General features: G+C 70.4%; 46 protein-coding genes, 2 pseudogenes and 1 riboswitch (2 of these 49 running past the window's edge). Of the genes and pseudogenes, 23 read left to right on the forward strand and 25 right to left on the reverse strand.

What is annotated here, in order from left to right; all coding sequences use genetic code 11:
• Both ACGFNH_RS10340 and ACGFNH_RS10345 read left to right on the forward strand, forming a co-directional pair.
• Nucleotides 1-770, forward strand: the 3' portion of a protein-coding gene (locus ACGFNH_RS10340; RefSeq protein ID WP_393652622.1) for an amino acid ABC transporter permease. 178 nt of this gene lie to the left of the window's left edge; the window shows 770 of its 948 coding nt (coding positions 179-948); its start codon lies beyond the left edge, outside the window; it ends in the stop codon at nucleotides 768-770.
• Nucleotides 767-1,528 (forward strand): amino acid ABC transporter ATP-binding protein, encoded by a 762-nt coding sequence (locus ACGFNH_RS10345; protein WP_393652623.1) that lies wholly within the window; start codon nucleotides 767-769, stop codon nucleotides 1,526-1,528. Before ACGFNH_RS10340 ends, ACGFNH_RS10345 begins: the two co-directional genes overlap by 4 nt.
• 76 nt (nucleotides 1,529-1,604) lie before the next feature.
• Here ACGFNH_RS10345 and ACGFNH_RS10350 read toward each other — a convergent pair whose 3' ends face one another.
• Nucleotides 1,605-2,381, reverse strand: a complete 777-nt coding sequence (locus ACGFNH_RS10350) for a class I SAM-dependent methyltransferase (protein WP_393652624.1) — start codon at nucleotides 2,379-2,381, stop codon at nucleotides 1,605-1,607.
• Nucleotides 2,382-2,483: 102 nt separating this feature from the next.
• Here ACGFNH_RS10350 and ACGFNH_RS10355 point away from each other — a divergent pair, with 102 nt between their 5' ends.
• Entirely contained in the window at nucleotides 2,484-3,152 is a 669-nt protein-coding gene (locus ACGFNH_RS10355; RefSeq protein ID WP_393652625.1) for a CGNR zinc finger domain-containing protein, read from the forward strand.
• A 44-nt stretch (nucleotides 3,153-3,196) separates the two neighbouring features.
• Here ACGFNH_RS10355 and sodX read toward each other — a convergent pair.
• Nucleotides 3,197-3,529, reverse strand: a pseudogene (gene sodX, locus ACGFNH_RS10360) (nickel-type superoxide dismutase maturation protease); the annotation flags it as partial.
• Between the two features lie 150 nt (nucleotides 3,530-3,679).
• Here sodX and sodN point away from each other — a divergent pair.
• Complete coding sequence (sodN, locus tag ACGFNH_RS10365) at nucleotides 3,680-4,075, forward strand: superoxide dismutase, Ni (protein WP_360846177.1); 396 nt, start codon at nucleotides 3,680-3,682, stop codon at nucleotides 4,073-4,075.
• Nucleotides 4,076-4,318: 243 nt separating this feature from the next.
• On the opposite strand, the gene ACGFNH_RS10370 is transcribed toward sodN, so the two are convergent.
• Both ACGFNH_RS10370 and ACGFNH_RS10375 read right to left on the reverse strand, forming a co-directional pair.
• Complete coding sequence (locus ACGFNH_RS10370) at nucleotides 4,319-5,536, reverse strand: RNA polymerase sigma factor (protein WP_393652922.1); 1,218 nt, start codon at nucleotides 5,534-5,536, stop codon at nucleotides 4,319-4,321.
• Between the two features lie 300 nt (nucleotides 5,537-5,836).
• On the reverse strand, nucleotides 5,837-6,250 hold the full coding sequence (locus ACGFNH_RS10375) for a YciI family protein (protein ID WP_393652626.1): 414 nt from the start codon (nucleotides 6,248-6,250) through the stop codon (nucleotides 5,837-5,839).
• Between the two features lie 258 nt (nucleotides 6,251-6,508).
• Here ACGFNH_RS10375 and ACGFNH_RS10380 point away from each other — a divergent pair, with 258 nt between their 5' ends.
• Together ACGFNH_RS10380 and ACGFNH_RS10385 are read left to right on the forward strand one after the other, a co-directional pair.
• Entirely contained in the window at nucleotides 6,509-7,753 is a 1,245-nt protein-coding gene (locus ACGFNH_RS10380) for a putative glycolipid-binding domain-containing protein (RefSeq protein ID WP_393652627.1), read from the forward strand.
• 262 nt (nucleotides 7,754-8,015) lie between these two features.
• A complete protein-coding gene (locus ACGFNH_RS10385) occupies nucleotides 8,016-9,083 on the forward strand; it encodes a hypothetical protein (protein ID WP_393652628.1) in 1,068 nt (355 codons plus the stop codon).
• A gap of 378 nt (nucleotides 9,084-9,461) precedes the next feature.
• On the opposite strand, the gene ACGFNH_RS10390 is transcribed toward ACGFNH_RS10385, so the two are convergent.
• Nucleotides 9,462-10,502: a family 2 encapsulin nanocompartment cargo protein polyprenyl transferase gene (locus tag ACGFNH_RS10390; protein WP_393652629.1), complete on the reverse strand. Its 1,041-nt coding sequence runs from the start codon at nucleotides 10,500-10,502 to the stop codon at nucleotides 9,462-9,464.
• Between the two features lie 433 nt (nucleotides 10,503-10,935).
• On the opposite strand from ACGFNH_RS10390, the gene ACGFNH_RS10395 reads away from it, so the two are divergent.
• Together ACGFNH_RS10395 and ACGFNH_RS10400 are read left to right on the forward strand one after the other, a co-directional pair.
• Nucleotides 10,936-11,169 carry a hypothetical protein gene (locus tag ACGFNH_RS10395; protein ID WP_393652630.1) on the forward strand — a complete coding sequence of 78 codons (234 nt, stop codon included), beginning with the start codon at nucleotides 10,936-10,938 and terminating at the stop codon, nucleotides 11,167-11,169.
• Nucleotides 11,170-11,409: 240 nt separating this feature from the next.
• Complete coding sequence (locus tag ACGFNH_RS10400) at nucleotides 11,410-12,411, forward strand: 1-aminocyclopropane-1-carboxylate deaminase/D-cysteine desulfhydrase (protein WP_393652631.1); 1,002 nt, start codon at nucleotides 11,410-11,412, stop codon at nucleotides 12,409-12,411.
• 88 nt (nucleotides 12,412-12,499) lie between these two features.
• On the opposite strand, the gene ACGFNH_RS10405 is transcribed toward ACGFNH_RS10400, so the two are convergent.
• A complete protein-coding gene (locus ACGFNH_RS10405; protein WP_393652632.1) occupies nucleotides 12,500-14,086 on the reverse strand; it encodes a Na+/H+ antiporter in 1,587 nt (528 codons plus the stop codon).
• Nucleotides 14,087-14,179: 93 nt separating this feature from the next.
• Here ACGFNH_RS10405 and ACGFNH_RS10410 point away from each other — a divergent pair, with 93 nt between their 5' ends.
• From ACGFNH_RS10410 to ACGFNH_RS10420, 3 genes are all read left to right on the forward strand, one after another.
• Nucleotides 14,180-14,440 carry a UBP-type zinc finger domain-containing protein gene (locus tag ACGFNH_RS10410; RefSeq protein ID WP_393652633.1) on the forward strand — a complete coding sequence of 87 codons (261 nt, stop codon included), beginning with the start codon at nucleotides 14,180-14,182 and terminating at the stop codon, nucleotides 14,438-14,440.
• A gap of 240 nt (nucleotides 14,441-14,680) precedes the next feature.
• On the forward strand, nucleotides 14,681-15,094 hold the full coding sequence (locus ACGFNH_RS10415) for an anti-sigma regulatory factor (RefSeq protein WP_360846160.1): 414 nt from the start codon (nucleotides 14,681-14,683) through the stop codon (nucleotides 15,092-15,094).
• 101 nt (nucleotides 15,095-15,195) lie between these two features.
• Nucleotides 15,196-16,080, forward strand: a complete 885-nt coding sequence (locus ACGFNH_RS10420) for an RNA polymerase sigma factor SigF (RefSeq protein WP_393652923.1) — start codon at nucleotides 15,196-15,198, stop codon at nucleotides 16,078-16,080.
• A 146-nt stretch (nucleotides 16,081-16,226) separates the two neighbouring features.
• On the opposite strand, the gene ACGFNH_RS10425 is transcribed toward ACGFNH_RS10420, so the two are convergent.
• Nucleotides 16,227-16,661: a hypothetical protein gene (locus ACGFNH_RS10425; protein ID WP_393652634.1), complete on the reverse strand. Its 435-nt coding sequence runs from the start codon at nucleotides 16,659-16,661 to the stop codon at nucleotides 16,227-16,229.
• Nucleotides 16,662-16,739: 78 nt separating this feature from the next.
• Here ACGFNH_RS10425 and ACGFNH_RS10430 point away from each other — a divergent pair, with 78 nt between their 5' ends.
• Complete coding sequence (locus tag ACGFNH_RS10430; RefSeq protein WP_393652635.1) at nucleotides 16,740-17,708, forward strand: diacylglycerol/lipid kinase family protein; 969 nt, start codon at nucleotides 16,740-16,742, stop codon at nucleotides 17,706-17,708.
• A gap of 318 nt (nucleotides 17,709-18,026) precedes the next feature.
• Complete coding sequence (locus tag ACGFNH_RS10435) at nucleotides 18,027-18,284, forward strand: WhiB family transcriptional regulator (protein WP_003983230.1); 258 nt, start codon at nucleotides 18,027-18,029, stop codon at nucleotides 18,282-18,284.
• A 237-nt stretch (nucleotides 18,285-18,521) separates the two neighbouring features.
• Here the strand turns inward: ACGFNH_RS10435 and ACGFNH_RS10440 are convergent, their stop codons facing one another.
• The 6 genes from ACGFNH_RS10440 to ACGFNH_RS10465 all read right to left on the reverse strand — a co-directional run bounded on the left by ACGFNH_RS10440 (nucleotide 18,522) and on the right by ACGFNH_RS10465 (nucleotide 26,480).
• Nucleotides 18,522-19,991 carry a sensor histidine kinase gene (locus ACGFNH_RS10440; RefSeq protein ID WP_393652924.1) on the reverse strand — a complete coding sequence of 490 codons (1,470 nt, stop codon included), beginning with the start codon at nucleotides 19,989-19,991 and terminating at the stop codon, nucleotides 18,522-18,524.
• A gap of 435 nt (nucleotides 19,992-20,426) precedes the next feature.
• Nucleotides 20,427-21,497, reverse strand: coding sequence for an SIS domain-containing protein (locus tag ACGFNH_RS10445; RefSeq protein WP_393652636.1), 1,071 nt, complete (start codon nucleotides 21,495-21,497; stop codon nucleotides 20,427-20,429).
• Nucleotides 21,498-21,541: 44 nt separating this feature from the next.
• Entirely contained in the window at nucleotides 21,542-23,128 is a 1,587-nt protein-coding gene (locus ACGFNH_RS10450) for a glycoside hydrolase family 3 protein (RefSeq protein ID WP_393652637.1), read from the reverse strand.
• Between the two features lie 9 nt (nucleotides 23,129-23,137).
• On the reverse strand, nucleotides 23,138-24,034 hold the full coding sequence (locus ACGFNH_RS10455; protein WP_393652638.1) for a carbohydrate ABC transporter permease: 897 nt from the start codon (nucleotides 24,032-24,034) through the stop codon (nucleotides 23,138-23,140).
• A complete protein-coding gene (locus tag ACGFNH_RS10460; protein ID WP_393652639.1) occupies nucleotides 24,031-25,080 on the reverse strand; it encodes a carbohydrate ABC transporter permease in 1,050 nt (349 codons plus the stop codon). Before ACGFNH_RS10460 ends, ACGFNH_RS10455 begins: the two co-directional genes overlap by 4 nt.
• 98 nt (nucleotides 25,081-25,178) lie before the next feature.
• Complete coding sequence (locus ACGFNH_RS10465; RefSeq protein WP_393652640.1) at nucleotides 25,179-26,480, reverse strand: sugar ABC transporter substrate-binding protein; 1,302 nt, start codon at nucleotides 26,478-26,480, stop codon at nucleotides 25,179-25,181.
• 305 nt (nucleotides 26,481-26,785) lie between these two features.
• Here ACGFNH_RS10465 and ACGFNH_RS10470 point away from each other — a divergent pair, with 305 nt between their 5' ends.
• The 3 genes from ACGFNH_RS10470 (at nucleotide 26,786) to ACGFNH_RS10480 (ending at nucleotide 30,126) form a co-directional block, all read left to right on the forward strand.
• Nucleotides 26,786-27,559, forward strand: coding sequence for a GntR family transcriptional regulator (locus ACGFNH_RS10470; RefSeq protein WP_393652925.1), 774 nt, complete (start codon nucleotides 26,786-26,788; stop codon nucleotides 27,557-27,559).
• 150 nt (nucleotides 27,560-27,709) lie between these two features.
• A complete protein-coding gene (locus tag ACGFNH_RS10475; protein WP_393652641.1) occupies nucleotides 27,710-29,923 on the forward strand; it encodes a carbon starvation CstA family protein in 2,214 nt (737 codons plus the stop codon).
• The gene (locus tag ACGFNH_RS10480; RefSeq protein ID WP_393652642.1) at nucleotides 29,920-30,126 is read left to right on the forward strand and encodes a YbdD/YjiX family protein; all 207 of its coding nucleotides are present in this window, start codon (nucleotides 29,920-29,922) and stop codon (nucleotides 30,124-30,126) included. Before ACGFNH_RS10475 ends, ACGFNH_RS10480 begins: the two co-directional genes overlap by 4 nt.
• 189 nt (nucleotides 30,127-30,315) lie before the next feature.
• Here the strand turns inward: ACGFNH_RS10480 and ACGFNH_RS10485 are convergent, their stop codons facing one another.
• Nucleotides 30,316-30,912, reverse strand: coding sequence for a TetR/AcrR family transcriptional regulator (locus ACGFNH_RS10485; protein ID WP_393652643.1), 597 nt, complete (start codon nucleotides 30,910-30,912; stop codon nucleotides 30,316-30,318).
• A gap of 142 nt (nucleotides 30,913-31,054) precedes the next feature.
• Here ACGFNH_RS10485 and ACGFNH_RS10490 point away from each other — a divergent pair.
• From ACGFNH_RS10490 to ACGFNH_RS10505, 4 genes and pseudogenes are all read left to right on the forward strand, one after another.
• Nucleotides 31,055-31,903, forward strand: a pseudogene (locus tag ACGFNH_RS10490) (DMT family transporter); the annotation flags it as partial.
• A 106-nt stretch (nucleotides 31,904-32,009) separates the two neighbouring features.
• Nucleotides 32,010-32,540 carry a GNAT family N-acetyltransferase gene (locus ACGFNH_RS10495; RefSeq protein WP_393652644.1) on the forward strand — a complete coding sequence of 177 codons (531 nt, stop codon included), beginning with the start codon at nucleotides 32,010-32,012 and terminating at the stop codon, nucleotides 32,538-32,540.
• A gap of 283 nt (nucleotides 32,541-32,823) precedes the next feature.
• Nucleotides 32,824-32,954, forward strand: a riboswitch (cobalamin riboswitch).
• Nucleotides 32,955-33,097: 143 nt separating this feature from the next.
• Entirely contained in the window at nucleotides 33,098-35,545 is a 2,448-nt protein-coding gene (locus ACGFNH_RS10500) for a ribonucleoside-diphosphate reductase subunit alpha (RefSeq protein ID WP_393652645.1), read from the forward strand.
• A complete protein-coding gene (locus tag ACGFNH_RS10505; RefSeq protein WP_393652646.1) occupies nucleotides 35,545-36,576 on the forward strand; it encodes a ribonucleotide-diphosphate reductase subunit beta in 1,032 nt (343 codons plus the stop codon). Before ACGFNH_RS10500 ends, ACGFNH_RS10505 begins: the two co-directional genes overlap by 1 nt.
• A gap of 425 nt (nucleotides 36,577-37,001) precedes the next feature.
• Here ACGFNH_RS10505 and ACGFNH_RS10510 read toward each other — a convergent pair whose 3' ends face one another.
• From ACGFNH_RS10510 to ACGFNH_RS10525, 4 genes are all read right to left on the reverse strand, one after another.
• Complete coding sequence (locus tag ACGFNH_RS10510; RefSeq protein WP_393652647.1) at nucleotides 37,002-38,855, reverse strand: hypothetical protein; 1,854 nt, start codon at nucleotides 38,853-38,855, stop codon at nucleotides 37,002-37,004.
• Nucleotides 38,856-39,542: 687 nt separating this feature from the next.
• A complete protein-coding gene (locus tag ACGFNH_RS10515; protein WP_393652648.1) occupies nucleotides 39,543-40,763 on the reverse strand; it encodes a beta-ketoacyl-[acyl-carrier-protein] synthase family protein in 1,221 nt (406 codons plus the stop codon).
• Nucleotides 40,760-41,779 carry an acyl-ACP desaturase gene (locus tag ACGFNH_RS10520; protein ID WP_393652649.1) on the reverse strand — a complete coding sequence of 340 codons (1,020 nt, stop codon included), beginning with the start codon at nucleotides 41,777-41,779 and terminating at the stop codon, nucleotides 40,760-40,762. Before ACGFNH_RS10520 ends, ACGFNH_RS10515 begins: the two co-directional genes overlap by 4 nt.
• Complete coding sequence (locus ACGFNH_RS10525) at nucleotides 41,776-42,033, reverse strand: acyl carrier protein (protein ID WP_393652650.1); 258 nt, start codon at nucleotides 42,031-42,033, stop codon at nucleotides 41,776-41,778. Before ACGFNH_RS10525 ends, ACGFNH_RS10520 begins: the two co-directional genes overlap by 4 nt.
• A 182-nt stretch (nucleotides 42,034-42,215) precedes the next feature.
• Here ACGFNH_RS10525 and ACGFNH_RS10530 point away from each other — a divergent pair, with 182 nt between their 5' ends.
• Nucleotides 42,216-43,169, forward strand: a complete 954-nt coding sequence (locus tag ACGFNH_RS10530) for an acyl-ACP desaturase (protein WP_393652651.1) — start codon at nucleotides 42,216-42,218, stop codon at nucleotides 43,167-43,169.
• 77 nt (nucleotides 43,170-43,246) lie between these two features.
• Here the strand turns inward: ACGFNH_RS10530 and ACGFNH_RS10535 are convergent, their stop codons facing one another.
• Complete coding sequence (locus ACGFNH_RS10535) at nucleotides 43,247-48,274, reverse strand: FAD-dependent oxidoreductase (protein WP_393652652.1); 5,028 nt, start codon at nucleotides 48,272-48,274, stop codon at nucleotides 43,247-43,249.
• Between the two features lie 662 nt (nucleotides 48,275-48,936).
• Here ACGFNH_RS10535 and ACGFNH_RS10540 point away from each other — a divergent pair.
• Nucleotides 48,937-49,260, forward strand: a complete 324-nt coding sequence (locus tag ACGFNH_RS10540; RefSeq protein WP_393652926.1) for a WhiB family transcriptional regulator — start codon at nucleotides 48,937-48,939, stop codon at nucleotides 49,258-49,260.
• A gap of 473 nt (nucleotides 49,261-49,733) precedes the next feature.
• Here the strand turns inward: ACGFNH_RS10540 and ACGFNH_RS10545 are convergent, their stop codons facing one another.
• The gene (locus tag ACGFNH_RS10545; RefSeq protein WP_393652653.1) at nucleotides 49,734-50,600 is read right to left on the reverse strand and encodes an RNA polymerase sigma factor SigF; all 867 of its coding nucleotides are present in this window, start codon (nucleotides 50,598-50,600) and stop codon (nucleotides 49,734-49,736) included.
• A gap of 103 nt (nucleotides 50,601-50,703) precedes the next feature.
• Nucleotides 50,704-51,156 (reverse strand): STAS domain-containing protein, encoded by a 453-nt coding sequence (locus ACGFNH_RS10550; protein ID WP_393652654.1) that lies wholly within the window; start codon nucleotides 51,154-51,156, stop codon nucleotides 50,704-50,706.
• A 151-nt stretch (nucleotides 51,157-51,307) separates the two neighbouring features.
• Between ACGFNH_RS10550 and ACGFNH_RS10555 the strand changes: the two genes are divergently transcribed.
• Nucleotides 51,308-51,643: a helix-turn-helix transcriptional regulator gene (locus ACGFNH_RS10555; RefSeq protein ID WP_393652655.1), complete on the forward strand. Its 336-nt coding sequence runs from the start codon at nucleotides 51,308-51,310 to the stop codon at nucleotides 51,641-51,643.
• A 600-nt stretch (nucleotides 51,644-52,243) separates the two neighbouring features.
• Here the strand turns inward: ACGFNH_RS10555 and def are convergent.
• From def to ACGFNH_RS10575, 4 genes are all read right to left on the reverse strand, one after another.
• Nucleotides 52,244-52,891 carry a peptide deformylase gene (gene def / locus ACGFNH_RS10560; protein WP_393652656.1) on the reverse strand — a complete coding sequence of 216 codons (648 nt, stop codon included), beginning with the start codon at nucleotides 52,889-52,891 and terminating at the stop codon, nucleotides 52,244-52,246.
• Between the two features lie 157 nt (nucleotides 52,892-53,048).
• Nucleotides 53,049-54,032: a tetratricopeptide repeat protein gene (locus ACGFNH_RS10565; RefSeq protein ID WP_393652657.1), complete on the reverse strand. Its 984-nt coding sequence runs from the start codon at nucleotides 54,030-54,032 to the stop codon at nucleotides 53,049-53,051.
• A gap of 315 nt (nucleotides 54,033-54,347) precedes the next feature.
• Nucleotides 54,348-55,622: an HD-GYP domain-containing protein gene (locus ACGFNH_RS10570; RefSeq protein ID WP_393652658.1), complete on the reverse strand. Its 1,275-nt coding sequence runs from the start codon at nucleotides 55,620-55,622 to the stop codon at nucleotides 54,348-54,350.
• Nucleotides 55,623-56,050: 428 nt separating this feature from the next.
• Nucleotides 56,051-56,375 carry the end of an HD-GYP domain-containing protein gene (locus tag ACGFNH_RS10575; RefSeq protein WP_393652659.1) on the reverse strand. 1,172 nt of this gene lie beyond the right edge of the window, so only the last 325 of its 1,497 coding nucleotides appear in the window; the start codon falls outside the window, past its right edge; it ends in the stop codon at nucleotides 56,051-56,053.

Genomic DNA, 56,375 nt, shown 5'->3' on the forward strand with positions numbered 1-56,375 from the left:
CCATCCCGGAGTTCATGTTCGACCCCAGCGTGCTGGACGGCCTCTGGAAGACGGTGCTGATCTCAGTGCTGTCGATGGCCGTCGGCCTGGTGCTCGGCATCATCCTGGCCGTGATGCGGCTGTCCAAGAACCCGGTCACCTCCTCGGTGGCCTGGGGCTACATCTGGTTCTTCCGCGGCACCCCGGTCTTCGTCCAGCTGATCCTGTGGTTCAACCTCGCCCTGGTCTTCCCCTATATCAACCTGGGGTTCTACCGGGACGAGATGAGCGACTTCATGACGCCGTTCATGGCCGCTCTGCTCGGTCTCGGCCTGAACGAGGCCGCGTACATGTCGGAGATCGTCCGGGCCGGCATCCAGTCGGTCGACGAGGGCCAGACCGAGGCCTCCCACGCCCTGGGCATGACCCACAGCAAGACGCTGCGACGGGTGGTGCTGCCGCAGGCGATGCGCGTCATCGTGCCGCCGACCGGCAACGAGTACATCAACATGCTCAAGACGTCATCGCTGGCGGCCAGCGCCTGTCAGTACGACGAACTGCTGCGGTCCACGCAGAACATCGGGCAAACCTCGGGCGCGGTGGTGGAGATGCTCTTCCTCGCCGTGTTCTGGTACCTGGTGCTGACCAGCATCTTCAGCGTCGGTCAGTACTACTTGGAGCGGTACTACGCTCGAGGTGCGGTCCGCAGTCTGCCGCTCACTCCGTTGCAGAAGGTCAAGACGAACCTGGCAGCCTTCAGCAACCGCTCCTCGGGAGGTGCCGGCGTATGAGCGCGATGGTGAAAGCCGAGGGCGTCCACAAGTCCTTCGGACCTGCTCACATCCTCAAGGGCATCGACCTCGAGGTCGCACCCCGCGAGGTGTTCTGTCTGATCGGCCCGTCCGGCTCGGGCAAGTCGACCTTCCTGCGGTGCATCAACCACCTGGAGAAGATCAACGCCGGACGGCTCTACGTCGACGGCGAGCTGGTCGGCTACCGGCAGAAGGGCGACAAGCTCCACGAGCTGAAGGACAGCGAGGTCTCGCTCAAGCGGCGCGACATCGGCATGGTCTTCCAGCGCTTCAACCTCTTCCCGCACATGACCGCGCTGGCCAATGTCATGGAAGCGCCGATCCAGGTGAAGGGCGAGACCAAGGCCGTGGCCCGGGAGCGGGCGGAGCGGCTGCTGGACCGGGTGGGCCTCGCCGACAAGGCCGCGTCCTACCCGTCCCAGCTCTCCGGCGGCCAGCAGCAGCGGGTGGCCATCGCCCGCGCTCTGGCCATGGAGCCGAAGCTGATGCTCTTCGATGAGCCGACCTCGGCGCTGGACCCGGAGCTCGTGGGTGACGTGCTGGACGTCATGCGCGGACTGGCCGAGGACGGTATGACCATGATCGTGGTGACCCACGAGATGGGCTTCGCCCGCGAGGTCGGCGACGCGCTGGTGTTCATGGACGACGGGGTCGTGGTCGAGTCGGGCCACCCGCGCGACGTCCTCACCGACCCCCAGCACGAACGCACCAAGTCGTTCCTCTCGAAGGTGCTGTAACCCTCGGAGAAGGACACGGACAGGGAGCCCTCCGCAGCGTTGCGCCGCGGAGGGCTCCCTGTCCGTGCCCCTTCGGCTACTTCAACCCGAGGACCATGGCGTCCGACGGCGAGCACCACACCGGCCGGGCCTCGCCGAAGCCCGCAGCGCGGAGGGCTTCGGCATGCCAGGCGGCCGGCTGCACCTCCCCGTCCGCGTGGTCGCCCTCGATCGGGTTGCCGAAGATCGCGAAGCGCTCGGCGGCCGCCCCGGCGAGCACCGGGTCGGCGGCGACGTCGCGCCACCAGTCCGCCCAGTCCAAGGCGCCCGCGTCCCTCTCCCGCTCCTGACGCGCATGCCGGAAGGCCCGCTCGGCCTCGTTGATGCGGGGCGTGGACGCGTCGGGCATGTGGTCGGCGTTGAGGAACGCCCCGCCGTCGCGGAGGACTCCGGAGATCTGCCCGTACAACGTCCGGAGGGGATCGGTGCGCAGCCAGTGCAGTGCGGTCGCGGTGAGGACGGCGTCGTAACCGCGGTGCGGGAGTTTGTCCGTCCAGGCCGGGTCCGTGAGGTCGGCGGCCACGAACGCGGCACGGGGCTCGCCCTCGAACGTGCCGCGGGCGATGGCCAGCAGCGCCGGATCGAGGTCGACGCCGGTGGTGACGGCGCCGGGGAAGCGGCGGAGCACCCGGGCGGAGATGCTGCCCGTGCCGCACGCCAGGTCCAGCACCTTCGGCTCGGGTCCCGCGAGGGCCTCGACCATGTCGAGCATGACCCGGAACCGCTCCTCGCGGTCGGGGAGATACCACTCCTGCTGACGGTCCCAACTGGTCTGCCAGGCACCCCAGTCGGCGCGGGCCACTGTCCCGGTCATGCCGTACCCCTCCACCTCGTACGAAGACGTAATACCCTCGAAGCACCATCGGCCGTTACTCCGGTCGCGACCGAGACTAAACCGCATCCGTAAGGACTACAAGTGGAACTGGCCTATTACTCGGACTACGCGGTGCGCCTCGTCAACAGCGAGGACCCCTCCCGTGGCAAGGACGAGCTGACCTCGGTCGATGCGGTACGGGCCCTCTTCGGCGCCGCCTCCCAGGCGGCCCGCCGCGCTAACGAATCCGATGTGACCCGGCTGCGTGCCGTACGCGGCCGGCTCCGGGCGGTCTTCGAGGCGGCCGACGAGGGCGACGAGGTACGGGCGGTGGACCTGCTCAACGCGCTGCTGATGGAGTTTCCGGTGAGCCCGCAGGTCTCCGGGCACGAGTTCCGCGACGACGACGGCCGCCCCAAGTGGCACATGCACATCGCGGACCACCCGGCCAACGCGACCGCCGGCTACGCCGCGACCGCCGCCATGGGGCTCGCCTTCCAGCTCACCGATCTGGGCGTCGACCGGCTGGGCCTCTGCCGGGCCGCGCCCTGCCGCAACGCCTATCTCGACACCTCGACGAACCGGTCCCGCCGCTACTGCTCGGACCGCTGCGCGACGCGCGCCAACGTCGCCGCCTACCGCGCCCGCAAGCGCTTGGAGGAGCGGCCCTCCCGCGGGGACGAGGCCGCGGCGGACCGCACCGCGCGTACGGACCGTACGGGGCGTACGGCCGAGAAGACCCAGGCGAGCAGCCCCACCGGCGACCGCTGACCGTTCCGCACGCCCGGCGGGCGCAGCCGCACCCGCACGCGGGCGAGCACGAACTCCTCGGGCACGGTGCCGAATTCCCTGCTGTCGCTCTCGGCGTACGGGTTGTCGCCGAGCACCCACCAGCCCCCGTCCCGCCGTTCGGCGGCCCGCTTGACGATCAGCAGGTCCTGCTGCATCGGGTGGCGCAGCATGATCACATCGCCGGGGCGGACCGGCGCACCGTACTGGACCACGAGCCGGTCACCCGGCCGCAGTGTCGGAACCATCGAAGGGCCGACCACATCGGCCAGCCCGAAGGGCGTCGCCGCCCGCCGGTCGCGGTCCTGCTCCGGCTCGCGCCCGCCGTCATAGCCCTGCCACCGGCCACCCTCCGGCATCCGGCACCTCCTGGCTCCTGGTCCGTTCCTCCACCAGTACCCAGCCTGGCACCGGACTTTTGTCCTAAGCCCCCTGGGGCACTCGCAAAATCATCTCTCCCAGGGAGTAATCTCCCCCATGAGAAGACGATCACGAGGAAGGACAGCTCTATGCTCTCCCGCCTGTTCGCCCCGAAGGTGCGGGTCAGTGCCCACTGCGACCTGCCCTGCGGCGTCTACGACCCGGCACAGGCCCGGATCGAGGCCGAGTCGGTCAAGGCCATCCAGGAGAAGTACCAGGCCAACGAGGACCAGCAGTTCCGGGCCCGCGCCATTGTCATCAAGGAGCAGCGCGCGGAGCTCGCGAAGCACCACATCTCCGTGCTGTGGAGCGACTACTTCAAGCCGCCGCACTTCGAGAAGTACCCGCAGCTCCACCAGCTCGTCAACGACGCCCTGAAGGCCGCCAGCGCCACCAAGGGCTCGTCCGACCCGGCCACCGGGCAGAAGCTGCTGGATCTGATCGCCGAGATCGACAAGATCTTCTGGGAGACCAAGAACGCCTGATCACGGCCTGGTCTCACCCGGACCTGCGGTCTCCGTACCGCGGGACGGACGGTCCGCACCCGGTCCGCCGGACTCCACCCCTTCAGTCCGCGCGGTCCGGGTGCGGTCTTGTGCGCAGACGCTTTCCGCATGAGCGGTAGGCGCGACGGCCGGGATCCTGCGGCCACGCGGCCGCGGAATGCGCAGTGGCACAGCCGGGCAGCGGCGCGGTTGAAGGCCTCCGGCCGGGTGGGCCGTTCGGGCTCAGGCCAGGCGGGCCGCCCGGGCCTGGAGGTAACGGCGTTCGGGCACGCTGAGCGTCAGGCGGGCCGCGTTCCCGTACGCCGTACGCGCCGCCTCCGTGTCACCGGCCATCTCCAACAGATGGGCGCGGACCGCCTCCAGGCGGTGGTGGCCCGCCAACCGGTCGTCGGTCTCGAGGGACCGGAGCAGCGCGAGACCGGCGCGTGGCCCGTCCACCATCGCGACGGCAACGGCGTGGTTGAGCGTGACCATGGGGCCCGGCGAGAGGCGCGCCAGCAACTCGTACAGCGCGAGGATCTCCATCCAGTCGGTGTCCTCGGCCCGCGCGGCCTCGTCGTGGACCGCCGCGATGGCCGCCTGGAGCTGGTACGGGCCGACGGGCTCGCCGCGGAGGGACGTCGCCTCGGTGAAGAGGGCGAGGCCCTCGTCGACCGCGTCACGGTTCCACAGGGCCCTGTCCTGTTCGGCCAGCGGGACGAGTGAGCCGTCGCGGTCCGTACGGGCCGGGCGGCGGGCGTCGGTGAGCAGCATCAGCGCCAGGAGACCGGCCACTTCACCGTCGTGCGGCAGCAGGGCGCGTACGGAGCGGGTGAGGCGGATCGCCTCCACGGCCAGATCGGTGCGGTGCAGGCTGGCGCCGGAGGTCGCGGTGTAGCCCTCGTTGAATATCAGGTAGAGGACGTGCAGGACGGCGGCGATCCGTTCGGCACGCTCGCTCTCCTCCGGCTGCCGGAAGCGGGCGCCCGATGCCTTGATGCGCTGTTTCGCGCGGCTGATCCGCTGGGCCATCGTCGCCTCGGGCACGAGGAAGGCGCGGGCGATCTCCGCCGTCGACAGACCGCCCACCGCCCGCAGCGTGAGCGCGATCCGTGAGGACTGGGTGAGCGCGGGATGGCAGCAGAGGAAGAGCAGGGTGAGGGTGTCCTCCTCGTGCGGGGCGCGGTCCTCACCGGGCGGCGGGGTCACGAACGCGTCGGACGGCGTCATCGCCGCGGCGTTCTCCTCGCGGCGGCGGCGCGCCTCTTCGCTGCGCAGCAGGTCGGTGAGGCGGCGGGAGGCCACACGGATGAGCCAGCCGCGAGGGTTCGCCGGAACGCCCTCCTCCGGCCACTGCACGGAGGCGGCGAGCAGCGCCTCCTGGACGGCGTCCTCGGCGGTGTCGAAGTGGCCGTACCGCCGCACGAGCGCTCCCAGGACCTGCGGCGCCAGGGTGCGCATCAGATCCTCGGCCGTCCTGTCGTCCGGCCCGGTCACGATCCGCCTCGCCTCGCGTCGTCCCCGCCGGCGGGCCGACGGCCCGCCGCCCGTTGTCGGTTCATACGTCCTCGCTCCATGCGTCCCTGGCCCGCTCGTCGTTGACCGCGACCGGCTCGTCGGCCGACCGCTCGTCGCCGACACTCGTCAGAGTCCCGGCGGGCATCCGTTCGGTACCGGCGTCCGTCGCCCCGGGTCGTCCGGTTCCGTGCGCCCGCGCGTACGGCTCCCGGCGCGCGGACGGCCCTTACCGGTCGCTGCGGCTCACATCTCGGTGCCGCCGCCCTCGTCGAGCGGGTGGACGATCACCGGGTAGTTGGGCACCCCCTCGGGCTGGGGGCAGGAGTACGCGCGGGCGGCGATCTCGGTGGCGCGGTCGATGTTCTCGACGTCGATGACCCAGTACCCGGCCAGCACCTCCTTGCTCTCCCCGTACGGCCCGTCGGTCACCACGGGGCGGCCGTCCTTCGACGCGGTGACCAGCTTCGCCCGGGCCGGCTCGGTCAGCCCGTTGGCGTCGACCAGCTCACCCGCCTCGGCCAGATCGTCGTTGATCGCCCCCATGTGCGCGAACATCGCATCGAGGTCCGGCCGGGTCCAGGCGGGCCCGTCCTGCGACGTGCCCTTCATGGCGTCGTAGTCGGACTGCTTGCCGAGCACCATCACCAGGTACTTCATGGTCTCTCTCCTCAACCCTCGTCCGTGGCCGCGCCCTCCCGGGACGCCTTCCGCAGGGGACGTCGGAGCCGGGGACCCGTCCTCGACATCCGGCGGCAGAGTTTCCCGAAACTCCGGACCTGCTCGCGCAGAACGTACCCAACCAGCACTTTCCGCTGCCGCATCCCCACGCTTTCGGCCCCTCCCGGTGAGAGCATCGGTCCTGTGGACGTGGGCGCTTCGTGCAGGCGCCGCCGGGACTGCGAGGGAGGGCGAACGATGGCCGGTCGGCCGCAAGGGGTGACCTGGCGTGTCACCGGGAGCGGTGGGTTCGAGACGGCGTGGACCGAGGTCTCGGGCACGGTCCTGCGGGCCCGCGGCCGGGTCGTCGGCACCGTGCCGGAGCCGTACTGGATGACGTACGAGCTGGAGACCGGCGGGGACTACGTGACGCGTCGTCTGTTCGTCTCCGCCGACACGGCGTCCGGCGATTCCCGCAGCCTGGACCTGCGGCGGGAGGAGGACGGCCGGTGGACCGCGAACGGGAGCCCACTGCCCGATGTGACGGGGGCCGAGGACTGCGACCTCGGGCTGTCCCCGCTGACCAACGCCATGCCCGTACTGCGGCACGGGCTGCACACCCGCCCCGGGGAGCACGACTTCCTGATGGCCTGGGTCTCGGTCCCCGACCTGACCGTGACGCCATCGCCCCAGACGTACACGCATCTGGAGACCACGGACCACGGCGCGCGAGTGCGGTTCACCTCGGAGGACTTCACCGCCGACCTGGAACTCGACCCCGACGGACTGGTCGTCACCTACCCCGGCCTCGCCTTCCGCTCGCACGGCCCGGGGACCGAACTCGCCTCGGAACAGCACCGGCACTGGCAGGAGACCTACCGGACCGAGCCGGATCCGTACGGTCCGCAGCCCTCCGAGCCGGCCGTCCACGCCGCCATCACCTTCCGCAAGGCCGGGGCCCGTACGGTCCTGGAGCTGGGCGCCGGGCACGGGCGCGACGCCCTGTATCTGGCCCGGGCCGGATTCGACGTCACCGCGGCCGACTTCAGCGCCGCCGCGCTCGAGCGGCTGCGCGAGCACGCGGAGGCGGAGGGCCTGGCCGAGCGCGTGGAGACCGTCGAACACGACGTACGGCGGCCGCTGCCGTTCCCCGACACCTCCGTGGACGCGGTCCATGCGCACATGCTGCTGTCCATGGCGCTGTCGACCGAGGAGATCCGCGCCCTCGTGGACGAGATCGCGCGCGTCCTGCGGCCCGGGGGCGTTCTCGTCTACACGGTCCGGCACACCGGCGACGCGCACTACGGGAAGGGCACGTCGCACGGCGACTCCGTGCACGAACACGACGGCTTCGCCGTCCACTTCTTCGACCGCGAGCTGGTCGACTCCCTTGCGCAGGGGTGGGACCTGCGCGAGGTGCACCCCTTCGAGGAGGGCACGCTGCCGCGGCGTTTGTGGCGGGTCACGCAGACCCGACGTCCGGGCCCCGACGTGGCACCCTGAACGCACGGCAATCGCCACCGGTTGCGGCCGGTCGAGCCCGTCGCGGTCGTCGCAGTCGTCGCGGCGGTCGCGGCGGTCGGGGCGGTCGGGGCGGTCGGGGCGGTCGGGGCGAAGGATCAGCAGAGGCCGGCGAGGGCCCGGGCCTGCGGAGTCGGACAGGGCGGCGGAACAACGGCCTTCGCGCCGGTGGCGCGTCCGGCGCCGCACCGGCGCTCGCCGGCCGCCATGAGACGGAGCACCACAACATCGGGGGGCGGGTCGTATGCACGGGGTCCTGTACGCGGAAGAGTCCTGGAATCCGCTGGCCCGGACGGTGGAGCTGACCGAGGACCGACTACGGATCGGCAGCCGGTACACGCCGTTGTCCGAGCTGAACCTGGCCGCCATGGCCGAGGCGTATCTGAGTAGGCAGTGGCTGGGCGGCGGGGGCGCGCTGCGCGCACTCACCGCACTGGGGTCGGGCACCGGGATCGTGCCGATCACACGCATCACCGGGTCGACGCATCCCGTCAGGGTGCGCCGGGCGGCCGAATTCGCTTATGTCCTCGGCGAGTTGGCGGTCCGCCGGGTCGGCGGTCCGGGAGCCGTGGCGGCGCTGGCCGAGGTGGCACGGGCGGAGGGCGTGCCTCTGTGGATCGCCCGCCGCATCGCCCCGGGACCGGGAGCCGCGGGCACCATCGCCGTGGCCGTCGACCGCCGCACGGCGCGGGTCGACGTCTGGTCCGCGTCCGCCCCCGTCGTACGTGTCCGGGCACCGTACGGTGTCTCGCCCGACCGCCGGATCCCGGACCGGGGCCTGGTCCTTACGGTCGGCGAGGTGCGGGCAGCTCTCGTCGTGACGGCGGAACGGAGAAGGTCGCGGTGTGCCGTCACCGTGGGGATCCCGTACCGGTACTGGGAGTTGAGACGCGAAGGTGCCCGCGCGTCCCGCCTCATGTGCAACGGTCACCCCGTCGCGCTCCTCGCCCGCCCCCGGCCCGGCGCGGGCCGGGGCATGCTCCTGCAACCGCTCGCCGACGTATGGCATCAAGGGGCGGACCCCCTCGATGCCGTCATGGCACACGCCGTCGCGGCGGCCTTCGGCCTCGGCGACGGCACGGGCGCCGTGCGCTTCCGCAGCCGCCCTCTCCCCTCCCGAGGCGAGTCGGTGTGGTCGGACCCCTGGTACAGCGACCTGGGCTCCGGCGCGTACGACAACAGCCCGGGCGGAGGCGGGGAGTGGGACTCCGGCGGCAGCGGAGGCGGGGACGGCGGAGGAGGCGGAAGCGACGGTGGCGGAGGCGGGGGCAGCGACGGCGGAGGAGGTGGTGGAGGCGGGGGCGGCGACTGACATCACCTCCCGGGACAACTATCGCCCCGCCTCCGGTCCTTGACGTCCCGGTCTTGACCTTCCGGGCCTTGACCTCCCGGCCTTCGACGTCCGCACCCTCCTTCCTCATCTCCCGGGGGAGTCGCCCCCTCCGGGATCCCCTACCTCCGGGATCCCCTACCTCCGGGAAGCCTTCTCCCTCTGCGGAGCCCCTCCTTCCGGGGAAAACCGGCTCCTTTCCGGGTCCGCTCATCGTGGGCGGATTTCCGGGGTCCGCTCATCGCGGACGGAGAGGGCTCCTGAGCACGCCCGGGCGCAGTTCCCTCCGGATGCGGGCCTCCCGGATCCGCTCTCTCCCGCAAGGAGGGCTCTGATGATGGGCTCCCGGATCCGCCGCGCTCAGCAGCTCCGGCGCGTGACGAACTCCGCGAGCGTCAGCAGATCCTCGGCCCGGGCGAGATCCGGCACGGCCAGCGCCAAGTCGTCCATGGCGCCCGCCATCCGTACGCAAGCCTCGCTCTGGGCCCAGTCCCTCCCGCCCGCGCGCTCGACCGCCTCCGCCGCACGTTGCAGCTCGACACCGTCCATCGGCCCCTCCCCCGCGTATATGCGGGCGAGTTCGGCCGCACCGGGCCTGCCGGACGTCAACGCCGCGACCACGGGCAGGGACTTCTTGCGGGCCGAGAGATCGGCACCGGCGGGTTTGCCCGTGGTCGCCGGATCGCCCCAGATCCCGATCAGATCGTCGATGAGCTGGAAGGCGAGCCCGGCCTGCCTGCCGAAGCGGTCCATCGCGTCGGCGGCCGCTCCGTCCGCTCCCGCGTACAGCGCGCCGAGGGCACACGCGCAGCCGAGCAGGGCGCCCGTCTTGGCCTCCGCCATGGCCAGGCTCTCCTCCAGCGTCACATCCGAGCGGTTCTCCAAGGCACAGTCGGAGTGCTGGCCCTCGCAGAGCTCGATGACACAGGCCGCGAGCCGGGCGGCCGCGGCGGCACCCGCGGGATGCGGATCCTCGGCGAGGACCCGCAGCGCCAGCGACTGCAGCGCGTCCCCCGCGAGGATCGCGTCGGCCGCCCCGAACACCGTCCAGGCGGTGGGCCGGTGGCGGCGCGTGTGGTCGCGGTCGATGACGTCGTCGTGGAGAAGCGTGAAGTTGTGGACCAGTTCCACCGCGGCCGCGGCCCGCAGCGCATCCTGGGGCCGCCCGCCCAGCGCCTCCGTCGCCGCCAGGACCAGCGCCGGCCTGATCGCCTTGCCCGCATTGGCCGTGAGCGGCACGCCGTCCGGGTCCTGCCAGCCCAGGTGGTAGGCGGTCACGCGCCGCATCGCGGCGGGCAGCGACTCCACCGCCGCCCGCAGTTCCGGTTCGACCTCCTTGCGCGACCGCGCGAGCAGATCCGCGGCCTCGGAGCGCTCCCGGCGCTGTGTGAAGGTGTTCATGTCCCCGCCTCCCCCATTCCCAACGCAGGCTTCTCACCTGCCGGTTCATCGTGACAGGCGGGCTCCTCGGCGGGCCATTACACAAATGAGTGGGAATAGACGGCCCCGGTCCGGGGAGAGCCGTGATCCGGAGTTCCCGCCGCCGCTTCCGACCCATCGGTGCTTCCGCTTCCGCTCGCCGGTCCGTCCGCACCGGCCCGTCCGCACCGGCCCGCCGTGCCGTCCGCTCGCTACCCCCGCACACCCTCGGAGGAGATCGGAGGAGACCGGCACGGCGCCGTACCCCGATGCGCCGCAACCACGCCAAAGCCCATGAATCTCTGCATACCGGTCCTACCCTGGGGAACCCGGACGGCGACGCAGCCGTTGTCCGGACCGAGGGACGGGGGCCAGCCGCCTCCGCCCCGGCCGTACCAATGAGCAGGAGGCAGTCATGGCAGGGTTCCTGGACCGCGCCAAGGAGCAGGCGCAGCGCGGGCTCGAGCAGGGCAAACAGAAGCTCGACGACGTGCAGGCCCAGCGGGCCGGAGGCGACCTGCTGAAGAAGCTGGGCTCCGCGTACTACGAGCAGCAGCACGGCAAGGGCACCCCCGAGGAGACGCAGCGCGCCATGGAGGCCGTGGAGAGCCACGCCTCCACCCACGGAGACGGCTTCCTGCGCGGCTAGCGGACGACCACCGGCACGCGGCCGCGTCATCCCGGCGCCGACCGCGCCCAAGGCGTCTCACGACGTGGGCACGCCGGCCCGACGTGCCACGGCATCCGCCGAAGTCGCGCGTGCCCGTACGGCGCACCCATGCCGTACGGGCACGCCACCCCGACCCTCGTACGGTGCCCCCGGTGCCGCATGTGCGCGCATGACCCACGTGCCGTGACGGTGCCTTCCGCAGCACGTGACAATGGCCCGGTGAGCGCTTCCGCAAGCGAACCCGCACCGGCTGCCGCCCCCGGCCCCGAGGCGCTCGACGCGCCCGGCCCGGAGGCGCTCGACGCGCGGCTGCCGTCACCGCTGCAGGAGATCGAGGACGAGCGGTTCGCCCGGGCCGGCGTCCGGCTCCTCCTCAAGCGGGACGACCTCATCCACCCACTGCTCCCGGGCAACAAGTGGCGCAAACTGGTGCCGAATCTGCGCGCCGCCGCCGAGCAGGGCCGCACCGCGCTGCTCACCTTCGGCGGGGCCTACTCCAACCACCTGCGCGCCACCGCGGCCGCGGGACGGCTGCTCGGCCTCTCCACTATCGGGGTCGTACGCGGCGCGGAACTCGCCGACCGCCCGCTCAACCCGTCCCTCTCCCGCTGCGCCGCGGACGGCATGCGCCTGATCTTCATCGACCGCGCCACCTACCGCCGCAAGACGGAGCCCGAGGTGCTGGACGGTCTGCGCGAGCGGTTCGGGGACGTCTTCCTGATACCCGAGGGCGGCAGCAACGCCCTGGCAGCGCGCGGCTGCGTCCGCCTCGGGCGCGAGCTGCGCGGTGCCGCCGGGACGGTGGCCGTCGCCTGCGGCACGGGCGGCACGCTGGCAGGTCTGGCCGCGGGAGTCGACGCCACACAGACGGCACTCGGCTTCCCGGTCCTCCGGGGGAACTTCCTGGAGCGGGAGACGGAGCGGCTCCAGGGCGAGGCGTTCGGCGCCCGTACCGGCCGCTGGCGGCTCGACGAGCGCTTCCACTGCGGTGGCTACGGCCGTACGAACCCGGAACTCCTCGCATTCGCCGAGGACTTCGAGGCCCGGCACGGCGTGCCCGTCGAGCGCCTCTACGTCGCCAAGATGCTTCTCGGCCTCACCACGCTTGCCGGGGAAGGCGCGTTCACACCCGGCACCAGCGTCGCCGCGGTCGTCACGGGCCCCCCGTCCTCACCGCCCGTGGCCACGGCCCCAGCCCCAAGCCCCGCAGGAACGCCCTGAGGACCCGCGTGGCCCCCTGAGGACCCCGGACCGCAACGTCCGCCCCAGGAACCCGGTTCCGCCCCCCCCCTGGGCGCCGGAGCCCGCCTCACTGCGTTGCGTCCTCCTGGTAGAGCGCCGCCGCCTCCTCGAGGTCCAGTCTGCGCAGCAGCGTCCGCAGCATCTCGTCGTCGATCCGCCGCTCGTCCCGCTGCCGTACGAGGGAGTCGCGCTCGGCGGCGATGACCTCCCGCGCCAGCCGCCGGTACGTCTCGTCCGCCGACTCCCCCGTCGCCTCGTTGACCGTGCCCAGCCGCTCCCAGACCGCGTTCCTGCGCCGCTCCAGCACCGAGCGCAGCCGGTCCACCAGCGGCTGCGGCAGCGCATTGCGCGGATCGGCGAGGAGGTCCTCGAGCCGCTGCTCGGCGGCGCGCGACGCCGCGTTCTGCGCCTGCGCCTCGGACAGCGTCTCCCGGTAACTGTCGCGCCCCGGCAGCCCCAGGACCCGGATCAGCGGCGTAAGGGTGAGCCCCTGCACCACCAGCGTCCCGATCACGGTCGTGAACGTGAGGAACAGCAGCAGGTTCCGGCCGGGGAAGGGATCCCCGTCGACCGTCACCGGGATCGCGAAGGCGATCGCGAGCGAAACCACGCCCCGCATGCCCGTCCAGGACACCACGAAGGGGTACCTCCACGGCGGGGGCCCGTCCGGATCGCGCAGGCCGCGCAGATAGGCCGTCGCGTAGACCCATACGAAGCGCCCGGCGACGATGGCGAGGAACACCACGGCCGCGTAGATCGCCATCTCCCCCGGCTCGTAGGCGCCGAGGTCGCTGACCACCACCCGGAGCTGCAGCCCGATGAGCGCGAAGACCGACGACTCCAGCAGGAAGGCGACCATCCGCCACACCGCCGCCTCCTGGAGACGGGTCGCGAAGTCGACCTGCCAGGAACGGTGCCCGAGGTAGAGACCGACCACCACGACCGCGAGAACGCCCGAGGCATGCACTTCTTCCGCGACCGCGTACGCCACGAACGGGATGAGCAGCGACACCGTGTTGAGCAGCAGCGCGTCGCGCAGCCGCGTCCGCAACCACTGCAGCGGCCCCATGAGCACCAGGCCGACGCCCACGCCGCCGACGGCCGCGAGCGCGAACTCGGTCAGTCCGCCCGCCCAGGTGGCCCCTTCGCCGACGGCCGCGGCGAGTGCGACCTTGTACGCGGTGATGGAGGTCGCGTCGTTGAAGAGCGACTCGCCCTTGAGGATCGTCGTGATCTTGGCCGGGAGCCCGATCCTGCGGGCGACGGCGGTGGCAGCCACGGCGTCCGGCGGGGCGACGATCGCGCCCAGCACGAGGGCGGCCGTCAGTGACACCCCGGGCACCATGGTGTAGACGACCCAGCCGATGACCGCCGTCGAGAACAGCACGTACCCCACGGAGAGCAGCAGCACGTGCCGCACCTGGGCGCGCAGATCGAGATACGAGCTGTCGAGCGCCGCCACATGGAGCAGCGGGGGCAGCACCAACGGCAGCACGATCTCCGGATCGAGCGTGTAGTCCGGCACTCCGGGGACGAAGCTCACGGCGAGGCCGACGGCGACCAGCACCAGCGGTGGCGGCACGGGGGTGCGGCGTGCGGCGCCCGCGACGGCCGCGCTCACGGCGACCAGCAGCAGAAGCGGAGTTGCGTCCATCAATACCCGTTCCGTCTCGTCCGTCACTGCCCGTCGCCGTGCGCCAGGCCGGGCCTCCGCGTTCCGCGCGCGGAGGTCTTAACCTTGGCAATCATGAGCGAGTGCCCCCATGTTCCCGGACTCCCCCGCCCCGAGCCCTCGGCGGCCGGCGAGACCTGCCTGGCCTGCCGGGCGGACGGCAGCGACTACGTACAACTGCGCCTGTGTCTGCAGTGCGGTCACGTGGGATGCTGTGACTCGTCGCCGTCGCGGCACGCGACGCGGCACTTCGAGGACACGGGACACCCGGTGATGCGCTCCTACGAGCCGGGCGAGAGCTGGCGATGGTGTTTTCTGGACCAGACGATCATCTGATCCCACGCCGCTCCAACCGGAGTCGGATCTCTTTGAATTGAGCCTGCCGTCCCTCTAGCCACTGTCCGTACCCGCAGACTTACAATGAGTGACGCTCCTCGGTCCGTGAGACCTTGACCCGCGGATCGCGATAGCGTCGCAGCCGAACCATGTGCCGCGTCGGCCCGCTTCCGCTTCCGAGCGGGGCGCGGGACGGCGTTCATACCAGCTCAACGAGCTTGTGCCACCTTGGAGGTGAGGGTGTCCCAGATCGCAGGCGAGCCCGGGACCCAGGACTTCGTAGAAGTCCGGCTGCCGGCTGCGGGTGCCTACCTTTCGGTGCTGCGTACGGCCACGGCCGGGCTTGCAGCGCGCTTGGACTTCACCCTCGACGAAATCGAGGATCTTCGCATCGCTGTCGACGAGGCGTGCGCGATCCTGCTCCAGCAAGCCGTTCCAGGATCGGTGCTGAGCTGCGTCTTCCGCCTGGTGGGCGACGCGCTGAGGGTCACCGTGTCGGCACCGACCACGGACGGCAGAGCGCCGGAGCGCGACACGTTCGCCTGGACGGTGCTCTCCGCACTGGCCGGTGAGGTGGAGTCGACGGTCGCCGAGGACCGGACCGTCAGCATCAGCCTGCACAAGAAGCGCGGCGCGGGTCCCGGACAGCCGTGAGGGACGGGACGGGCAGGCCGATGCATGACGAGAGGCATGTCTCGCGGGTGGTGCCGGGCACGGCCATTCCCGAGCAGCCGCAGGCAGAGCGGGCGGACCACATGGACCAGCACCAGCGCGAGCAGCAGCCGGACCAGCACCGGCGCGAGCCCGGCCAGCAACGGGAGCACGAGCACCGCCGGCCGGAGCCGGAGCATGCCTACGAGCACGAGCACGGCCAGCTCCCGGACCCGCACGACCGCAGCGGTGCCCGCGCCATGTTCTTCGAACTGCGCGAGCTGCCCGACGGCTCTCCCGAGCGCGCCGAGCTGCGCAACCACCTCGTACGGATGCATCTCCCGCTGGTCGAGCATCTGGCCCGCCGGTTCCGCAATCGCGGGGAACCGCTGGACGACCTGACCCAGGTCGCCACGATCGGTCTGATCAAGTCGGTGGACCGGTTCGACCCGGACCGGGGCGTGGAGTTCTCCACGTACGCGACCCCGACCGTCGTCGGCGAGATCAAGCGGCACTTCCGCGACAAGGGCTGGGCGGTCCGGGTGCCGCGCCGTCTGCAGGAGCTGCGGCTCTCGCTGACAACCGCGACGGCCGAGCTGTCGCAGCGCCACGGGCGCTCGCCGACGGTCCACGAGCTGGCCGAGCACCTCGGCATCTCGGAGGAGGAGGTGCTGGAGGGCCTGGAGTCCGCCAACGCCTACAGCACGCTGTCGCTGGACGTGCCGGACACGGACGACGAATCACCGGCCGTCGCCGACACCCTGGGCGCCGAGGACGACGCCCTGGAGGGCGTGGAGTACCGCGAGTCGCTCAAGCCGCTCCTGGAGGAACTGCCGCCGCGGGAAAAGAAGATCCTGCTGTTGCGCTTCTTCGGAAACATGACCCAGTCGCAGATCGCGGCCGAGGTCGGCATCTCGCAGATGCACGTCTCGCGGCTGCTGGCCCGCACACTGGCCCAGCTCCGCGACCGGCTCCTCGTCGAGGAGTAACCCCGTGCGCGGGCGTACGGCGCCCGCGCACGGCGTACGCCCCGGATACGCGCCCACGGAGAGGCCGGCGATCGGCATCAGCCGCCGTCCCGGGCATCGGGATCAGGCACTGCCCGGCCGTGACGAGCCGTGGTGAGGAGCGGGGGTCAGGCGTCGCGGGGCGCGATCCCCAGCGCCTCGGTCGCCGTGGGGTTCACCAGCAGGACCAGGACGGCCACGGCGAGCGCCGCGAGGGCGACCCCCGCGGCGATCATCGCCCCGCCGGTGCTGATCAGCGTCCACGCGACCGGCACGGCCATGATCTGGACGATCAACGCCGGCCCCCGGCTCCAGCGGCGCCGCAGCAGCAGTCCGCGCGCCGCGGCCAGCGGCAGCACGGCGAGCGCGAGCAGGGTGATCCCGCCCATCTCCGCCTGCTGCGGGCTGTCCGGGTCGCCGACGAGCCCCATGAGGAGCAGATAGGCGCCGAACGCGGCGAGCGCCACACCCTCCACCGCCGCCAGCGCTGCTGCGGCCGTCAGCCGCGCCGGGCGCGGGCCGGTAGGGGCGTCGTCGGGGGCCTGCTTCTGCTCGCTGCTCACCCCAGCAGGGTAGCCCGCGGTGCATACGATCCCTTCCCGGGCTGGGCCCCGTACCACGGGGTAGGTAGTCTGCTGCGCATGCGCGCGCTCCTCGTGGTCAATCCGGCGGCAACCACCACCAGTGGACGCACCCGAGACGTCCTCATCCACGCGCTGGCGAGCGACCTCAAGCTGGACGTCGCGATGACGGAGTACCGGGGCCATGCCCGGGACCTGGCGCGGCAGGCGGCCGAGGGCGGCGAGACCGAACTCGTCGTCGCGCTCGGCGGGGACGGCACCGTCAACGAGGTCGTCAACGGGCTGCTGCACCACGGCCCCGCGCCCGAAGCACTGCCGGGGCTCGCGGTTGTGCCGGGCGGCTCCACCAATGTGTTCGCGCGCGCCCTCGGAGTGCCGAACGACCCGATCGAGGCGACCGGCGCTCTGCTGGACGCCTTGCACCGGCGCACCGAGCGGACCGTGGGTCTGGGCCTCGCGTCCGGAACTCCCGGCACCAACGACGGCGGAGTACCTGCCCGCTGGTTCACCTTTTGCGCTGGATTCGGTTTCGACGCCGGAGTTGTGGGACGCGTCGAACAGCACCGCGAGCGCGGCCGCCGTTCGACCCATTCCCTTTATGTACGCCAAGTCCTACGGCAATTCCTCGGTGAACCCCATCGCACCCAGGGGACGATCACCCTGGAACGGGAAGGCGCGGATCCCGTCCACGACCTCGTGCTGTCGATAGTCTGCAACACCGCGCCCTGGACTTATCTGGGCAATCGCCCGGTGTACGCGGCGCCCGCCGCGTCCTTCGACACCGCTCTCGACGTGCTCGGACTCAGCCGGCTGTCCACCGCGGCGGTGGCCCGATATGCCACGCAGCTCCTCATGTCCTCGCCCGAGCGCGGGCCCCGCGGCAAGCACGCCGTCTCGCTCCACGATCTGACGGACTTCACCTTGCATTCGCAGGTTCCACTGCCCTTTCAGATGGACGGTGACCACCTGGGACTGCGTACGAGCGTGACGTTCACAGGCGTACGCCGTGCACTGCGTGTGATTGTGTGAGCGGAAGAGGCAAAAGTCCTTCCACTCGAACGTTTAGACCAGCTTCCACCCCTCGGAAGTACGGCTGTGACCGAGGCGACACCAAGGAATCAAAAAAAACTTTCCAGAAGGGGTTGTATCCGCCGCCGAGGTTTGCGAGTCTCTTCATGGCGATCGGGACGGCCCCGCAAGGCGGCCCCCTTGAGAGCCCGAATCCCCCTCACTCCCCCTGGGACCGCACCAGGTAACTGGACGACGGCCCCTTCTGTTGTGAAGGGATTCGTGAAAGCGTTCACATTCACAAGCAATCAGCTGGTAATACAAGGAGATGGAGCAGCCATGGACTGGCGTCACCGCGCCGTTTGCCGCGAGGAAGACCCCGAGCTCTTCTTCCCCATCGGCAACACCGGTCCTGCGCTGCTGCAGATCGAGGAAGCCAAGGCCGTCTGCCGTCGCTGCCCCGTGATGGAGCAGTGCCTGCAGTGGGCGCTGGAGTCCGGCCAGGACTCCGGTGTGTGGGGTGGCCTCAGCGAGGACGAGCGCCGCGCGATGAAGCGCCGCGCCGCTCGCAACCGGGCGCGCAACGCCAGCGCCTGACACCAAGCCCCTGTGCCAGGGCGGCGCGTACGGCGTGTGCGCACCTCCCGCCCCCCGAGTCGCAGCGCGCAGCACGCACTGAGCCCCGGACCGATCGGTCCGGGGCTTCTTGCTGTGCGTCATGACACATCGGCAGCGGTTCGCGAAGGGCCGGGGTGCGGAAGGCGGAGGCCCGCGAGGCCGAAGTCCGCGCCGAAACCGGCCGGTTCGGCCCCGTCGGGCCCGGATCGCTCCGGTTCAGTGCTTCTCCGCCCGGACCGGGACGTCCAGGACCACGCGCGTGCCGCGCCCCGGGGCGGGGAGCATGTCGAACGTCCCGCCCAACTCCCCCTCCACCAGGGTCCGTACGATCTGCAGGCCGAGATTGCCCTGCTGCTTCGGGTCGAAGCCCTCCGGCAGCCCGCACCCGTCGTCCTGCACCGTCACCAGGAGCCTGGCCTCGCTGCGTGTCCCTCCGCGGACGGCCGACACCTCCACCGTGCCGGACTCCCCCGGCCCGAAGCCGTGTTCCAGGGCGTTCTGCAGAATCTCGGTGAGAACCATCGACAGCGGTGTGGCGACTTCGGCGTCGAGAATGCCGAAGCGGCCCGTACGGCGGCCGACGACCCGCCCCGGTGAGATCTCCGCCACCATGGCCAGCACGCGGTCCGCGATGTCGTCGAACTCCACGCGCTCGTCCAGGTTCTGGGACAGCGTCTCGTGCACGATGGCGATCGAGCCGACCCGGCGCACCGCCTCCTCCAGCGCCTCCCGCCCCTGGTCCGAGTCCATCCGCCGGGCCTGGAGGCGCAGCAGGGCCGCCACGGTCTGGAGGTTGTTCTTCACCCGGTGGTGGATCTCCCGGATGGTGGCGTCCTTGGTGATCAACTCTCGCTCACGGCGGCGCAGTTCGGTCACGTCGCGGAGCAGGACGAGCGAGCCGATTCGGGTGCCCTTGGGCTTGAGCGGGATGGCGCGGAGCTGGATGACGCCGCCGTTGCCCTCGACCTCGGTCTCGCGCGGCGCCCAGCCGCTGGCGAGCTTCACCAGGGACTCGTCCACCGGCCCGCGGGAGGGGGCGAGTTCGGCGGTGGTCTGGCCCAGGTGGCAGCCGACGAGATCTGCCGCGAGACCCAGCCGGTGGTAGGCGGAGAGGGCGTTCGGGCTGGCGTACTGGACGATGCCGTCGGCGTCCAGGCGGATCAGGCCGTCGCCGACACGCGGCGAGGCGTCCATGTCGACCTGCTGTCCGGGGAAGGGGAACGATCCTGCGGCGATCATCTGGGCGAGATCGGACGCGCTCTGGAGATAGGTGAGTTCGAGCCGGCTGGGGGTCCGCACGGTCAGCAGATTGGTATTGCGCGCGATCACCCCGAGGACGCGGCTCTCCCGGCGTACGGGGATGGACTCGACGCGGACGGGGACCTCCTCGCGCCACTCCGGGTCGCCCTCGCGCACGATCCGGCCCTCGTCGACCGCGGAGTCCAGCATGGGGCGGCGGCCGCGGGGAACGAGATGGCCCACCATGTCGTCCTGGTAGGAGGTGGGGCCGGTGTTGGGCCGCATCTGCGCGACGGAGACATAGCGGGTGCCGTCCAGGGTGGGCACCCACAGCACCAGGTCGGCGAAGGAGAGGTCGGAGAGGAGTTGCCACTCCGATACCAGCAGGTGCAGCCACTCGAGGTCGGACTCGGTGAGCGCGGTGTGCTGGCGGACAAGGTCGTTCATGGAGGGCACGTGTGCGAGCCTACCGGTGTTGCGGTCGTGCGAATCTCCGCGAATCCTGGGCCAACTCATAGACAGACAAGAATGGTCTAGTCCACAATGAAACAGTAAAACGTCCATCCTCCCCGCACAGGAGGGTGGCAGGAGGGCACGGTGCTCTCTGCCCTGACTGCGCCGTGGCCTCGTTGCCGGTACGACCGCCCGCGAGGAACCGCACACCCCGCGGCCCGGTCCGCCGGCGTCAACTCCGGGCTGCGGTGCCGGACAGGTTGAGGGTCCTGTCCCGGCGCCGCGGCCCGCGGGTGTTTCCGGGGCCGGTGCCCCGCACCGCCGAACGGCCGGTGCCCCGCAGCGCCCGAGGGACCCCGGTCCCGCCGAGAGGCCGGTGCTCCGTCTCACAGCGGCCCCGGTGCCCGTCCCGCCGAGAGGCCGGTGCCGTCAGCGCGTCTCGGTGACCTTCGCGAGAGCCCGCGGTGCGTCCGGGTCCTGCCCGCGCGCGATGGTGACCTCGTACGCCAGCATCTGCAGCGGCAGGATCTCCAGGATCGGCTGGACCTCCTCCGCCACCCCCGACGTCGGCAGCGCGAAGCCCGCGGTCGCCTGGTCGACCTTCGCCCGGCTGCCGATGACGACCAGATCCGCACCTCGGCTGCTGAGCCGGTCCAGTACGGGCTGCAAGGCCTCGCCGCCCTTGCCCTCGGTGACGATGGCGATGACCGGCGAGATGTTGTCGATCATGGCGAGCGGGCCGTGCAGCAGGTCCGCGCCGGAGTACGAGAGCGCCGGGATGTAGCTGGTCTCCATCAGCTTCAGCGCGGCTTCCTTCGCGGTGGGGTAGCCGTAGCCGCGCGAGGTGAGGACCATGCGCTCGGCGAACCGGTAGCGGCCGGCCAGCGCCTTGACCTCGTCCTTGCGGTCCAGGATCTGCCGCGCCAGTTCGGGAAGGACCTTGGCCGCCGAGCCGTCGCCGCCGCGCAGCCCCTCCACGAACAGGTAGAGGGCGAGGAGTTCGGCGGTGTAGGTCTTGGTCGCCGGGAGCGCCTTCTCCGGGCCCGCAAGGACGTCGATGTGGAACTCGGACACCTCGGCCAGCGGCGAGCCGGCGTTGTTGGTGACCGCGAGGGTGATCGCCCCGGCGTCGCGGGCGGCCTCGGTGGATGCCACCAGGTCCGGGGAACCGCCGGACTGGCTGACCGTGATGACCAGAACGTCCGTCAGATCCGGCGTGGCGCCGTACGCGGTCGTGGTGGACATCGACGTCAGGCCGCACGGCTTGCCGAGCAGCACCTCCAGCAGGTACTTGGCGTAGAGCGCCGCGTTGTCGGAGGTGCCGCGCCCGGTGAGCAGGACGAAACGCGGGTTGCGGGCGGCGATCCGCTCCGCGACCTCCCGGATCCTCGGCGCCCCCTCGTCGAGGATCCGCTGCAGCACCGCGGGCTGCTCGGCCATCTCGCCGGACATGATCCGGCCCGGCTGGGAACTCGGCTGGGTCGGAGTCGTGGCGGACATGCTGGGTGCCTCCAGTCGGCTGTTCGTGTCGCAGTCCGCGGGCGTCAGTTTCCGGCGCCCTTGCCGGTGATGACCTCCGCGGCGGCCCGGCCGCAGACGCGAGCAGCGCCGTGCGTCGCGATGTGCAGAGCTCCGCTCGGCGGTGCCTGGGGAACCCCCATCTCGACCACGACCGTGTCCGGCCGGGCGGCGACGAGGGAGGCCAGTGCGCCGGCCATCCAGGGGTGCCGGTGGACGTCGCGGACCACAGCGACGATCCTACGGTCCGCCGCCTCGGCCAGCACACGCGCGATCACGGCGGCGGGCCCCTCGTCACCCGTGCCGGGGCGGCCGTACGAGCCGGTGCCGGTGCCGGGCAGCATCCGCGCCAGCTCGGCCCCGACGCCCCAGGGGGTCTCGGCGCCGACGGCGATGTTCGCGACCGGGGTGAACGCGGCGACGAACACGGGCTCGCGGGCGGGTTCGTACGCGTCCGCGCCCGTGACGCGCAGGGCGCGGCGGGCGGCGTCCAGGCCCACCCCGGGCTCCGCCGCTCCCCCGGCGCCCGCTCCCCCGGCGGCCGTTGGGGCGGCGGCCGTTCCGGCACCGCCCGATTCGGCGGCGGCCGTGGCCGTCCACGCGGCGAGGGCGCGTACCCGGGCGGCGGCGTCCGCGAGCCGCTCCTCGGCGAGCCGCCCTTCCCGTACGGCCCTCACCAGGGCGTCGCGCAGCCGCAGCACGGTGTCCTCGTCCGCGAGGCCGCCACCGACGCAGATGGCGTCCGCGCCCGCCGCGACGGCGAGCACGCTGCCGCGCTCAAGGCCGTAGGTGGCCGAGATGGCACGCATCTCCATGCCGTCGGTGACGATCAGGCCGTCGAAACCGAGGCCGCCGTCGTGGGCGGGGGCGCGGAGCAGGCCGTGCAGCACCTCCGGGCTGAGGGTGGCGGGCCGGTCCGGGTCGAGGGCGGGCAGCAGGATGTGCGCGCTCATCACGGCCTTGACGCCGGCTCGTACGGCCGCGCGGAAGGGGACGAGTTCGCGGGCGCGCAGGGTGTGCAGATCCGCGGCGACGCGCGGCAGGTCGTGGTGGGAGTCGACGTCGGTATCGCCGTGGCCGGGGAAGTGCTTGGCGCAGGCGGCCACGCCCGAGGACTGGAGACCTTCGATGTACGCGGCCGTGTGGCGGGCGACGAGGTCCGGCTCCGCGCCGAAGGAGCGGACGCCGATGACCGGGTTGTCCGGGTTGGAGTTGACGTCCGCGGAGGGTGCCCAGTCGAGGTTGACGCCGCACTCGGCGAGCCGCCGGCCCAGCTCGCGGGCCACGGACCGGGTCAGCGCGGTGTCGTCGACGGCGCCGAGGGCGAGGTTCCCGGGGAAGGAGGAACCGCTGCGGACCTCCAGCCGGGTGACGTCCCCGCCCTCCTCGTCGATCGCGACGAGAACGTCGCCGCGCTCGGCGCGCAACTGTGCCGTGAGCTCGGCGAGTTGGCCGGGAGAGGCGATGTTCCGGCCGAACAGGCCCACCGCGGCGAGTCCTTCGCCGAGCCGGCGCAGCACCCAGTCGGGGGCGCGCGTGCCGGTGAAGCCCGGCTGGAGGACCGCGAGGGCGTCACGGGTGAGGGTGCTGGTTCCTGGAGCGAGGGTCGTCATGGAGTGCCGTTATCCCTTCACTGCGCCGGAGGTGAGGCCCGCTGCCATCTTCTTCTGGATGATCATGAAGAAGATCACCACCGGGAGGGCGATGAGTACGGAGGCGGCCATGAGCGCGCCGTAGTCGGTGCCGCGCTCGGTGGTGAAGGTCATCAGCCACACGTTGAGTGTGTACTTGTCGTTGTCGTTCATCAGGACGTACGCGAAGAGGTACTCGTTCCAGGCGTTGACCAGGGCGAAGATCGACGCCGCGGCGAGACCGGGGGCCAGCAGCGGGAAGACCACCCGCCGGAATGCTCCCATCCGGGTGCAGCCGTCGACCATCGCGGCCTCCTCCAGCTCCACCGGGATGTTGACGACGAAGCCGCGGATCATGATGACCGCGAACGGCAGCGTGGAGACCAGATAGACGATGATCACGCCCCAGTACTCGTTGAGCGCGCCCATCGCGTTGAGCTGGATGTAGATGGGGATGAGCATCGCCGTGGGCGGCAGCATCTGGACCATGATCAGCACGATCAGCAGGGCCTTGCGGCCGCGGAACCGGAACCGGCCGATGGCGAAGGCGGCGAGCGTGGCGATCACCATGGCCCCGGCGACCGCCGTCACGCAGATGATGAGGCTGGCCTGGATCGCGGTGGTGAAGTTCTCCTGCCGCACGGCCCGCGCGAAGTTGTCGAGGGTGAACGAGGAGGGCCACAGCGTCTGGTCGTAGCTGCGGATCTGGTGGTTGGGGCGGAGGGCGCTGACCAGCAGCCAGTAGACGGGGAAGGCCATCACGAGGAAGGCGGCGAGGCCGAGGACGTCGTGGACCGGCCGGTGCTTCCTCCGGTCCGGGCGCAGGATCTGCGGGGCAGGGGGCTCGGGGGCGCGGAGAGCGGGGGCAGCGGGCGCGGGGGCGGTCACTCGACCTCTCCTGTCTTCATGAGCTGGCGCAGGTAGTGGACGGCGACACCGGACAGCAGGAGGACGGTGACCAGGGCGATCGCGGTGCCCTGGCTGAAGGAGGTGGACTCGAAGGCCTTGCTGAACGAGTAGAGGCCGAGGGTCTCGTACTCCGGCTCCGGCTTGTTGCCGCGCAGCAGGAAGATCTGGCCGAAGACGTTGAAGTCCCAGATCACCGAGAGCGTGGCGACCATCTGGAAGACGGGCCGGATGACGGGCCAGGTGACGAATCGGAAGACACCGAAGGCGCCGGCTCCGTCGAGCTGGGCCGCTTCCTCGAGTTCGCCGGGGACCTGGGTGAGGGCGGCGTACAGCGTGATCACGACGAAGGGGAGGGCGCCCCAGACCACCAGCGCCACGATGATCGCGAATCCCTGCCAGGGGTCGAGGAACCAGTTGTGACCGAGGAATTCGACCCCGGGCAGCGCGTCGATCAGCGTGTTGATCAGGCCGTAGTCGGAGTCGGACAGCCACCGGAAGACGGAGGTCGCGACCAGCAGCGGCATCGACCAGGCGGCGACGAGAGCGCCGGTGAGCAGCAGCCGCACCCAGGCCGACAAGCGCTGCATCAGCAGGGCGCCCAGCAGCCCGAGCCCCATGGTCAGGGCGACGCAGACGGCCATGAAGAGCACCGTGCGGCCGGTGACCGTCCAGAACTCGGCATCGCCGAGGATGTGCGTGAACTGGTCGAACCCCACCCACGGCGGGGGATTCCCGGTCCACAGCTCCCGTCGGCCCATGTCCTGGAAGGACATGATCACGGTCTTGACGAGGGGGAAGGCGAAGACCGCGCCGATCGCGACGATCGCCGGGGCGACCAGCAGATACGGCAGCGCGGCGCCCGCCCGCCGGCCGCGGCGCGTCCCCCCGCCCGCGCCGGGAGGACTCCCGTACGGCTTCCGGCCCCCGTACGGCCTCCGGCTCCCGGGTCGCCGGGGCCCCGGGGGTACGGGCGCCCGGGACGCGCCGGGCGGAGGTCCGGCGGCTCGTGTGTCGGCGGCAGTCACGGGGCTGACCTTCCGTTCGGTCTCTGCACGGCAAGGGCGGGGGCGGGCGGAGGCCCGGAGAGCGGGCCCCCGCCTGCCGCGGGGCACGGCACAGCGGCTCAAGATCCCTTGTTGATCAGCTCGTTGACCTTCTCGTCGGCCTTCTTCGTCGCGTCGGCCACCGAGGAGCCCTTGAGGATGTCGAGCAGCATCACCTCGAGGACCTCCTCCTTCTCGATCGCCGTCCAGCCGGGGGCGATCGGGGTGAACCAGGCGTCCGGCACCGCGCCCGCGATCGCCGCGGTGGACTCCTTCCGCTTCAGCGGCTCGAGTTGGCGCGTGTTGTTGGGGAGGATGTCCTTGGAGGCCAGGACCTCCTGCGACTTCTCGCTGGTGAACAGGGAGATCCACTCCTGGCCGAGGTCCTGGACCTTGGACTTGGAGACCACGGCGAGGTCGGAGCCGCCGATGAAGGACGGCAGGGCCTTGCCGCCCGGCCCGGGCATGCCCGCCGTTTTGATCTTGTCCTTGAGCTTCGGGTTGCCGTTGGCCTTCCCGTCGATGACGCTGCCGGCCTCCCAGCCGTTGCCGTAGAGGAGGGCGGCCTTCTCGTTCGCCATCACATTGGCGTGGTCCTGCTCGTCCTTGGTCACGTCGCCCTTGTTGTACTTCTTGACGAGGTCGATGAAGTGGGCGATGCCCTGCTGGGCCTCGGGGGAGGAGAGCGTGGCCTTCCACTCCTTCGCGCCCTCGTCGTACGCGGCGATGCGACCGCCGTAAGCGGCGACGTAGGACATCGCGGCGTACCAGTAACGGCCGGGCAGATAGAGGGAGGAGAAGCGCCTGTCCTTGGTGCCGTACTCGTCCCGGACCTTGTCGACGGCCTTCAGCAGGGCGTCCTCGCTCTGCGGGAGCTTGTCCGAGCCGGTGGCCTTCCTGAACATCTCCGTGTTGTAGACGGCCACGCGCGCACCCGCGTAGTACGGCACGCAGTACTGCTTGCCCTCGAAGGCGCAGGTGTCCTTGAGTCCCTGGATCCAGGTGTCGGAGTTGTCGTACTTCTCGGGGTCGATCTCCGCGAGCGCCCCGTTCAGGATGTACGTCATGGTCTCGGTGTTGCCGAGTTCGACCACGTCCGGGAACTTCTCGCCGCCGAGTGCGGTGTCCAGCTTCTTGGCCTTGTCGGCCCACTGCTGGTACTGCACCTTGACCGTGACCTTCGGGTACTTCTTCTTGAACTGCTCGTTGACGTCCTCGACCAGTTCGGGCCAGGTGCTCTGCGCGTCGACCATCAGCCAGACCGTCAGCGTCTCGCTGCGCTCCTTGGGGTTCTTCGACGCCCCGGAGTCCCCCGACCCGCAGGCCGCGACGCCGGTGACCAATGCCGCGACGCCGACAGCCGCGATGAGCTTGCGTCTCACGCCACCCTCCTTCAAGGGATGCCAGACTCCCCACCCCCTTCAGTGCGCCGAGCCGAGATCGACTCGTTACGGACGCGCACCGTGTGTGGCTCGGGGACGTGGTCTTTAATGGTTTAGACCAGTGCTCGGCAGCTTGGCCTAGACCTTTTGGGGTGTCAAGGGTGTATAAGAGTCGCTGTCGGCTCCGTTACCGGACCGACACCTGAGCCGAATGGCCGCCTGAGGCCGGGGTCGTGCCACGATGTGAGCCGCTGAGGACGGAGGAGCCGGTGACGGCAGCAGGACAGCACCCGGGAAGGCTGGCCATGGAGACGGACGGGGAGAACGCCGAGAGCAACGGCACCAACGGCGCCATGCCCACACGCAGCGCCCGCGTGCCCAAGTACTACCGGCTCAAGCGCCACTTGCTCGACATGACCGAGACGCTGCCGCCCGGCACACCCGTCCCCCCGGAGCGGACCCTCGCCGCCGAATTCGACACCTCGCGCACCACGGTGCGCCAGGCGCTGCAGGAACTCGTGGTCGAGGGACGGCTGGAGCGGATCCAGGGCAAGGGCACGTTCGTCGCCAAGCCCAAGGTCTCCCAGGCGCTCCAACTGACCTCCTACACCGAGGACATGAGGGCCCAGGGCCTCGAACCGGCCTCCCAGCTGCTGGACATCGGCTACGTCACCGCCGACGACCGTCTGGCGGGCCTGCTCGACATCGCGCCGGGCGGGCGCGTGCTGCGCATCGAGCGGCTGCGGCTCGCCAACGGCGAGCCGATGGCCATCGAGACCACCCATCTGTCGGCCAAGCGCTTCCCGGCCCTGCGCCGCAGCCTCGTCAAGTACACCTCGCTCTACACGGCGCTCGCCGAGGTCTATGACGTGCGCCTCGCGGAGGCCGAGGAGACCATCGAGACCTCGCTGGCCACACCGCGCGAGGCGGGGCTGCTGGGTACGGACGTGGGGCTGCCGATGCTGATGCTGTCGCGGCACTCGCTCGATGCGGAGGGGCGGCCCGTGGAGTGGGTGCGGTCCGTCTACCGCGGCGACCGGTACAAGTTCGTGGCCCGTCTCAAGCGTCCGCACAACTGATCACAGCCGTACCCTCACCCGCCCGCGACCTGCGGGTTCAGCAAATGTATCCGTTCCGGTATGAGGACGGGTGGTGACGGTTCCCTCCGTACGGGCTTAGATTTCCTGCGCGTTGCACATGAGTCGCCGGAGGGACGGAGAAACGTTGCCATGCCAGATCCAGCAGCACCACCGCAGGCACCCCAGCGCAGACTCACCCCGCAGGCCATAGCGGTCTGGGCGGTTGTCGCCCTCGTCGCCGCGGCCGGCTGGGCCGTGCTGGCACTGGCCCGGGGTGAAGAGATCTCGGCGGCCTGGATGGTGGCGGCGGCACTCGGCTCGTACGCCATCGCGTACCGCTTCTACGCGCGGTTCATCACCCATCGGGTCCTGAAGGTCGACAAGACCCGGGCCACGCCGGCCGAACGCCTCGACAACGGTGTCGACTTCCACCCCACCGACCGGCGCGTGCTGTTCGGTCACCACTTCGCCGCGGTGGCGGGCGCGGGTCCGCTGGTCGGCCCGGTCCTCGCAGCTCAGATGGGCTATCTGCCGGGCACCATCTGGATCATCGTCGGTGTCATCTTCGCCGGCGCGGTGCAGGACATGGTGACGCTGTTCTTCTCCATGCGCCGCAACGGCCGGTCACTCGGGCAGATGGCGCGGGACGAGATCGGCCCGTTCGGCGGCGCCGCCGCCCTGGTCGCGGTCTTCGCGATCATGATCATTCTGCTGGCCGTGCTGGCGCTGGTGATCGTCAACGCCCTGGCCAACTCGCCGTGGGGCGTCTTCTCCATCGGCATGACCATTCCGATCGCCCTGTTCATGGGCTTCTACCTGCGGGTGCTGCGGCCGGGAAGGGTCACCGAGGTCTCCGTGATCGGTGTCGCGCTGCTGCTGCTCGCCATCATCGCGGGCGGCTGGGTCGCCGAGTCCCCGGCTGCCGACTTCTTCACGCTCTCGCCGGGTGCGCTGGTCGTCTGGATGGTGATCTACGGCTTCGTGGCGTCGGTGCTGCCGGTGTGGATGCTGCTGGCCCCGCGTGACTACCTCTCGACCTTCATGAAGGTCGGGACGATCGCGCTGCTGGCGCTCGGCGTGATCATCGCGCTGCCGACCCTGAAGATGGAGGCGGTCACGCCGTTCGCCTCCAGCGGTTCCGGACCGGTCTTCGCCGGCTCGCTCTTCCCCTTCGTCTTCATCACCATCGCCTGCGGCGCGCTGTCCGGCTTCCACGCCCTGGTCTCCTCGGGCACCACCCCGAAGATGATCCAGAAGGAGACGCAGGTCCGCATGGTCGGCTACGGCGCCATGCTGACCGAGTCCTTCGTCGCCGTGATGGCGATGATCACGGCCTGCATCATCGACCCGGGTCTGTTCTTCGCGGTCAACTCCCCTGCGGGCGTGATCGGTTCGACGGTCGAGTCCGCCTCGCAGGCCGTGGCCGGGATCGGGTTCACCATCTCGCCCGAGGAACTCGCCGCGGCCGCCAAGTCGGTGGACGAGGCGAGTCTGCTGTCCCGTACGGGCGGCGCTCCGACCTTCGCCCTGGGCATGTCGGAGATCTTCTCCTCGGTCGTGGGCGGCGCGGGGCTCAAGGCCTTCTGGTACCACTTCGCGATCATGTTCGAGGCGCTGTTCATCCTCACCACGGTGGACGCGGGCACCCGGGTCGGGCGCTTCATGCTCCAGGACATGCTGGGCAACGTCTACAAGCCCTTCCGCCAGGTGAGCTGGAAGCCGGGCGTCTGGATCGCCAGCGCGGTCGTCGTCGGCGGCTGGGGCTACTTCCTGTGGGTCGGCGTCCACGACCCGCTGGGCGGCATCAACCAGCTCTTCCCGCTCTTCGGTATCGCCAACCAGCTGCTGGCCGCGGTCGCCCTGGCCGTCTGCACCACGCTGCTGATCAAGTCCGGACGCCTCAAGTGGGCCTGGGTGACGGCGGTTCCGCTGGTGTGGGACGTGGCGGTCACGCTCACCGCGAGCTGGCAGAAGGTCTTCTCCGAGGACCCGAAGATCGGCTTCTTCAAGCAGGTGAGCGTCAACCAGGACGCCATCGACGCCGGGAAGGTCCTGCCACCCGCCAAGAACATGGACGACATGCACACGATCGTCACCAACGCCACGGTCGACGGTGTGCTCGCCGCCCTGTTCGCGCTCCTCATCATCGTGGTGATCGCCGACGCGGCCCGGGTCTGCTACAAGGCGATCCGCAACCCGCAGAGCGCGCAGCTCCAGGAGGTGCCGCACGAGGAGTCGAAGATCGTCGCCCCCGCCGGGCTGTTCGCCACCAAGGCGGAGAAGGCGGAGCTGGTCGCGGCCGGAGTCGGAGCCGGGGACGGCGAGGCGGAGGGCAGCGACCGTACGGCGGAGCCCCGGCCATGAGCACCGCGGCCGGTATCCGCAGGGCGGCGTCGAGGTTCCGCTGGTTCTGGCGCGAGGCGTCGGGCGAGGCCACGTACGACCGGTACGTGGCGCACGCCCGGGCACACGATCCCGAGGCGAAGGTGCTCAGCCGCAGGGAGTTCGAGCGGCAGCGCACCGACGCGCGGGAGGCGGACCCCCGGGACGGCTTCCGCTGCTGCTGAGCGCCGGCCGACCGGCGACACCGCCGGACGCACGGGCCGTCGCCCCCTTCACCAGGGGGCGGCGGCCCGCCGCCGTTCACGGGGTGGCCGTTCACCCCGGGCACGTGGCCGCCGTGCGCACGGGTGCGCGCGAGGGCTTCGCCCGCCCGCGGCACGGGTCAGGCGCGGATCAGTCGCGGATCAGGCGGATCAGTCGCGGGCCTCGGCGAGGAGCCCCGCGGCGACGGTGCGCGCCTGGTCGGTGGGGTGCCGTACGGTCCCCAGGGCGTGGAGCACGGTGGCGCCCTCGTGCAGGATCATCAGCCGCTCGGCGAGCGGTGAGGGGTCCAAGACCCCGGCCGCGGCGGCGAGTTCGGTGAGATAGCCGAGCATCCACTCCTTCTGGGCGGCGATGACCCGGCGCGCGGGATGGCCGGCGTCGGGCAGTTCGGCGGCCGCGTTGGCGAAGCCGCAGCCCCGCGGATTCTCGGTCCGCATCCACTCCCCCAGCGCGTCGAAGGTCGCCAGCAGGCGGTCGCCGGGCGCGCCCTCGGGAACGGTGTCCACCCGGTCGGTCAGCCGCTCGCGCCAGCGGCGGTCGCGGGCTTCGAGGTAGGCGACGACGAGGGCGTCCTTCGAGCCGAAGCGGTCGTAGAGGGTCTTCTTGGTCACCCCTGCCTCGGCGGCGATGGTGTCGACGCCGACGGCGTGGATGCCGCGCCCGTAGAAGAGCTTCGACGCGGCGTCCAGGATGCGCCGCGCGCCCGGGGTGAGCCGCTCCGGGCCGGTGCGGGCGGTGTCCGGCATGGCCTGCCTCCTCGGGGTCCGCCTTGACAGTAAACCGATCTGTTTAGTCTACTGGACGCATCGGAAGTAAACCGATCTGTTTACCTCGGTCCATGGTCCGCCCGTCGGGCCGGGCGCACCGACTGGTGAAGGAGGCGGCCTTATGACGCGGGAGACGGGCGTACGGGACGCACTCGCCGCAGCGGGGTTCGTGGTGATGTGGAGTTCCGGCTTCGTCGGGGGCCGGCTCGGTACGGCGGAGGCGTCCACGCCGACGGTGCTGATGTGGCGCTTCGTGGTGGCCGGGGCCCTGCTGGGCGCCTGGTGGCTGACCGTACGGCGGCGGCGCCTGCCGCTCCGTGACGTGGCCGTCCAGACGGTCGTCGGCCTGCTGTCGCAGGGCGTCTATCTCTTCACGGTCGTCTCGGCCATCGACCTCGGCGTGGCCCTGGGGACCGGCGCGCTGGTGGCCGCGCTGCAGCCGCTCGCCGCCGCCGGTCTGGCCGGCCCGCTCCTCGGCGAACGCGTCACCCGCCGCCAGTGGGCGGGGCTCACCCTCGGGCTCGCCGGTGTGTTGCTCGTGGTCCGGGGCGACCTGGCGAGCGCCTCGTCCACACCGGCATGGGCCTACGCGCTCCCCTTCGCCGGGATGCTGGGCCTGGTCGCGGCGACGGTGGTGGAACGCCGGGCGGGCAGCTCGCTGCCGCTCGCGGACGCGCTGCCGTTGCAGGTCGCGACCAGCGCCGTGCTGTTCACCGGTATCGCGCTCGGTACGGGCGCCACCTCCCCACCCGCGACCTCCGGCTTCTGGACGGCGATCGCGTGGGTCGTCGTGCTGTCGACGCTGGGCGGATACGGCTTCTACTGGCTGGTGCTGCGGCGCGGCAGCGTCACTCGGGTCTCCAGCCTGCTCTACCTCACCCCGCCCACGACGATGCTGTGGGGCTTCGCGATGTTCGGGGAGACGCTGGGCCCGGTCGCGGCGGCGGGCATGGCCGTCAGCGCGGTGGCGGTGGCCGTGGTGCACGCGCCCAGGTCCGTACGGCCGCCCGCGGCCCCCTCCGCCCGCGCCGATACTCCGGTGACGGAGGACGGAGAACTGCTGCAGACTGGCGTACATGGACGTCAGGATCCGTGCCGCCCACCCGGAGGAGTACGCGCCCCTCGGGGAGATCACGGCCCGGGCCTATCTCGCGGACGGACTGCTCGACTTCGGGGACGACGATCCGTACCTGGAGCATCTGCGGGACGTCGGGAGCCGGGCCGAGCACACCCGGGTGCTGGTCGCGGTGGACAGCGGGAGCGGTGAACTGCTCGGCGGGGTGGCCTTCGTGGCCCCCGGCAGCCGGTACGCGAACGTGGCCCGCCCCGGCGAGGGCGAGTTCCGCATGCTCGCCGTCGCGCCGTCGGCACGCCGCCGCGGAGCCGCCGAGAAGCTCGTACGGGCCTGCATCGGCCTCGCGCGGGAGCAGGGCCTGGACCGGATGGTGCTCTCCAGTCACGAGCGGATGCGGACCGCCCACCGGCTGTACGAGCGGCTGGGGTTCGTACGTGCGCCGGAGCGGGACTGGTCGCCCCTACCGGACCTCGGCCCGCTGTGGGTCTTCACCTCGGAGCTGGGGCCGCAGAGCGGGTCGGCACCGAGCTGAGCCCAGGGGGCGCGCCGCGACCGGGCGGTGCGCATCGCGGGCCGCGAAGTGGTGCGGCGCGGCGACGAGTTGCGGAGCCGCCCCGGAGTGAGAAGTCTCACCGCCCCTCCCGTACGCCTCTCAGGGGGCCGGATCCAGCCGGTGCGGCGCGCCCGCCCGGAGGCGGCCCGAAGCCGCTCCACGCCCGGATCCCGGGCTCCACGGGCCCCTGCTCAACCCGCCCACCACCGCGATCCTTTGAGCGCACGACACAACATGTGGGGGTGCATGCGCACGGCACCACTAGATGTATGCTCGTCCCCGTTGCCGCAGCAGGGGAATCCGGTGGGAATCCGGAACTGTCCCGCAACGGTCTGGATATGCGCATGTGCGCCCGTCCGAGTCCGAAAACCTGCCGGCGACGCCCGGCTCGACCGAACCGGGCCATGACACGTCCGGGCCTCGTGGGTTGGGCCTGCGGGACGACGCGCTGTGCTGCGCCCTGACGGGGGGTGGGTTCCGTGCGCGCCCGCGGGCACACCGTCCCTCGCGGCCCCAGCCGAGCGAGGGAGAACCACGTGACCGTCGCGCCCGCAGACCCTGCGTCACGCGAGTACGTACCGGAGTCCGCCACCGTCGCGGAGACCACCGCGCCCGTGGACCGGGGTACGTCCGTGGACGGCGCCGACGCCCCCGGCGCCGCGCTGCTGCGCACCCTGACCGACCTCACCGCCGACCTGCCCGCGGCCGATGCCGGCCGGGTCGCCGCCGCCGCCCTCCGGGGCCGTCACGCGGGTTCGGACGAGGCCGAGTTGCGGGAGTTGGCCACCGAGGCGGCGGCCGGTCTCATCTCCGAGGACCCCGAGTACTCCCGGCTCGCGGCGCGCCTGCTCACCCGGGCCATCGCCGACGAGGCCGCGGGCCAAGGCGCCGTCTCCTTCTCCACCTCGGTCGCCACCGGCCACCGCGAGGGCCTGATCGCCGACGGGACCGCGGAGTTCGTCCGCGCCCACGCCGCCCGTCTCGACGCCCTCGTCGATGCCGCGCTCGTCGGCGGGGCCGACGACCGGTTCGGCTACTTCGGCCTGCGCACCCTGCACAGCCGCTATCTGCTGCGCCACCCCATCACCCGTCAGGTCATCGAGACCCCGCAGCACTTCATGCTGCGCGTGGCCTGCGGGCTGGCGGAGGACGGCACCGAGCGCGCAATCGGCGAGGTGGCCGCGCTGTACGGCCTGATGAGCCGGCTGGACTACCTCCCCAGCTCCCCCACGCTCTTCAACTCCGGCACCCGCCACCCGCAGATGTCCTCCTGCTATCTGCTGGACTCCCCGCTGGACGAGCTGGACTCGATCTACGACCGCTACCACCAGGTCGCCCGGCTCTCGAAGCACGCGGGCGGCATCGGGCTCCCGTACAGCCGTATCCGGTCCCGGGGTTCGCTGATCCGCGGCACCAACGGGCATTCCAACGGCATCGTGCCGTTCCTGCGCACCCTCGACGCTTCCGTGGCCGCGGTCAACCAGGGCGGCCGGCGCAAGGGCGCGGCCTGTGTCTACCTGGAGACCTGGCACGCGGATATCGAGGAGTTCCTCGAACTGCGCGACAACACCGGCGAGGAGGCCCGCCGCACCCACAACCTCAACCTGGCGCACTGGATCCCCGACGAGTTCATGCGCCGCGTCGAGGCGGACGAGCCGTGGTCGCTGTTCTCCCCCTCCGAGGTGCCGGACCTGGTCGACCTGTGGGGCGAGGAGTTCGACGCCGCCTACCGCAAGGCAGAGTCCGAGGGCCGCTACGCCAAGCAGGTCCCGGCCCGCCAGATCTACTCCCGGATGATGCGCACCCTCGCCCAGACCGGGAACGGCTGGATGACGTTCAAGGACGCCGCCAACCGCACGGCCAACCAGACCGCCGAGCCCGGCCGCGTCGTCCACTCCTCCAACCTCTGCACCGAGATCCTGGAGGTCACCGACGACGGGGAGACGGCCGTCTGCAACCTGGGCTCGGTCAACCTCGCCGCCCACCTGGGCGATGACGGCGTGATGGACTGGGAGCGGCTGGACGCCACCGTCCGTACCGCCGTGACCTTCCTCGACCGGGTCGTGGACATCAACTTCTACCCGACCTCCCAGGCCGCGGCGTCCAACCGGCGCTGGCGGCCGGTCGGTCTGGGCGTGATGGGCCTTCAGGACGTCCTCTTCCGGCTGGGACTGGCCTTCGACTCCCCCGAGGCCGCCGCGCTCTCCACCCGGATCGCCGAGCGGATCATGCTGGCCGCTTACGAGTCGTCCTGCGACCTGGCCGAGCGGCATGGCCCGCACCCGGCCTGGTCCTCCACCCGCGCCGCACGCGGCGTCCTGCACCCCGACCACTTCGGGGTGGAGCCGCAGTGGAGCGAGCGCTGGGAGGCGCTGCGCACCCGTATCTCCCGTACGGGCATGCGCAATTCGCTGCTGTTGGCCATCGCGCCGACGGCCACGATCGCCTCGATCGCGGGCGTGTACGAGTGCATCGAGCCGCAGGTGTCGAACCTGTTCAAGCGCGAGACGCTCTCCGGCGAGTTCCTCCAGGTCAACTCCTACCTGGTGGACGAGCTCAAACGGCTCGGCGTGTGGGACGCCCAGACCCGGGAGGCGCTGCGCGAGTCCAACGGCTCGGTGCAGGACCTCGCGTGGATCCCCCAGGACGTACGGCACCTGTACCGCACGGCGTGGGAAATCCCGCAGCGGGCGCTGATCGACATGGCCGCGGCCCGCACCCCGTACCTCGACCAGAGCCAGTCGCTGAACCTCTTCATGGCCTCCCCCACCATCGGCAAGCTCAGCTCGATGTACGCCTATGCGTGGAAGAAGGGCCTGAAGACGACGTACTACCTCCGGTCCCGTCCGGCGACGCGGATCGCCCAGTCCGCGCGCGCCGCCACGGCCGCGAGCGCACCCATCCCGGCCCAGCAGGCCGCCGCCGCCGACGAGGCCGTCGCCTGCTCCCTGGAGAACCCCGAGTCCTGCGAGGCCTGCCAGTAATGACGTCCCCGACCACCGAGACCGCACAGAGCAAGAACCTGCTCGACCCGGGCTTCGAACTGACGCTGCGTCCGATGCGCTACCCGGACTTCTACGAGCGCTACCACGACGCGATCAAGAACACCTGGACCGTGGAGGAGGTCGACCTCCACTCCGACGTGGCCGACCTCGCCAAGCTGTCGCCGGGCGAGCAGCACATGATCGGGCGTCTGGTCGCCTTCTTCGCGACCGGCGACTCGATCGTCGCCAACAACCTGGTCCTCACCCTCTACAAGCACATCAACTCCCCCGAGGCGCGGCTGTATCTGTCCCGCCAGCTCTTCGAGGAGGCCGTGCACGTCCAGTTCTATCTGACTCTGCTGGACACCTATCTGCCCGATCACGACGACCGGGTGGCCGCCTTCGCCGCCGTCGAGAACATCCCCTCCATCCGTGAGAAGGCCCAGTTCTGCTTCCGCTGGATGGACTCGGTGGAGGAGATGGACCGGCTGCGGACGAAGGAGGACCGGCGCCGCTTCCTGCTCAACCTGATCTGCTTCGCCGCCTGCATCGAGGGCCTGTTCTTCTACGGGGCGTTCGCCTACGTGTACTGGTTCCGCTCGCGGGGTCTGCTGCACGGCCTGGCCACCGGCACCAACTGGGTGTTCCGCGACGAGTCGATGCATATGGACTTCGCCTTCTCCGTCGTGGACACCGTCCGCCAGGAGGAGCCGGACCTCTTCGACGAGGACATGGGCAAGCAGGTCACGGCCATGCTGGAGGAGGCCGTGGAGGCGGAGCTGCAGTTCGCCCGCGACCTGTGCGGGGACGGCATGCCGGGGATGAACACCGACTCCATGCGCGAGTACCTGCAGTGCGTCGCCGACCAGCGGCTGCGGCGGCTGGGCCTGCCCGCCCGCTACGGCTCGGAGAACCCGTTCTCCTTCATGGAGTTGCAGAACGTCCAGGAGCTCACGAACTTCTTCGAGCGCCGCCCGTCCGCGTACCAGGTGGCGGTCGAGGGCTCGGTCGCCTTCGACGACGAGTTCTGATCCGGACCCACGCCCGGAGTACCGACAGCACGGTGGCCCGCATCCCCGCGAGGGATGCGGGCCACCGTCGCTCTCGGACACCGCACTCGGAGGCGGACCGGAAGCGGCTCGCCCGGTGGTCGACGTGCGGGCGGTCGCAGGCACCGTCGCCCTGGTGGCCGCCGCTCCGTGGAATCCCGCGTGAACCAGCGCGAGGCACCGCTTCCCGCTCGCGTACGCTCCGGGAGCCCACCGCCAACGTGCCCCCCTTGGGCACATGGCGCCCGCGGGCGTGACGGATGAGAGAGGGGGCTGCAGCCGGTTCTTCCGGCTGCAGCCCCCTTGCGTATGCCGCGCGGCGCGGGCGTCCGTTGACCGCGATCGTCTCGCTCATCGCGATGACCGGAGCGGCGAGGTCGCCCGGCAGGCTGTGCTGCTGGTCTGCTCTACCGGTTGATCGAGCCGATGTTGGTGGAGCGGTCCACGGCGGTGCACTGGCTGGCGTTGGTGGAGCCGGTGGCAGTGAGGTTGAGGTTGTTGGTGCTGCCACAACTGTTGTTCTGCCGGCCCTCTTGCGCGGTGTTCTGCTGGAAGAGGTCGGCGGTGGCTGAGCCACCTTCCGCCTGGGCTCCTCCACCGATCTCCGCGGTGTGGAGGTTGGCCGAGCCGTCGACCGTCTTACAGCCCACCTGTGACCGGCTGCCGGTCAGGGTGAGGCCCCCGGCGTTGGGGTTGCTGCAGTTGTTGTTCTGCCGGCCTTCCTGGGCGGTGTTCTGCTGGTGGACACTCGCGCCTGTGCTGGAGCCGCCTTGAGCTTGGGCGCCTCCACCCCTGACCAGGGTGTGCTTGTTGAACGAGCCGTCCTTGGTTCCGCAACGCCCCGTCAACCGGCCACCGCTCACGGTGATGTTCGTCTGGTTGGGGTTGCTGCAGTTGTTGTTCTGCCGGCCTTCCTGCGCCACGTTCTGCTGGCCCACGCTGCCGCCTGAGCTGGAGCCGCCTTGAGCTTGGGCGCCTCCACCCTTGATATCGGTGTGCTTGCTGAAGGAGGAGTCCTGCTGTGTGCAGCGGTCCTCCACCCGGCCCCCCGTCACCGTGAGGTCCGCGGAGTCGTTGGGGTTGTCGCAGTTGTTGTTCTGCCGGCCTTCCTGGGCGATGTTCTGCTGCGTCACATTGTCGGCTGTGCTGGAGCCGCCTTGGGCTTCGGCGCCTCCGCCCTTGATGCGGGTGTGCTTGCTGAAGGAGGAGTCCTGCTGTGTGCAGCGGCCTTCCAACCGCCCCCCCGTCAGCAAGATTTCTCCGTTTTCGTTGGCGCTGCTGCAGTTGTTGTTCTGCCGTCCTTCCTGCGCCACGTTCTGCTGGTCCACGCTGCCGCCTGTGCTGGAGCCGCCTTGGGCTTGGGCGCCTCCACCCTTGATATGGGTGTGCTTGCTGGACGAGCGGTCCTTGCTCCCGCAGTGCGCCCCCACCCGGCTCCCCGTCACCTCGAGGAACGAAAAGGCGTTGGAGTTGTTGCAGTTGTTGTTCTGCCGGCCTTCCTGGGCGATGTTCTGCTGCGCCACGGTGCTGCTGGTCGAACTGGAGCCGCCTTCTGCCAGGGCCCCGCCGCTCTCGGTACGGGTGTGTTCGCTGAAGGAGGAGTCCTGCTCCGTGCAGCGGTCCTCCACCCGGCCCCCCGTCACCTCAAGGTTCGCAAAGGCGTTGGGGTTGTTGCAGTTGTTGTTCTGCCGGCCCACCTGCGCCACGTTCTGCTGGTGCAAATCCCCGTCCGGGCTGGAGCCGCCCTGGGCTCGGGCGCCGTCGCTCTTGGTGCGTGTGTGCTTGCTGAAGGAGGAGTCCTGCTGTGTGCAGTGGTCCTCCAGCCGCCCCGGGTCCAACGAGATGTCCAGTTCGTTGGGGCTGTTGCAGTTGTTGTTCTGTCTGCCGCGTTGGGCGGCGTTCTGCTGGGCCAGGCTTGTGCCCGATGTGCCGCCTTGCGCTTCTGCGGGGCCGTTCTGGATGCGGGAGAACGCGGTCAGGGAGCCGTCGGTGTTCACGCACCGTCCCGCCGCCCGGCCACCGGTGAGCGTCACCAGATCACCGTTTTCCCCGGTGTTGGGGTTGTTGCAGTTGTTGTTCTGCCGGGCGGACTGCGCGATGGACTGCTGGAAGACATCCCCGGCCGTGGAGGACCCTCCCTGCGCGCTGGCCTTCCCCCCGGCGGGGCCGGTGTCGGCGAACGCGATCCCAGAGCCCCCACCCGTCCATCCGCTTACTGCCAGTACCAGCATCGTGGCTGTCGCGATCTTGTGCATCCGCACTCTGGAACCTCCTCGTGCCCATCAACCGACCGGGTCATAACCTCTTTCCTCAACGCCGTCTGGCGCGTCCTGTTATGGGCTCCACCACGTCCCTCACCCCGACGGCTCAGCCTCGCTTCCCCCAGATGCCCCTATCGAAGGCCGCGCACCATGTGGCACCGACAGTCGCGATCTGACGGCCAGGAAGTTTTACAGCCCAATTCTCGTGCTCTCCTTTGCACGGAATGTGGCGTGCAATCAGGAAAGGAGAATTCCGGCGCGATGGGTGCGGTCCGAGAGTGTGGCGCTCCTGGTCGCGGATCGAATCCCACACTGTCGTCTCGTACAGCACGGCCGTTCTTGAGTTCGTACGGGAGTAGTGGACGAGATCCCGTGCGATCGGTTGATCGGGCGGATTCTTGGTTTTCCGCGAAGCTGTTCGACGCGGTGTCGAATGCGCGGGGTGTCACCGGGGTGGTGCTCGGCGGGGCTTTCACCTGGTGATCGGCGGTGGTTCGGGTGCGAGGGGGCGCGACGAGGCTGTCGGTCCGACTATCCGGATCCGTGCCCCGACTCTCGGTTGAAGAAGCGGGTCCTGCCCCTTCGCGCGGCCCCAAGTGCCGTGCCCCGGCCCGCAGTCGGTGGTGGCACACCATGCCCCAGGAGACCGAGAGGGTCGGCACCTGCGGGGTGGGGCCGGGGGCGGCGTCAGGCCGCGCCGAACACGAGCGCCGCGTTCTGTCCGCCGAAGCCGAAGGATGTGGTGAGGGCCAGGTCGAAGTTCAGCGGGCGGGGGCGGCCGGTGACGATGTCCAGTTCGTGTCCGGTGTCCTGCTCGGTGAGATTGGCCGTCGGGGGTACCTCCTGCCGCTCCAACGCAAGGACGGTCAGTGCGGCTTCGATGGCTCCTGACGCGCCCAGGGCGTGCCCGATGATGCTCTTGGTCGCTGTCACCGGGGGCGGGGCTCCGCCGAAGACCCGCCGGAGCATCAGGGCTTCGGCGGCGTCTCCCAGCCGGGTCGACGTGCCATGTGCGTTGACGTGTCCGATGTCGCCGGGAGCGCATCCCGTATCGGTCAGCGCCTGCCGCACCGCCTGCTCGGCGCCCGCGCCTTCCGGGTGCGGGGCCGTGGGATGGTGGGCGTCCGCCGACGCGCCGTAGCCGCACAGCAGCGCTCGGCTCCGTGTTCCTCGCGCCTGCGCGTGGTCGAGACGTTCGAGTACGAGGACGGCCGCGCCCTCTCCCAGTACGAACCCGTCGCGCTCGCGGTCGAAGGGGCGCGAAGCGAGTGCGGGGCGGTCGACACGGGTGGACAGTGCGCGCATCTGGGCGAAGCAGGTGGCGGTCATGGGTGACCACGAGTCGCTGCCGCCCGCGAGGATGACATCGCACATATCGCCGAGCAGCATGCCGCGGGCCACGCCGAGCGCGGTACTTCCCGAGGCGCAAGCGCTGGAGACGGTGAAGTTCGGGCCTCGGGCGCCCGTATCGAGGGCGATCTCACCAGCCAGCATGTTGGGCACGCTGCGCGGCAGCGCGAGGGGCGATACCGCCGTTGGCCGTCCCTGGCCGAGTCGGGTGAACTCGGCGACATAGGTGCGCAGACTGTTCGATCCCACGCCAAGGACGACGCCGACGCGTTCAGGGCGACAGGCGGCGATGTCCAGCCCGGCGTCCTCCACCGCACGGCGAGCGGCGATCAGGCCGAGGTGGGCGAACCGGTCGAGGCGGCGGGTGAGGCGGGGACCCAGTTCCAGCTGGGGCTCGAAGTCCGGTACGTCACAGGAGATGTCGACCGGCAGACCGGCGAACTCCGGGTTCTTGGCGGCCAGCGACCGGCCCATGGCCAGGGTCTTCCAGTTGGTGTCCGGGTCACTGCCCGCAGGAGTGATAAGGCCCAAGCCGGTGACGGCCACCTCGTGACTCATGGTCCGCTCCGGTCGGATCCCTGGCGGATCTCCGTTGTGGTGCTGCCTTCGGGCGTAGGCACCGAAGGCAGGTTGTGAGGCCGTTGCCGGTGGTCGCGCAGTTTCTGGAGGCGTCTGCTCCTGTCGGCAAGGACCTCCAGGTGGTGCCCGATGCGATCGCGGGCTTCTTCACCGGCCGTCCCCAGGTCCGTGCGGTCCATGAGGCACAGCCTGCGCAGCAGCGGGAGCAGCACCCGGTCACGGTGCACGGCGACGTCGTAGATACCGGCTGTTGCGATCCGCGCGGCACGGCCCCGAAAACCGGGGATGCCGTGCCCCGGCATCCGGAATTCGCAGATGACGTCCGCGAAGGCGGCGGCCATCGGATCGGGGGCCATGTCGAGGGCGTCCGAGCAGACCGCCCGATAGAAGATCATGTGCAGGTTCTCGTCGGCCGCGATGCGGCTCATCAACCGGGTCCCGTGGGGTTCCCCGCATGCCTGGCCCGCGTTCCGGTGGGCCTCGCGGGTGGCCAGTTCCTGGATGGTGACGTAGGCCAGCGCATGCGCGAGTGTGGGCTGACCGCTGTCGTACCCGTTGCCGACGTGGGTCATCCGGGCCCGCTCCAGCTCCACCGGGTCCAGGCCGCGGACCGCGTGCAGATAGCCGCGCAGCGCGTCGGAATGGCGTCCTTCTTCGGCGGTCCAGCGGTTCACCCAGGTTCCCCAGGCGCTGTCCCGGCCGAAGCGGGACACGATCTCGTGGTGATAGCTGGGCAGGTTGTCCTCGGTGAGCAGATTGACCAGCAGGGCGTCCCGCACAGCGGGTGTCAGCGCCGACTGGCCGGGATGCCACGGCTCACCGTTCAGGGGTCCGTCGAAGTCCTGCGCCCCGCTCCAGGGCACGTACTGGTGGGGAAACCACTCCTGTGCCGCTGCCAGGTGCCTGTCGAGCTCGCGGGCGACGACCGGTTCCAGTTCCGACAGGAGGTCGACGTGGGCCCGCGCAGGTGGAGCCGGAGCGCGGGAAACGGTCATTCCGCTACAGCGTTCCGGATCGTCCGGGCCACCTGCTCCAGCGTGTCCGACGGGGAGAGTTGGCCCAGCCGATCGCTCAGGTCGATGCCGGTGCGGTCCTCCAGGACCACCGTCAACTCCATCAGAGCCAGGGAATCGAGTCCCAGGTGCTCGATGGTCGCGGTGGACGGCGACTCGCCGGCCGGAAGATTGAAGTACTCCTGCAACAGGCTGGTGAGGGCTTCCGTATCGAACTCCTGAACCGGCTGTTCCATCACGCTCTGCTCCTGTCACGTAGGAAGTGCGCTCCCGCGCTTTCAACGTCTCCGGGCTGCGAGCGGTCACCGGCCTGTCACCCGGATGGGCCTCCTGGTGGATACGCCGGCGGCTCCGCGCCGTTGGACCCGTGTCAGTCCGTCCGAGGCTCCAACGCCCCGCTTGCTCCGAGGAGATCGTCATGGGTTCCACCGACATGTCCGGCCAGGACGCCCGTCTCCTCGCCGATCTGGAGCCGGTCGTCGCCCGCGCTCTCGATGCTCATCTGCACAGCGCGACGGACTGGTACCCGCACCGGTACATCCCCTGGAGCCAGGGCAGGGACTTCGAGGGCGTTCTCGGCGGCGAGCCCTGGGAGCCAGGACAGCAGCGGCTCGCCCCGGCGGTACGTGTCGGTCTGATCCACAATCTGCTCAGCGAGGACAACCTGCCCAGCTATCACCGGGTCATCGCTGAACTGTTCGGCCGGGACGGCGCCTGGGGAACCTGGGTGAACCGCTGGACGGTGGAAGAGGGACGCCATGGGATGGCCATCCGTGACTACCTGGTGGTCACCCGCGCCACGGATCCCGTAGCCCTTGAGGACGCCCGCTCGGCACACGTCCAGGGCGGCTACGACATCGACTACCGCGGTGACGTGCTCGCCTCCCTGATCTATGTGACCCTCCAGGAGGTCGCCACCCGCGTCTCGTACCGGAACATGAAGCAGATGTGCGGCGAGCCGGGCTGCGAGGCGCTGTTGCAGAACATCGCCCACGACGAGAACCGGCATATGGTCTTCTACCGTGCCGTGCTGGCAGCGGCGGCCCACATGGTCCCCGACCGCTTCCTGAGCGCTCTCGCCCATGTCATGGAGACGTTCCGCGTCCCCGGACACGGTGCACCGGACTTCGCCCGCATGGGCCGCACCATGGCGGTGGCCGGAATCTACACACCCGCAGCGCACTACGAGGAAGTCCTGCTCCCCCTCACCCGCTTCCTGCGGGTCTTCCGGACCGAGGGGCTCACACCGGAAGGGGAGCAGGCCCGGGAGCGGATCTCGAAGCTGCTGGGGAACGCTGAGCAGCGCGCCGAGAGGTTTGCCGACTTGCTCGGCCGGACGCGGCCGTCCCCGGAACACGCCGTCCCGTCCTAGAACCGCCCGCCTCTGGCCGTGACACGGCAACACCGGCCGGCTCGTCCCGCAGAGCCCGGGTCGAGCCGGCCAGGCTCCTACGCGCTGGGAACGTCTGCCGTGAGCAGGGCGCGGACGATGCCGCTCACCTCGGCGACACCAGGCCGCTTCATCATGGACAGGTGATCGCCGGGGACTTCGTGCAGGACCGTCCGGACACCGGCCGCCGCCCAGCCGAGAGTCCGGTCCTGAAGACCGAAGACCTTGTCGTCGCGGGCCCGGACCAGATGAATGGACCGATCGAGGCGCGGCGGGATGTAGTCGGCGCCTCCGGCAATGGCGGCAGTGATCATCCGGCCGGTCAGCGTGTCGGGGTCGACGCGTCCCTTGTTGATTTCGACAAGGGTGGCCAGCGAGTGCGGAGCGGGCCCGTCGAGGCACACGAGGGTGGAGATCTGTGCGCCGCGCCGGGTGAGGACGTGCGCCGTCTCGTACGCGAGCAAGCCGCCGAAGGAGTAGCCGAGCAGGTGGTACGGGCCCTCGGGCTGCTGGCGCTGGATCTCGTCCGCGTACTCCTGTCCCATCTGCGGCAACATCAGGTCGGTCACCACCTCCTGGTAGAACAGCAGGTTGTTCATCGTGCGGAGCAGCACGGCGGACCCGAGTTCTGCCGAGAGAGCCCGGTACACGTCCCCGCTGCCGACGATCGGCGGGAAGCAGCACACGGTCGTCGGTGCGGATTCGGGACCGGCGTCGGAGGCCCGTTGCCCGGCGCGCAGAAGGATGGTGCGGATACGGCGTTCCGGCACGAACGGCCGTCCCTCCATGACTGCTTCGAGGTAATTCACCGCTGATCCGATGTCCGGCAGATCGATCAGCATGGTGGCGGGGACGTCTACGTGAAGCACGGCCTGGACGTACTGGGCGAGCTGGACGAGTTCCACCGATGCCAGGCCCAGATCGACGAGATTGCTCGTGCGGTCCACGGACACACCGCTCACCTCCCGCACGCGGCTGACGAGCATCTCCTCGATGGAGGACCTCCGGCCCGTGCGGCGGAACTCGGCCTGTGTCACCGGCTGGGGCAGCTGGGCGATACCCCGGCAGGCACGCATCAGGGGCGGCAGAAGTTGCGTTGGTTCGGTCCAGGGAGTGTGGTACGCCATGCTTGCACCGGCAGCGGTCAGACCCAGGTCATCGCGGTCCTGGGAGTCGACGTCCTGGACCGGGAAGGTCAGAGTGCCGAGTTTGCGCAGGGGATGGTCCCGAGTGGACCACGGTACGCTTTCGTTCCATTTCACCCAGTCGTCTCGCTGCATGTCCGCACCGACGAACGGCAGGGTGTTCTTGGGCCGTGCCTGAATCATCAGGTCGAACGCGGCCTCACCGCGCAGGAGGTGCGGTCGCACGGCGGCCATGGCCCTTGAGGCGTCGTGGATTTCCTCGTGCGCATCGTTGCGCCGAGGTACCAGGTGGAGGACGCCGACCTCTGCCGGAGACTCGAAGATCATGCCCCCGGACGTGTCGAAGGGCGCCAGGAGCGGATTGCCGATCCTCTGCCGGGCTTTGCCTCCGTCATCGAATTCCATGTGATGGTCCACATCCCCGTTGAGCAGCCCTTCCATCAACTCGCACGGCCATCTGAGGGTGAGGGGAAAGACAGTCGGGAGGGTCGTGAAGAGCAACCACAGCTCCTTTGGCATGCCTCTGCTCACGGCACCGTGAGTGCCACTCGGACAGTCCGCCGGTACGTTCATTTTGAGAGCCCACATAAAGATGGGGTCGTACCTACTGTCCGGGTTCGGGACGCTCATCAGTGAGGCGGCGACCGGCAGTTCACCTGACATCGCCCAAGGGCCGGAGCGCAGAGGGCCGTTGATCGCCGGATCGGCATCGATCTCCAGCACGCCCCGCATGACCGATTCATCCAATGCGGGCGTGAAATGAACCTGCTCGGAGCCGCGGAGCCGGAAATAGCGCGGCAGCAGACCCGGCAGTTGCGGAGGCACCGCCGGGAACCGCCCGACGAGCTGTCCCCAGCGTTCGACCTGCCCCTCGTTGTCATCCCCTGCGTCGGTTGTGGCGTTGGCCTCGGCGGATTCGCCGTACGGTGCGAAACGGTCCTCGATCAGGGCCGTAGCATGCCGGGCCACTGACTCGGTGAGGTCGAAGCCGGGTAGGGCGCCGAGGAAGAAGGTGTTCGACCGCCCTTGCAGCTCCTCGAGTTCACGGTAGAACCCACTGGCCAGAGCGCCGTCGGAGACGTGCGGGAAGAACGGAAGCCGTCGGTGCAGGAGCACCTCGTCGACGGTTCCGCCCAGGGTGGCCACATCGTCGGCCAGGCAGTCCTGCGGGTCGGTTTTCGGGCCGTCGTACTGGAGGGCGTACCAGATGTCGCCACGCCGGTGGACGGCCATGACATGGCCGCGCCGCGCGGGCTCGAAGTTCTCCCTGAGTACGTACCGGTTCCCGGCCAGGCCCGTGGCGGTGAACGCCGTGACGGCGTAGTCGTTGTACTTGACCTTCCCGAAGAGCCCGTGGGCGGCGGTGTAGTCCTGGGCATCGAGGAAGCGCAGCGCGTCCTTCGGGAGCGAGGCAACGAGGACGCGGTCGAAGAGGCTGCCGTCCGGGCTGGTCGTGGTGTGCACCCTGACCAGCGGTCCGTCCCCGCCCCCCGGGGGTTCCACCCGGACGCCGGTCACCTCGGTGCGCAGCAGCAGTTGGGTTCCCGGACGGTCGGTCAGATGCCTGGCCAGCCTCTGCCACAGTTCGGGAAAGAAGCCGGGGCGCAGATGGAACCGGGCGGGCTCGTGACTGGTCGGCGGTGCGACGCTGCCGAGCAACCGGAAGTACGGAAGGCAGACCTCGGCGGGGAAACCGTAACCGCTCATCGTGAGCAGTTCGGACAGGGCAACGTCATGGTTGGACGGGTCGGCGTGCGCCGTGGTGAAGCGCAGGTGTTCCTCGACCGAGGTGATGCGCTCCGGCGTCCACAGGAACCGCTGGGCCAGGCGCTGGTCGTGCGCGGGCGAGGTGCTTGCCACCGAGGGATCCTCGAACATCGGGGCCGCGCCTACCCGGTCGGCAAGGGTCCGGATGGTCGTGTAGCGGTCCGAGCCGAGGAACACGTCGCCGTAGTACCCGCCGGTCGGGTCGGCGAAGTCGGTGGTGCGTCCGCCGACCCGGTCGCCGCGTTCGACGATGGTGATCCGTTCGTACCCGCGCTGCTGGAGAGCGAAAGCGGCGGTCAGCCCGGCCGGCCCCGCGCCGATGACGCACACCTGGGGCTGGCGGGGTGGCCCGGTCCGGGCCGGAGGCTTGACACGGTCGGACGACCTACGGCGCTCCGAGGGGCGCCAGTCGGTGACGACCGTCAGTTCACCGGCCTCCAATGCGGCCTTGGAGGCGCTGCGTTGGATCTTGCCGCTGGATGTCTTGGGAATGCTGCCGGGTGCGATCAGGACGACCCGGGAGACCGGCAGAGCGTGTTCGGCATGGACCGCCTGGCTGATGGCCTCGCACACCGCCGTCGGATCGCCGCCGACGCATCGCCTGCCCGCCTCCTGAACGACGACGATCTCCTCGGTGCCGTCCCGAGCGACCCCGAAAGCCGCTGCGGCACCTGGGCGTAGCGATCCGTCCGCCTCGCCGACGGTCCTTTCGATGTCCTGTGGGTAGATGGTGCGGCCCGCGACGAAGATGACGTCCTTGCGCCTGCCGGTCACGAACAGCTCCCCGTCGTCGAGCACCCCCAGGTCGCCGGAGCGCAGATAAGGACGCTCGTCGCCCTCCAGACGCGCACGGAAGACGCGTTCGGACTCCTCCGGCCGATTCCAGTAGCCGAGTCCGACCTGCGGCCCGCTGACCCAGATCTCGCCGACCCGGCCGGGTGGACAGGGGTGATGGGTGTCGGGATCAACGATCAGAACCCGGGTCCCGGCCATCGCCGCGCCGGACCCGACCATGTCCTGGGACCGAGTGCGCTGCGGCTCCCGCGATTGCGGGGACCGTCCACTCGTCGGCGCGGCGTGCCGCCACTGCCCCCGGGCCAGCAGGTCCGCCTCGACCCGCCGGTGTCGCCACGGCCTGCCGAGACGCCCGGCGGTGGCAACGACCGTGCACTCGGCCATGCCGTACGCCGGGAACAGACAGTCCGGCCGCAGACCGTACGGGGCGAACGTCGTCGTGAACCGTTCCAGCGTCTGCTGAGACACAGGCTCGCCGCCGCACAGGGACAACCGCAGGCTGGACAGGTCCAAGCCACTGAGCCGGTCCGGCCTTGCCCGGCGAACGCACAGGTCAAGGGCAAAATTCGGCACGGCGGAGATCGTGCCGCGATACTTTCCGATCGCCTCCAGCCAACTGAGCGGATCGGAGATGAAGTCGATCGGGGACATCAGCCACGACTGCCCACCCGACCAGGCGGTGTAGAGGACGCTCGTGATCAGGCCGAAGTCGTGGTACAGCGGAAGCCAGGACACAAACCGAGACCCGGCCCGGGGATCGGCGTCGATCTTCTCCAGCATCTGACGGCAGTTGGCGATCACGTTCGCGTGGCTGAGCATCACCCCCTTGGGCGCTGACGTCGAGCCGGAGGTGTACTGGATGAGTGCCGGCGTGTGCGGGTCGATGTCCGGCCGGCACCACGAGTCCGCCGAGGACGCATCGACTTCGTCGGTCGCGATACAGGCCAGTCCACCCAGGTTGGGGCGATCACCCAGGAGCGGTTCGGCAAAGGACAACACGGGTGCGGTGCTGAGCAGGACCGCGGCCTCGGCATCGGCCGCGATGGCTTCCAGACGGGGGAGCGTCCGTTCCAGTCGTGTCGGGTTGGGCGGGTAGACCGGCACCGGCACGACACCGGCGTACAGACAGCCGAAGAACCCCACGACGAAGTCCAGTCCCGGAGGGTAGGGCAGCAGGGCACGGCCTGCTGAGGGGCACCGGTCTCGCAATGCGACCGCGATGGCCCGTGCCTGCCGGTCGAGCCCGCCGAAGGTCAGAACCCTGACCGGTGCATCGGCACCACGAGCCAGCGAGTGGTAGACCGGCTGCTCCGGCCGCTGCTCCGCGCGTTCACGCAGAACCTGTACGAGCGAATCGGGAACGAGATCGGGGGGCGTCATGCGGATCGCTCCTGACAATAGGAGGGGATGGCGCCGTGCCGGAGCCGGCGGGGAGCGGTGGCGGACGGGCGGAGAGGAGTGCCGGCGGCCCTTCGTGATTCAAATGGGGTCTTGTGCCGACGGCCTGGGACGCCGCTGCCAGAATATGGCAACTGAAAGTGATTGCCCGATCACTACGGGTTCAAGTTTTTCTGCTGCGGTATCGACTGGTTGGGGCGCGGGGGGCAACAGCGAGGGCGTGCGGGTGCGAGGCGGCGGTTTCGCGAGGCCAGGCTGCGGCGAGTTGGTCAGCGATCTGTCGTAGACCTGGCGACTCCGTCGCTGCGTACGTGACCGGCTGTGGAGACTCACCCGCGCATCGCGAGGCCATGGTCTCGGCAGGATCGCCGACTTCCAGGAACGCTTTTGCGGGATGGCTCCGCCACCGGCCCCCGCATGCGAGGCGGCCCATGGAACCTCGGCGAGGACACGGCCGAAGGCTCTGAGATCCGGACCGGTTCACCGAACCGGGCGGGTGCGGCGGGTCGCTCCCTGGACAACTCGATGGGGTGGTCGTGCGCACCAGGGGTTCCTCCCGCCCGGGGCTGCTCGTACCGTTCCACCCGAACGCCGGACTCGTTGTGATCGGCGGGGATCAGCCGGAGTTGGGAGAGGCGAACGACGTGCACGGCGAATACGACTGGAGCGAACGAGCCATCTGCCGGGTGGGGGACCCGGACGAGCTGTTCGTGGAAGGCGCGCTGCAGAACCGGGCCAAGGCAGCATGCGTGGCCTGCCCCGTACGCACCGAGTGCCTCTCCTACGCCCTCGACCACCGCATCGAGTTCGGCGTCTGGGGCGGCATGACCGAACGCGAACGCCGGGCCCTACTGCGCCGCCGGCCCACGGTGACGTCCTGGCGGCTGCTGCTCGAAACAGCACGGGCAGAACACAGGAACACCTACCTGCGCGCGCCAGAGCCCGACCCGGTCTCCGAAGCAGGATGATCCCCAGGCGGCCACAAAGGCCCCTTCCACGGGGCACGGCGCAGGGCATCCTGACCGAACATCGATTGCGACAGCCACCAGACTCCAGACTGCACAGGGGCGAATTCGGCAGGCCGCCACAGCTGCGGTGGTGTGGCCATGTGCCCTGGTGGTCTGCGGAGTTGATGTCGGAGGCCACCGGGTGGGCGTCCGACGCGATCGGGATGCGGCCATCGGCCCACTGACGGCGATGAGCTCGGTGATGGAGATCTGAAACTCGGCAACTCCCCGCTCGCTGAAGGCCCTTCAGAGAGCGGGGAGTTACGACGAGAGCGCAACGACCAACGCCGTAGCCCAGCCAGACCTCAGCCCCCCTTGCCGCACGACAGCGCTGCATACGGGTTCCGGCCCGGCACGCCCCGAGGCGCGGGGGGGGGTGCCTTGGGCCAGCGGCCGGGCAGCCCTCTCGCACAGGTCCCGCCGCGGCCCTCCCCTCACTGCTGGGTGAGCATGCCCTCGCGTAGCCGGCGGAAGGTGCGGGTCAGCAGGCGGGAGACGTGCATCTGGGAGAGGCCGAGTTCGGCGCCGATCTGGGACTGGGTCATCTCGCGCCCGAAGCGCATCTGGAGGAGGAGCCGCTCCCGTTCGTCCAGTTCGGCGATGAGCGGCTTGAGGGCTTCGATGTCCTCGACGCTGTCCAGGGCGGGGTCGAGGTCGCCCAAGCAGTCGGCGTAGGTGGCCGATCCCTCGTCGCCGTCGTCGACGTGGAGGTCCAGGGAGCTGGCGGTGTATCCGTTGGCTGCCACCAGTCCCTCCCGAACCTCGTCCTCGCTGAGTTGCAGGTGCTCGGCGAGTTCGGCCGGGGTGGGGTCACGGTCCTGGTCGTGGGCGAGCTTCTCCGACGCCTTGGCGATGGCGTAACGCAGTTCCTGCAAACGCCTCGGGACGTGAACGGACCAGGTGGTGTCGCGGAAGTAGCGCTTGATCTCGCCGCGGATGTAAGGGAGAGCGAAGCTGGTGAATTCCACTTCCCGCGTGAGGTCGAAGCGGTCGATCGCCTTGATCAGACCGATCGTGCCCACCTGCACGACGTCTTCCCGCTCCTCGGCCCGGTCACGGAACCGGCGGGCCGCGAACTTCACGAGGTTGAGGTTCAGCTCGATCAGGGTGTTCCGGGCGTACTGGTACTCCGCAGTGCCCTCCTCCAGCGCCGCGAGCCGGTCGAAGAACACCTTCGACAACACCCTCGCATCCCGCGGTGCAACAGCGCCGGGGTTCTCCACCTGTGGCAACGCCTCCGATACCGGGTGCGTCGCGGGAGGCAGTAGCGCCTGGGACGCTGTCTGCTGGGGTGAGGTCATGGGTACCGCCCTCCCTTTCTCGAACCGATCTCGACGCCCGCTGGGCGCCCGCCCACCGGGCCCGAGTCTCCAATTCCTCGGACTCTGAGCACGTGGATGACTTCTATGCCACACCGTCGCCCTTCAAGCTGCCGGCCGGTGGCCGGCTGCCCGCGGGGGGTGTTGGAGTGGCAGGAGCGGTGCTGGTGGTGAAGAGACAGAGCGTGTCGGTCAGGTCGAGCACGCGGCGAACTATCGGGCTGATCGCTCCCAGGGACACGGTCTTGCCGTGTCGCAGTGCCAGCTGACGCAGGGCGAGCAGGACCTTCACGCTGGAGAACGCCCAGAAGGAGACCTTGCTGAGATCGATCTCGATTCCGCGCGCGGAGCAGCTCAACGCGTGGGTGAGCGACTTCTGGAGCGCATCTTCGCTGGCGTAGTCGATCTCGCCGCGCACGACGACCACGGTCAATCCCGTGTCGGGAGCCGTGTAAATCCTCGTCAGGCATGGCGAACTCACCGCCCTGCCGACCGGCTTCTCGAGTTGCGGCTTCGCCCCCCAGGCGAGCGCTGTCACAACCGCCTCTTTCCGAGCATCCACCCCGTTCGCCCTTCTAACAGCCCTGCCTTACAGCCCTGCCGGCGCCGGAACATCAACACGTGCAGCGTGATGCATGAAATATATGTCATGTCTTCCGTGTCGGCCAGGGGGGTCCTAGGATTGCCGCATGGGAGTGCCTGATCCTCACAACGGATGGACGTTCATCACCAATCACGCGCGCGTGCTGGCCGCCATCGCCGATGACCCGAACGCCCGCATCCGCGACATCGCCGCCCACTGCAGGCTCACCGAGCGCGCCGTCCAACGGATCATCGTGGATCTTGAGCAAGAGGGTTACTTGTCCCACAGGCGCGAAGGACGTACGAATACGTACCGGATCGAGCCCGGGAAGGTCCTGCGGCATCCGGCTGAAGCCGGCCTCACCGTCGCCTCTTTCCTCTCTCTACTCGTCCAGGACGAGGCCCGCCGCAGTGGCGACTCGACCTCGTGGGCCGACGCGTAGCACCGGCCAACCCCTCGCGGCTGCCCTCCCTGCGACTTCTGCCGGGCCCATACCGGCGCGCAGCGCCCCCCGTCCGCCCCACGGACCGGTCGGCCGGATCCGCGCACTGCTTCAACCTCCCCGTACGAACGGGATGTTGCGAACCCACGGCCGGCGCTGCCACTCGGCTCATCGGCTTCCGACCCGCACCGGTCGGCCGCATCGCCGTACAGATGGCGGGCTGTCGGCACCGCCCCCGGTGTGGTCGGCGACGCGGATCTGGAGCTGGGTGACGTCGTCGCCGGACATGCCCGGGGAGAGGGTGCGGGCCATGTGTAGCAACTGTCCGCGTGGGCGGTTCCCGCGGTCGCGACCGTACCGGCCGCAACGCCAGCCATGATCATGACAATCGAGCACAAGCCGTACCGTACGTCCGGGCACGAGGCCTTCAGACCGAGCGGGGATGCGTGCTGACGAGAGTGGCCGCGCGGTTGAGCGCGCCAACCGACCGTGCGCGACGCCCTCGTGCCGAGGGGTGCGCGGGCCTGCGGGAGCGGGCGGCAGAAGGCCCCGGCACGAGCGCGTTCAACGGCTCGTCGCGCGACGGGTGTTCGGCGGAGGTCAGTCGTTGGGGACCGTCTCGTACCGCGGCGTGCCCTCTTCCATCTGCCGGAGTGCGTCCTTCCGGTCTCGCTTGGAGAGCCGGTCGATGTAGAGGTAGCCGTTCAGGTGGTCGGTCTCGTGCTGCAGGCAGCGTGCGAAGTAGCCGGTGCCCTCGACGGCGATCGGGTTGCCCTTGAGGTCCTGGCCGCGGCAGACCGCGTAGTCGGGACGGGCCAGCGGGGCGTAGGCGGTCGGGACCGACAGGCAGCCCTCGTTGGAGTCGTCGAGGAGGCGGCGCTCGGCCGGCAGCTCGTCGATCACGGGGTTGCAGATCACGCCCACGTGCCGCGCGCCCTCGTCGTCCGGGCAGTCGTAGACGAACACCCGCTGATCGACGCCGATCTGGTTGGCCGCGAGTCCCACACCCTCGGCCGCCCGCTGGCTGGCGAACATGTCGTCGACGAGCTGCTCCAGCTTCTCGTCGAACGCGGTCACGTCCTGGCAGCGCCGGTGCAGCACCGGGTTGCCCACGACCGTGATCGGGCGGGCGGTCCCGCGCTCGCGGTGCGCCTGCTCCCGCGCCTCGGCGTCCACCGTGTCATCGGTGAACTCCGAGGACTGCGCCTCGGCGTCCGCCACCTGCTGCCCGCTCTCCTGCTGCGCCATCTGAGCCGTACGCCTTCCTCATGCCTGATGCGATGCCCGTGACAGGGCTGACGTACAGGGTACGGCCAGCGACAAGGCGCGCGGACCGGGTCACCGGAGCCCGCCGAATCCTCCCGGCCGGGGGCGGACCGTCGCCTGCCCTCCACTGGACGCCGGGTCAGCAGACCTCTTCCAGGTCCCGCCACGCGCGCGTATCCGGGCTGTCGGCCACCCAGCTGTCGAGCAGGCCGCGGACGAGCCCGGTGGGCGCCGCGATCCCGCACTCGCGCTCCGGCACCCACAGGTCGCCCGCGGTCCTGTGCCCGAGCGGCCCCGGGTGACCCGGCTCACTGTGATCGTGCGGGTCCAGATGCTGCTCGCCGTCCCCCTCGTCGCTGGGCATACGGCTCTCCGAACACGAGCGGCACAGCAGCCGCACCGAGGAGGACCAGTCCTCTGCCGCGAAACCGGCATCCGCGGCGAGCTGCTCCAGGGCGTCCCGGTCACTCTCCCCGGCGGCCTCCAGCAGCACCACCCAGGTCGGTACCGGGGACGGCGCCCACAGCTCGATCTCGTCGAAGACGGGGTACGAGGGGCCGGCGGAGGTGACCCGCTCGCCGTGCGGGACGCCGTCGTGCAGCACGACCTCGCCCCAGCGCCGCCCGGACGAGGGCAGCGGAATGGACAGCACCTCGATGCGCGCCGGGTCGAGCCTGCGGCCCCAGACGACCTCGGCCTCGCCCTCGGGCGAGAGTCGTACGGCGGCGCTGCCCAGCTCCATGCCGACCGGCTCGGTGGCCGGGGCGCCCTCACCGGGCACCTTCAGCCCGTACGCCTGCCAGGCGCGGCGGGCCAGCGGCCAGTCCTGGAGGGCTGTGGCGGCGATGCCGACGTTCCACCAGTCGGGAGCGCCGGCCTCACGGTCGAGGAGCGCGACGGCGCGCAGGCCGGCGGCGCGCGCCTGCTCCCAGTCGTGCCGGAACTTGTGCAGCAGCGCGAGGTTGAACCAGGACTCGGAGAGCCAGGGTTCGAGATCGGCGGCTTGGGTGAGCAGCGCCCCGGCATCCTCGTACCGGCCGTCGCCGATCAGGGTGAAAGCCCGGTCGGTCGCCTGCCGCCACGAGGCGGAGGGCCGGTGCCGTACCTTGCCGAAGATCCTCACGTTTCCCGCCTGCCGATTCGCTCCGTGTCCTTTGCCGTGTGTGCCGTACGTGGGCCGGCCGATGACGGCCAGGACGTCCCTCCCTGTACGGCGTCCCCGGCGCCGCCCTCCCCCTGAGGACAACCTGCCACACATCGCCCACGATCTCAGCCCGGATCCGGACGCTCACCACTGCTTCTTGCCACCCGGGTGACCTCCGAACCCCCTCTTCTCCGCATCCAACCATGACCGTCTCGGCGCGCGCTCATTACCCACCGGTTCTGCGGCTCCAGGCACGGCTGTTGCCCGTCTGTTGCCCTGGTCACCCCCGGCCGGTCACGGGGGCGGGCCGCCCCCGCGCGCGAGCACCCGGGCCAGCGCCTCGACGACCCGCGGCTCGTAGTCCCGTGCAGTGGAGAGGCGGAGCCGTTCGAGGGCACGGAGCGGGCCGCCGAGGCACCCTCCGCTGCCCGCGAGGTCGTCGAAGGCGTTGACGGTGCGGACGATGCGGGCCGTCAGCGGCTGGTCCCGATAGGGATCCGCCTGCCGCTCGACGACCACAGCGACCTCGGCCGGGACCCCCGTCTGCCGGACGACGGCCCCGCCGAGCAGGGCGATACGGCGCTGCTCCTCGGGCGGCAACGGCTCGGTGGCCCCTGCGGGGACGGGGTCCACCAGGGAGAGCTGCCCGATGTCGTGCATCAGCGCCGCGTTCTCCAGCACGGTCAGATCGGGCTCGGACAGCCCCAGCTCGCGGCCGACCGCCCGGCTGAGGACGGCGACCCGGCGGGCGTGCCCCGCGGGCGTGTAGCCCGCGATCTCGGTGGCCCGGGCGAGCGAGGCGATGGTCTGCCGGTAGGTGCTGCGTACGACGGCGTAGCGGCGGAACGAGAACTGCGTGAGCAGCAGCGGCAGGCAGAACACCGGCAGCGCCCACAGACCGGCGACGGCCACGGCGAGCGCGATCACCACCCCGGTCGCGCAGATCGCGGAGCCGATGCCGATCAGGGCCCGGAGTTCGTCCCGCAGGAAGGGGCCGAACGGCCAGCCGGTGCGGGCCCGCGCAAGGGCCGCACACAGGACGGCGTCGCAGAGGGAGGTCAGGGCGAGCAGAAGGACGAGCAGGACGACGTAGTACGGGCCTTGGCCCAGCCACTCGTCCAACGAGCCGGAGTTGTACAGGGGTTGGAAGCAGGTGGCGGCGAACGCGACGGTCAGGATCCGTCGCGCGAGGTGGTCCAGGACGGGGCCGCGGCCCAAGGCGACGTGCGGTGCGGTGCCCGCCAGTGCGGCCGCCCCGACGACGGTGACGACCTGGGGCACGCCGTGTGTCGACGGGGCCCCGGCGATCTCGCCGAGCATCGCGTAGGCGAGGGCACCCGCGGCACCGAGCGGGGCGGCCTCGCGTCCGTCGGGGCCCCAGCGGAGGAGTTCGCCGACCGTGATGAAGACGCCGAAGGCGAGTGCGGCGCCCGGCTCGTGGATCCCGTGCCAGAGCGTCCAGGCGAATCCGGCGGCGCCGAGGACCGCCCCGGCGATCCGTACACCGAGGACCGCCCAGGGCACGGCGGCGGACGGCGCACCCGGGGACCCGTACCGGCGCTCGGGCACGGGCCCGGGCTGTCCCGTGTGCGGTGCGGTGGCACGGCCGCCCCCGGGGGCGTCGCTCAGCCTGCCTTCGGCGGGCGGCGGTACGGGGCCGGCGGGGCCCGGGATCCGGCCGGCGGAGCCGCCCGGCCGGACCTGCTCGTCCGCTCCGGCGCCGCTTGCGGGATCCGGTGCGGGGCAGCCGGATTCCGTTACCGGGCAGCCGGATTCCGATGCCGAGCCGTCGGATTGCGATGGCGGGCCGTCGGGTTCCGATGCCGGGCAGTCGGGCTCCGGTGCCGGGCAGTCGGGTTCCGGTGGGGCGCTCTCCCGCTCATGTGCGGCCCGGCCCCCGGTTCCGGCCTCCGGCGATCCGGGGGCGGGTACGGGATCAGGAGGGCGGGACGCGTCCGGCCGCCCGCGCGACGGCCGCTGCGAGGACGGTCCGCCCTTCACCCGGAGCCTCCTCGGTCCGCAGGTCCTGAAGCCGATTGCCCGCGCGAGCCCACGGTCCGCCGCGCCGCCCCCGAGGCCGCGGCGGCCCCAGAGGCAGACCCCGAGGCGGAGTACGACGGCTCGGACGGTGCTGCGCACTCGGTACGGGCCGCCGGCTCGCGGCCCGCTGCGGGGACGTTTCCGCAGGGATCCATGGCGGTCGGCGCGTCCGCGGTGACCACGGGGTGCCACCCATGGGTGGCGATCGCCCGGTCCAGCGCCCGCACCATCCGCGGGTCGAACTGCGCCCCCGCGCACCGCCGCAGCTCCTCGACCGCCACG

This window comes from Streptomyces sp. NPDC048639 (genome assembly GCF_043199075.1).
Taxonomy (GTDB): Bacteria; Actinomycetota; Actinomycetes; order Streptomycetales; family Streptomycetaceae; genus Streptomyces.

What these genes read in the sequence shown, in the direction of transcription:
- ACGFNH_RS10345 (WP_393652623.1), top strand. Translation starts at nt 767, where the DNA reads ATGAGCGCGATGGTGAAAGCCGAGGGCGTCCACAAGTCCTTCGGACCT.
- ACGFNH_RS10350 (WP_393652624.1), bottom strand. Translation starts at nt 2,381, where the DNA reads ATGACCGGGACAGTGGCCCGCGCCGACTGGGGTGCCTGGCAGACCAGT.
- sodN (WP_360846177.1), top strand. Translation starts at nt 3,680, where the DNA reads ATGCTCTCCCGCCTGTTCGCCCCGAAGGTGCGGGTCAGTGCCCACTGC.
- ACGFNH_RS10370 (WP_393652922.1), bottom strand. Translation starts at nt 5,536, where the DNA reads ATGCGCACCCTGGCGCCGCAGGTCCTGGGAGCGCTCGTGCGGCGGTAC.
- ACGFNH_RS10375 (WP_393652626.1), bottom strand. Translation starts at nt 6,250, where the DNA reads ATGAAGTACCTGGTGATGGTGCTCGGCAAGCAGTCCGACTACGACGCC.
- ACGFNH_RS10380 (WP_393652627.1), top strand. Translation starts at nt 6,509, where the DNA reads ATGGCCGGTCGGCCGCAAGGGGTGACCTGGCGTGTCACCGGGAGCGGT.
- ACGFNH_RS10385 (WP_393652628.1), top strand. Translation starts at nt 8,016, where the DNA reads ATGCACGGGGTCCTGTACGCGGAAGAGTCCTGGAATCCGCTGGCCCGG.
- ACGFNH_RS10390 (WP_393652629.1), bottom strand. Translation starts at nt 10,502, where the DNA reads ATGAACACCTTCACACAGCGCCGGGAGCGCTCCGAGGCCGCGGATCTG.
- ACGFNH_RS10395 (WP_393652630.1), top strand. Translation starts at nt 10,936, where the DNA reads ATGGCAGGGTTCCTGGACCGCGCCAAGGAGCAGGCGCAGCGCGGGCTC.
- ACGFNH_RS10405 (WP_393652632.1), bottom strand. Translation starts at nt 14,086, where the DNA reads ATGGACGCAACTCCGCTTCTGCTGCTGGTCGCCGTGAGCGCGGCCGTC.
- ACGFNH_RS10410 (WP_393652633.1), top strand. Translation starts at nt 14,180, where the DNA reads ATGAGCGAGTGCCCCCATGTTCCCGGACTCCCCCGCCCCGAGCCCTCG.
- ACGFNH_RS10420 (WP_393652923.1), top strand. Translation starts at nt 15,196, where the DNA reads ATGGACCAGCACCAGCGCGAGCAGCAGCCGGACCAGCACCGGCGCGAG.
- ACGFNH_RS10430 (WP_393652635.1), top strand. Translation starts at nt 16,740, where the DNA reads ATGCGCGCGCTCCTCGTGGTCAATCCGGCGGCAACCACCACCAGTGGA.
- ACGFNH_RS10435 (WP_003983230.1), top strand. Translation starts at nt 18,027, where the DNA reads ATGGACTGGCGTCACCGCGCCGTTTGCCGCGAGGAAGACCCCGAGCTC.
- ACGFNH_RS10440 (WP_393652924.1), bottom strand. Translation starts at nt 19,991, where the DNA reads ATGAACGACCTTGTCCGCCAGCACACCGCGCTCACCGAGTCCGACCTC.
- ACGFNH_RS10445 (WP_393652636.1), bottom strand. Translation starts at nt 21,497, where the DNA reads ATGTCCGCCACGACTCCGACCCAGCCGAGTTCCCAGCCGGGCCGGATC.
- ACGFNH_RS10450 (WP_393652637.1), bottom strand. Translation starts at nt 23,128, where the DNA reads ATGACGACCCTCGCTCCAGGAACCAGCACCCTCACCCGTGACGCCCTC.
- ACGFNH_RS10470 (WP_393652925.1), top strand. Translation starts at nt 26,786, where the DNA reads ATGGAGACGGACGGGGAGAACGCCGAGAGCAACGGCACCAACGGCGCC.
- ACGFNH_RS10475 (WP_393652641.1), top strand. Translation starts at nt 27,710, where the DNA reads ATGCCAGATCCAGCAGCACCACCGCAGGCACCCCAGCGCAGACTCACC.
- ACGFNH_RS10480 (WP_393652642.1), top strand. Translation starts at nt 29,920, where the DNA reads ATGAGCACCGCGGCCGGTATCCGCAGGGCGGCGTCGAGGTTCCGCTGG.
- ACGFNH_RS10485 (WP_393652643.1), bottom strand. Translation starts at nt 30,912, where the DNA reads ATGCCGGACACCGCCCGCACCGGCCCGGAGCGGCTCACCCCGGGCGCG.
- ACGFNH_RS10495 (WP_393652644.1), top strand. Translation starts at nt 32,010, where the DNA reads ATGGACGTCAGGATCCGTGCCGCCCACCCGGAGGAGTACGCGCCCCTC.
- ACGFNH_RS10505 (WP_393652646.1), top strand. Translation starts at nt 35,545, where the DNA reads ATGACGTCCCCGACCACCGAGACCGCACAGAGCAAGAACCTGCTCGAC.
- ACGFNH_RS10515 (WP_393652648.1), bottom strand. Translation starts at nt 40,763, where the DNA reads ATGAGTCACGAGGTGGCCGTCACCGGCTTGGGCCTTATCACTCCTGCG.
- ACGFNH_RS10520 (WP_393652649.1), bottom strand. Translation starts at nt 41,779, where the DNA reads ATGACCGTTTCCCGCGCTCCGGCTCCACCTGCGCGGGCCCACGTCGAC.
- ACGFNH_RS10525 (WP_393652650.1), bottom strand. Translation starts at nt 42,033, where the DNA reads ATGGAACAGCCGGTTCAGGAGTTCGATACGGAAGCCCTCACCAGCCTG.
- ACGFNH_RS10530 (WP_393652651.1), top strand. Translation starts at nt 42,216, where the DNA reads ATGGGTTCCACCGACATGTCCGGCCAGGACGCCCGTCTCCTCGCCGAT.
- ACGFNH_RS10535 (WP_393652652.1), bottom strand. Translation starts at nt 48,274, where the DNA reads ATGACGCCCCCCGATCTCGTTCCCGATTCGCTCGTACAGGTTCTGCGT.
- ACGFNH_RS10545 (WP_393652653.1), bottom strand. Translation starts at nt 50,600, where the DNA reads ATGACCTCACCCCAGCAGACAGCGTCCCAGGCGCTACTGCCTCCCGCG.
- ACGFNH_RS10555 (WP_393652655.1), top strand. Translation starts at nt 51,308, where the DNA reads ATGGGAGTGCCTGATCCTCACAACGGATGGACGTTCATCACCAATCAC.
- def (WP_393652656.1), bottom strand. Translation starts at nt 52,891, where the DNA reads ATGGCGCAGCAGGAGAGCGGGCAGCAGGTGGCGGACGCCGAGGCGCAG.